Origin of the sequence: Mycobacterium shottsii (assembly GCF_010728525.1) — a bacterium.
GTDB lineage: Bacteria > Actinomycetota > Actinomycetes > Mycobacteriales > Mycobacteriaceae > Mycobacterium > Mycobacterium marinum.
The window spans coordinates 115343-173013 of sequence record NZ_AP022572.1 but is presented as its reverse complement, the minus strand read 5'-3'; the positions used below and the strand labels follow the sequence as shown (position 1 = coordinate 173013).

General features: G+C 66.8%; 40 protein-coding genes and 15 pseudogenes (2 of these 55 running past the window's edge). 25 read left to right on the top strand and 30 right to left on the bottom strand.

Annotation, left to right across the window (positions count from 1 at the left end):
* Positions 1–287 carry the end of a cysteine dioxygenase gene (locus G6N41_RS00815; protein WP_011738590.1) on the top strand. Its footprint begins 289 nt before the window's first position, so only the last 287 of its 576 coding nucleotides appear in the window; the start codon falls outside the window, past its left edge; the stop codon is at positions 285–287.
* Complete coding sequence (locus G6N41_RS00810; RefSeq protein WP_198966310.1) at positions 287–670, top strand: rhodanese-like domain-containing protein; 384 nt, start codon at positions 287–289, stop codon at positions 668–670. The genes G6N41_RS00815 and G6N41_RS00810 overlap by 1 nt, the downstream gene beginning before the upstream one ends.
* Positions 671–702: 32 nt before the next feature.
* Here G6N41_RS00810 and G6N41_RS00805 read toward each other — a convergent pair whose 3' ends face one another.
* From G6N41_RS00805 to G6N41_RS00765, 8 genes and pseudogenes are all read right to left on the bottom strand, one after another.
* Positions 703–1182, bottom strand: coding sequence for a PE-PGRS family protein (locus G6N41_RS00805; RefSeq protein WP_456320223.1), 480 nt, complete (start codon positions 1180–1182; stop codon positions 703–705).
* 154 nt (positions 1183–1336) lie between these two features.
* A pseudogene (locus G6N41_RS00800) lies at positions 1337–2210 on the bottom strand (IS5 family transposase).
* 26 nt (positions 2211–2236) lie between these two features.
* Positions 2237–3969, bottom strand: a pseudogene (locus G6N41_RS29695) (PE family protein).
* Positions 3970–4194: 225 nt separating this feature from the next.
* Complete coding sequence (locus G6N41_RS29855; RefSeq protein WP_231608750.1) at positions 4195–4314, bottom strand: PE family protein; 120 nt, start codon at positions 4312–4314, stop codon at positions 4195–4197.
* The gene (locus G6N41_RS00780) at positions 4308–6701 is read right to left on the bottom strand and encodes a PE family protein (RefSeq protein WP_231608749.1); all 2394 of its coding nucleotides are present in this window, start codon (positions 6699–6701) and stop codon (positions 4308–4310) included. Before G6N41_RS00780 ends, G6N41_RS29855 begins: the two co-directional genes overlap by 7 nt.
* Before the next feature lie 251 nt (positions 6702–6952).
* A complete protein-coding gene (locus G6N41_RS00775; RefSeq protein WP_198966306.1) occupies positions 6953–8698 on the bottom strand; it encodes an alpha/beta hydrolase in 1746 nt (581 codons plus the stop codon).
* Between the two features lie 11 nt (positions 8699–8709).
* Positions 8710–9483 (bottom strand): enoyl-CoA hydratase, encoded by a 774-nt coding sequence (locus G6N41_RS00770; RefSeq protein ID WP_198966305.1) that lies wholly within the window; start codon positions 9481–9483, stop codon positions 8710–8712.
* Between the two features lie 11 nt (positions 9484–9494).
* A complete protein-coding gene (locus G6N41_RS00765) occupies positions 9495–10532 on the bottom strand; it encodes an enoyl-CoA hydratase/isomerase family protein (RefSeq protein WP_198967669.1) in 1038 nt (345 codons plus the stop codon).
* Between the two features lie 247 nt (positions 10533–10779).
* Here G6N41_RS00765 and G6N41_RS00760 point away from each other — a divergent pair, with 247 nt between their 5' ends.
* Positions 10780–11622 (top strand): Bax inhibitor-1/YccA family protein, encoded by an 843-nt coding sequence (locus G6N41_RS00760; RefSeq protein WP_020729789.1) that lies wholly within the window; start codon positions 10780–10782, stop codon positions 11620–11622.
* A gap of 180 nt (positions 11623–11802) precedes the next feature.
* On the opposite strand, the gene G6N41_RS00755 is transcribed toward G6N41_RS00760, so the two are convergent.
* Positions 11803–13020 (bottom strand): acetyl-CoA C-acetyltransferase, encoded by a 1218-nt coding sequence (locus tag G6N41_RS00755; protein ID WP_015356919.1) that lies wholly within the window; start codon positions 13018–13020, stop codon positions 11803–11805.
* Positions 13021–13162: 142 nt separating this feature from the next.
* On the opposite strand from G6N41_RS00755, the pseudogene G6N41_RS00750 reads away from it, so the two are divergent.
* A pseudogene (locus G6N41_RS00750) lies at positions 13163–14036 on the top strand (IS5 family transposase).
* Positions 14037–14046: 10 nt separating this feature from the next.
* Here G6N41_RS00750 and G6N41_RS00745 read toward each other — a convergent pair.
* Positions 14047–15006, bottom strand: coding sequence for an SGNH/GDSL hydrolase family protein (locus G6N41_RS00745; RefSeq protein ID WP_198967668.1), 960 nt, complete (start codon positions 15004–15006; stop codon positions 14047–14049).
* A 245-nt stretch (positions 15007–15251) separates the two neighbouring features.
* Between G6N41_RS00745 and G6N41_RS00740 the strand changes: the two genes are divergently transcribed.
* The 4 genes from G6N41_RS00740 (at position 15252) to G6N41_RS00725 (ending at position 20031) form a co-directional block, all read left to right on the top strand.
* Entirely contained in the window at positions 15252–16319 is a 1068-nt protein-coding gene (locus tag G6N41_RS00740) for an alpha/beta hydrolase (protein WP_198967667.1), read from the top strand.
* 58 nt (positions 16320–16377) lie between these two features.
* The gene (locus tag G6N41_RS00735; RefSeq protein WP_198967666.1) at positions 16378–17772 is read left to right on the top strand and encodes a cystathionine beta-synthase; all 1395 of its coding nucleotides are present in this window, start codon (positions 16378–16380) and stop codon (positions 17770–17772) included.
* A 195-nt stretch (positions 17773–17967) separates the two neighbouring features.
* Complete coding sequence (locus G6N41_RS00730; RefSeq protein ID WP_198966304.1) at positions 17968–18765, top strand: RDD family protein; 798 nt, start codon at positions 17968–17970, stop codon at positions 18763–18765.
* 99 nt (positions 18766–18864) lie between these two features.
* On the top strand, positions 18865–20031 hold the full coding sequence (locus G6N41_RS00725) for a cystathionine gamma-synthase (protein WP_198966303.1): 1167 nt from the start codon (positions 18865–18867) through the stop codon (positions 20029–20031).
* Positions 20032–20113: 82 nt separating this feature from the next.
* On the opposite strand, the gene greA is transcribed toward G6N41_RS00725, so the two are convergent.
* Together greA and G6N41_RS00715 are read right to left on the bottom strand one after the other, a co-directional pair.
* Positions 20114–20608, bottom strand: coding sequence for a transcription elongation factor GreA (gene greA / locus G6N41_RS00720; protein WP_011738576.1), 495 nt, complete (start codon positions 20606–20608; stop codon positions 20114–20116).
* 231 nt (positions 20609–20839) lie between these two features.
* Positions 20840–21271: a DUF4307 domain-containing protein gene (locus tag G6N41_RS00715; RefSeq protein WP_198966302.1), complete on the bottom strand. Its 432-nt coding sequence runs from the start codon at positions 21269–21271 to the stop codon at positions 20840–20842.
* Positions 21272–21412: 141 nt separating this feature from the next.
* Here G6N41_RS00715 and mca point away from each other — a divergent pair, with 141 nt between their 5' ends.
* From mca to G6N41_RS00695, 4 genes are read left to right on the top strand one after another with little or no spacing between them, the layout of a single operon-like run.
* Positions 21413–22285 carry a mycothiol conjugate amidase Mca gene (gene mca / locus G6N41_RS00710; RefSeq protein ID WP_012395944.1) on the top strand — a complete coding sequence of 291 codons (873 nt, stop codon included), beginning with the start codon at positions 21413–21415 and terminating at the stop codon, positions 22283–22285.
* Positions 22282–22581, top strand: coding sequence for a hypothetical protein (locus G6N41_RS00705; protein ID WP_011738573.1), 300 nt, complete (start codon positions 22282–22284; stop codon positions 22579–22581). Before mca ends, G6N41_RS00705 begins: the two co-directional genes overlap by 4 nt.
* Positions 22568–24592, top strand: a complete 2025-nt coding sequence (locus G6N41_RS00700) for a thioredoxin domain-containing protein (RefSeq protein WP_198966301.1) — start codon at positions 22568–22570, stop codon at positions 24590–24592. The genes G6N41_RS00705 and G6N41_RS00700 overlap by 14 nt, the downstream gene beginning before the upstream one ends.
* Before the next feature lie 13 nt (positions 24593–24605).
* Entirely contained in the window at positions 24606–24989 is a 384-nt protein-coding gene (locus G6N41_RS00695; protein WP_038580554.1) for a nuclear transport factor 2 family protein, read from the top strand.
* A 27-nt stretch (positions 24990–25016) separates the two neighbouring features.
* On the opposite strand, the gene trhA is transcribed toward G6N41_RS00695, so the two are convergent.
* Positions 25017–25757, bottom strand: a complete 741-nt coding sequence (trhA, locus tag G6N41_RS00690) for a PAQR family membrane homeostasis protein TrhA (protein ID WP_407663712.1) — start codon at positions 25755–25757, stop codon at positions 25017–25019.
* Positions 25758–25903: 146 nt separating this feature from the next.
* Between trhA and G6N41_RS00685 the strand changes: the two genes are divergently transcribed.
* From G6N41_RS00685 to G6N41_RS00670, 4 genes and pseudogenes are all read left to right on the top strand, one after another.
* Complete coding sequence (locus G6N41_RS00685; RefSeq protein ID WP_020729799.1) at positions 25904–26692, top strand: (2Z,6E)-farnesyl diphosphate synthase; 789 nt, start codon at positions 25904–25906, stop codon at positions 26690–26692.
* Positions 26693–27194: 502 nt separating this feature from the next.
* On the top strand, positions 27195–28565 hold the full coding sequence (locus G6N41_RS00680; protein WP_198967665.1) for a hypothetical protein: 1371 nt from the start codon (positions 27195–27197) through the stop codon (positions 28563–28565).
* A gap of 189 nt (positions 28566–28754) precedes the next feature.
* Positions 28755–29168: a hypothetical protein gene (locus G6N41_RS00675; RefSeq protein WP_198966299.1), complete on the top strand. Its 414-nt coding sequence runs from the start codon at positions 28755–28757 to the stop codon at positions 29166–29168.
* A 205-nt stretch (positions 29169–29373) separates the two neighbouring features.
* A pseudogene (locus G6N41_RS00670) lies at positions 29374–30770 on the top strand (PE family protein); the annotation flags it as partial.
* A 62-nt stretch (positions 30771–30832) separates the two neighbouring features.
* Here G6N41_RS00670 and coaA read toward each other — a convergent pair.
* Positions 30833–31771 (bottom strand): type I pantothenate kinase, encoded by a 939-nt coding sequence (gene coaA / locus G6N41_RS00665; RefSeq protein ID WP_011738565.1) that lies wholly within the window; start codon positions 31769–31771, stop codon positions 30833–30835.
* A 161-nt stretch (positions 31772–31932) separates the two neighbouring features.
* Between coaA and glyA the strand changes: the two genes are divergently transcribed.
* The 5 genes and pseudogenes from glyA to G6N41_RS00640 all read left to right on the top strand — a co-directional run bounded on the left by glyA (position 31933) and on the right by G6N41_RS00640 (position 38160).
* On the top strand, positions 31933–33213 hold the full coding sequence (glyA, locus tag G6N41_RS00660) for a serine hydroxymethyltransferase (RefSeq protein WP_198966298.1): 1281 nt from the start codon (positions 31933–31935) through the stop codon (positions 33211–33213).
* A gap of 56 nt (positions 33214–33269) precedes the next feature.
* Positions 33270–34097, top strand: coding sequence for an acyl-ACP desaturase (locus G6N41_RS00655; protein WP_011738563.1), 828 nt, complete (start codon positions 33270–33272; stop codon positions 34095–34097).
* Positions 34098–34411: 314 nt separating this feature from the next.
* Complete coding sequence (locus G6N41_RS00650; RefSeq protein WP_198966297.1) at positions 34412–35713, top strand: PhoH family protein; 1302 nt, start codon at positions 34412–34414, stop codon at positions 35711–35713.
* Between the two features lie 71 nt (positions 35714–35784).
* The gene (locus G6N41_RS00645) at positions 35785–36660 is read left to right on the top strand and encodes a polysaccharide deacetylase family protein (RefSeq protein WP_198966296.1); all 876 of its coding nucleotides are present in this window, start codon (positions 35785–35787) and stop codon (positions 36658–36660) included.
* 52 nt (positions 36661–36712) lie between these two features.
* Positions 36713–38160, top strand: a pseudogene (locus G6N41_RS00640) (adenylate/guanylate cyclase domain-containing protein).
* A 29-nt stretch (positions 38161–38189) separates the two neighbouring features.
* Here G6N41_RS00640 and G6N41_RS00635 read toward each other — a convergent pair.
* Positions 38190–39170, bottom strand: a complete 981-nt coding sequence (locus G6N41_RS00635) for a DUF3824 domain-containing protein (RefSeq protein ID WP_198966295.1) — start codon at positions 39168–39170, stop codon at positions 38190–38192.
* Between the two features lie 146 nt (positions 39171–39316).
* On the opposite strand from G6N41_RS00635, the pseudogene G6N41_RS00630 reads away from it, so the two are divergent.
* Positions 39317–40187: pseudogene (locus tag G6N41_RS00630) on the top strand (IS5 family transposase).
* Between the two features lie 10 nt (positions 40188–40197).
* Here the strand turns inward: G6N41_RS00630 and G6N41_RS00625 are convergent.
* Both G6N41_RS00625 and glpX read right to left on the bottom strand, forming a co-directional pair.
* A complete protein-coding gene (locus G6N41_RS00625) occupies positions 40198–41628 on the bottom strand; it encodes a class II fumarate hydratase (protein WP_198966294.1) in 1431 nt (476 codons plus the stop codon).
* 37 nt (positions 41629–41665) lie between these two features.
* On the bottom strand, positions 41666–42754 hold the full coding sequence (gene glpX, locus G6N41_RS00620; RefSeq protein ID WP_198966293.1) for a class II fructose-bisphosphatase: 1089 nt from the start codon (positions 42752–42754) through the stop codon (positions 41666–41668).
* A 68-nt stretch (positions 42755–42822) separates the two neighbouring features.
* Here glpX and G6N41_RS00615 point away from each other — a divergent pair, with 68 nt between their 5' ends.
* Positions 42823–43470 carry a DUF4245 domain-containing protein gene (locus G6N41_RS00615; RefSeq protein ID WP_198966292.1) on the top strand — a complete coding sequence of 216 codons (648 nt, stop codon included), beginning with the start codon at positions 42823–42825 and terminating at the stop codon, positions 43468–43470.
* A 27-nt stretch (positions 43471–43497) separates the two neighbouring features.
* Positions 43498–44297: pseudogene (locus G6N41_RS00610) on the top strand (dienelactone hydrolase family protein).
* On the opposite strand, the gene G6N41_RS00605 reads toward G6N41_RS00610, so the two are convergent.
* Positions 44275–45432 carry an AI-2E family transporter gene (locus tag G6N41_RS00605; protein ID WP_198966291.1) on the bottom strand — a complete coding sequence of 386 codons (1158 nt, stop codon included), beginning with the start codon at positions 45430–45432 and terminating at the stop codon, positions 44275–44277. The pseudogene G6N41_RS00610 and the gene G6N41_RS00605 overlap by 23 nt on opposite strands.
* 209 nt (positions 45433–45641) lie before the next feature.
* Between G6N41_RS00605 and G6N41_RS00600 the strand changes: the two are divergent.
* Positions 45642–47208 (top strand): annotated as a pseudogene (locus G6N41_RS00600) (carboxylesterase/lipase family protein).
* Between the two features lie 391 nt (positions 47209–47599).
* On the opposite strand, the pseudogene G6N41_RS00595 reads toward G6N41_RS00600, so the two are convergent.
* From G6N41_RS00595 to G6N41_RS00540, 12 genes and pseudogenes are all read right to left on the bottom strand, one after another.
* Positions 47600–49060 (bottom strand): annotated as a pseudogene (locus tag G6N41_RS00595) (PE family protein); the annotation flags it as partial.
* A 919-nt stretch (positions 49061–49979) separates the two neighbouring features.
* Positions 49980–50791, bottom strand: a pseudogene (istB, locus tag G6N41_RS00590) (IS21-like element helper ATPase IstB).
* Positions 50788–51048, bottom strand: a pseudogene (locus tag G6N41_RS00585) (IS21 family transposase); the annotation flags it as partial. The pseudogenes G6N41_RS00585 and istB, both read right to left, overlap by 4 nt.
* A gap of 10 nt (positions 51049–51058) precedes the next feature.
* Positions 51059–51930, bottom strand: a pseudogene (locus tag G6N41_RS00580) (IS5 family transposase).
* 47 nt (positions 51931–51977) lie between these two features.
* A pseudogene (gene istA / locus G6N41_RS00575) lies at positions 51978–53240 on the bottom strand (IS21 family transposase); the annotation flags it as partial.
* 163 nt (positions 53241–53403) lie between these two features.
* Positions 53404–53676: pseudogene (locus G6N41_RS00570) on the bottom strand (DUF732 domain-containing protein); the annotation flags it as partial.
* Between the two features lie 187 nt (positions 53677–53863).
* Positions 53864–54735: pseudogene (locus G6N41_RS00565) on the bottom strand (IS5 family transposase).
* 234 nt (positions 54736–54969) lie between these two features.
* A complete protein-coding gene (locus tag G6N41_RS00560; protein ID WP_231608747.1) occupies positions 54970–55560 on the bottom strand; it encodes a TMEM175 family protein in 591 nt (196 codons plus the stop codon).
* Positions 55499–56809, bottom strand: coding sequence for an EamA family transporter (locus G6N41_RS00555; protein WP_231608746.1), 1311 nt, complete (start codon positions 56807–56809; stop codon positions 55499–55501). Before G6N41_RS00555 ends, G6N41_RS00560 begins: the two co-directional genes overlap by 62 nt.
* A gap of 90 nt (positions 56810–56899) precedes the next feature.
* Positions 56900–57475, bottom strand: coding sequence for a hypothetical protein (locus G6N41_RS27615; protein ID WP_231608745.1), 576 nt, complete (start codon positions 57473–57475; stop codon positions 56900–56902).
* Between the two features lie 5 nt (positions 57476–57480).
* Positions 57481–57642, bottom strand: a complete 162-nt coding sequence (locus G6N41_RS00545; RefSeq protein WP_198913342.1) for a hypothetical protein — start codon at positions 57640–57642, stop codon at positions 57481–57483.
* A protein-coding gene (locus G6N41_RS00540; RefSeq protein WP_198965176.1) for a hypothetical protein crosses the window boundary here: on the bottom strand, positions 57618–57671 show its end. The gene runs 228 nt beyond the window's last position; the window shows 54 of its 282 coding nt (coding positions 229–282); the start codon falls outside the window, past its right edge; it ends in the stop codon at positions 57618–57620. Before G6N41_RS00540 ends, G6N41_RS00545 begins: the two co-directional genes overlap by 25 nt.

Sequence of the window (57671 nt, the reverse complement as noted above, 5' to 3'; positions counted from 1 at the left end):
TGACCGTGCTGTCCGGATCGCTCAATGAATTTCGGTGGGACGGCACGCGGTTGCGCCGCCGCCGCCTTGACGCCGGGGATCAGGCCGGATTCCCGCTGGGCTGGGTGCACGACGTGGTCTGGGCGCCGCGCCCGGCCGCCGAGCCGATCGCGGCGCCGCTGCCGCCCACCTTAAGCGTGCACGCGTATTCGCCGCCGCTGACGGCCATGTCTTACTACGAAGTCACCGACCGCAATACGTTGCGCCGCAAGCGCACCGAATTGACCGACCACCCCGAGAAGCCCTGATGAACCGAATCGACCGGATACTCGACGACGCCCGCAACCGCTATCCGCGGCTGCCCGCCGACCAGGTGCCGGACGCGCTGCGCCGCGGTGCGGTGCTGGTCGACATCCGTCCGCAGGCCCAGCGTGCCCGGGAGGGCGAGGTGCCCGCGGCGTTGGTGATCGAACGCAACGTCTTGGAATGGCGCTGCGATCCCACCAGCGACGCGCGGTTGCCGCAGGCGGTCGATGACGATGTCGAGTGGGTGATCCTGTGTTCGGAGGGGTACACCTCGAGCCTCGCGGCGGCGGCGCTGCTGGACCTCGGGTTGCACCGGTCAACCGACGTGGTGGGTGGCTATCACGCGCTGGTGGCCGCCGGGGTGCTGACCGCGCTGAGCGGCTAGGAGCCTGCGGGGTCTAATGCGGTCGTGGTCGGTTACGACGCCCCGCTGAGCCCGTCGACACCGATCAGCCCGCCGGTTCCGCCGGTTCCGGGGGTGCCCTTGGGGGTGCCGGTTCCGCCGTTGCCGCCGTTGCCGCCGGTGCCGATCAGCACGGCCTTGCCGCCAACTCCGCCGGATCCGCCGCTGCTGCCTCCGAGCGGGTCGGTTTGGCCGCCGGCGCCGCCGGCCCCGCTGGCGCCCAGCAGCTGACCGCCGGTGCCGCCGGCCCCACCGGCGCCGCCAGTGCCACCGATGGAGATTCCGCCGGCGCCGCCGGCCCCGCCACAGCCCAACCAGCCGGCGTCGCCGCCGGCACCGCCGGTGCCGCCGCTGCCGGTATTGCCGTATCCGCCGAATCCGCCGGCCCCGGCGCTAGAGAACAGCAGCCCGGCGTTGCCGCCCCGGCCGCCGGTCCCGCCGGCCCCGGGGCCGAATCCGCCGTCGCCGCCGGCGCCGCCGCTGCCGAACAGCAGCCCGGCATTACCGCCGGCGCCGCCGACTCCGGCAGTTCCAACAACCCCGATCCCTCCAATAGCGGGTCCCGCGGCCCCGCCTAGCCCGCCGGCCCCGCCGGGGCCGCCGAGGAGTCCGGCGTTGCCGCCGCCAGCGCCGACTAGGTCCTGTCTGCTAATTGCGGACGCGGTGGTAGGTGATGATGGCGGCCAGGGTGGCACCGCTGAGGTAGGTCAGGGCGTATTTGTCGTAGCAGGTGGCGACCGCGCGCCAGTGTTTGAGCCGGTTGAAGCTTCGCTCGACGGTGTTGCGGTGCTTGTAGATTCGGCCTGAGAACCCCGGAGGCCGTCCTCTGTTGCGGCCTTTGGCTTTGCGGCGGGTGATCTGGTCGCTGCGCTCGGGGATGGTATGGGCGATCTTGAGCCGGCGCAGCTGTGCCCGCGTCGAGTCATGGGAGTACGCCTTGTCCGCCAGCAGGTGATACGGGGCGTATGAGTTGCTGCACCGGGCGGCCAGCAGTGGCCAAAGCATCGGATTATCACCGGCTTGACCGGCCGACAGTGCCAGGGTGACCGGACTGCACAGCTGGTCGGTCAAGGCGTGGATCTTGGTAGTCAGCCCGCCGCGGGAACGCCCAATGGCGTGGTCATCGGGCTCATCGAGATATTTCTTGTAATTCGACAGATCCCCCTGTGCGGCGCCCGGAGCGCGCTCCGGCTGCGTGTCGGTGGGCGCGCACACTGGTCGAATCGACCGACAACAGTGCGCCCAGGTCGGCGTCCTCGGCGTCGAGGTCAGAGGCGATCGCCGCGAAGATCCGCGCGTAGATGCCATCGACCGACCAGCGTAGATGCCTCTCGGCCACCGATTGCCAGGGACCGAAGTGCTCGGGCAGGTCACACCACGGAGATCCCGTACGGTAACGCCAGATAATGCCCTCCAGAGTACGTCGATGATCGTTCCACGGCCGGCCACGCCGCCGCCCCGCAGGCAACACCGCCACGATCAGCGACCACAAATCATCAGAAATCGCATGCGTCCGCATCACCCAAACAGCATCAGCCAAAACACCATTCACATTAAGCAGACACGCCCTAGACCGCTGAGCAGCCCGCCGGCCCCTCCGGCCCCGCTAACGCCGCCATCGCCGGCGGTGGGCGCGCCGACGACTACGCCGAGTCCGGCCGGTCCGCCGGTTCCGCCAGCCCCGCCGGTGCCGCCGCCGCCGAACAGCCCACCGGCCCCGCCCGCGCCGGCGGCGCCGCCGGCACCCCCATTGCCCGGGGTGGTGGCGCCGCCGTACCCGCCGGCGCCGCCAGCCCCGCCGATCCCGCCGCTGCCCGAGAGCCACCCGCCTGCGCCGCCGGTGCCGCCTGCGCCGCCGGTGCCGCCGGTGATTTCATTGGTTCCACCCCATCCACCGGCCCCGCCGGTGCCGCCGGTGCCCATCAGCCTGGCGGCCCCGCCATCGCCGCCGTCGAGGCCGGTGCCGCCGGATCCGCCGGCGCCGCCGTCGCCGAGTAGCCATCCGCCGGGTGTTCCGTCGGTTCCGCTACCAGCGTCCCCGGGGGTGCCGTTGCCGATCAGTGGGGTCCGGTCGCGGCCTGGATGGGTGCGTTGATGGCATTGAGGGCCTGTTGTTGCAGGGTGTGAATTGGTGAGGTGCTGGTCGGGGCGTTGAAGCCGTCCAGCCCCAGCAACAGCCCGCTGGTCCCGCCGACACCGTTGCCGCCCGGAGTCGGGCCGGCCCCGCCGATACCGCCGTTGCCGCCGTTGCCGATCAACACCCCGCTACCGGCGGCACCACCTGCCCCGCCGGCGCCGCCGGCACCGCCGTTGGAGAACAGCAACCCCGCGCTACCGCCATCGCCGCCGATCCCACCTACGCCCTGACCGCTGGTGCCGCCGGTGCCGCCGACGCCGCCATCACCGAACAGCAGGCCCGCGTTGCCGCCGGCGCCGCCGGCTCCCCCGCCCGCATTACCGCTACCCCCGGTACCGCCGGAGCTGCCGGCCCCGGCCAGCGGCCCGCCGGCGGCGCCCTGGCCGCCGGCGCCACCGTGGCCCCCATCGGCGCCGACGAACCCGGACAGCAGCCCGGCCGCCCCGCCTTGGCCGCCAGCCCCGCCGCTGGCGGTAGCGCTAGTGCTGGCCCCGCCGGCCCCGCCGAGCCCGCCGCCGCCCAACAACCCGCCGGCACCACCGGCCCCGCCGACTCCGGCGTTGCCCGAGAGCCAGCCGCCGGCCCCGCCGGCGCCCCCGGCACCTCCGTTATCGGATGTCGAGCTGCCGCCGGCGCCGCCGGCACCCCCGGAACCCAACAGGCCTGCGGCCCCGCCTGCGCTGCCGTTTAGCCCGGGCGCACCCGAGCCGCCGGCGCCGCCGTCACCGAGTAGCCAGCCGCCCGGGGCTCCGTTGGTCCCGGTGCCAGGGGTTCCGTTGGCGCCGTTGCCGATCAGCGGGCGCCCGGTCAGCTACTGCACCGGCGCGTTGATCGCGGCCAGCAGACCCGCTAGCGGTGAGGCGCTGGCGGCCTCAGCCTGCGTGTAGGCGCTCGCGCCGGCGCTCAGCGCCTGCACGAACTGGGCATGAAACGCGTCGGCCTGCGCGCTGAGGATTTGATAGCTCTGGCCGTGGGCGGAAAACACCGCCGCGATGGCCGCGGAGACCTCATCCCCGGCGGCGGCCAGCACCCCTGTCGTCTGAGCGGCCGCGGCCGTGGTGGCGGTGCTCAGTGTCGAGCCCACCCCGGCCAGCTCCGATGCCGCACCGGCCACCAGGTCCGGCACTGCGATCACATACGACACGGGAAACCTCCCAACCGCGTCGACCGACTACCCGACCGGCGCTCGCCAACACCTGTGCTGGGCAAAGTCGACCACAATGGCAATGAGGAACGCGGTGTTTCCACCGAATTGGTCAGCCTGAATCGAGACAGCTGTAGGGGAGTGCATCGGCCCGTTGGTGTTTGGAGCCGCACGGGCTCGGCACCGCTTCCCGGGTTGCGGCGCGTACCGCCGCGCGGCAATGCCTTAGGACAAGCCGTTGAGCCCGTCCACGCCGAGCAGCCCGCCGGTTCCGCCGGATCCCGGGTCGCCCTTGGTGGTGCCCGGTCCGCCGTTGCCGCCGTTGCCGCCCGCGCCGATCAGCACCGCGTCGCCGCAACCCCACCGGATCCTCCAGCGCCACCTGCGGCCAGCTCGGCCTCACCACCCGCCCCGCCGGCGCCGCCCACGCCCAACAGCTGGCCGCTGGTACCACCGGCTGCGCCGGCGCCCGCGTCGCCGTTGACGCTGATTCCACCGGCTCCGCCGGCCCCGCCGCTGCCCAGCCAGCCGGCATCGCCACCAGACCCGCCGGTCCCACCGCCGGCGGCCCGGCCGAGCCCGCCGAACCCGCCGGCACCGGCGTCGGAGAACAACAGCCCGGCGTTGCCGCCCGCGCCACCGTCTCCACCATTGCCGGGGCCACTGCCGCCGTCACCGCCGACTCCGCCACTGCCGAACAGCGTTCCGGCGTTGCCGCCGGCCCCGCCGGCCCCACCGTCGCCGCCGCCGGCGCCGACCAGGCCGCCCAGCAGCCCGCCAGCCCCGCCGGCACCGCCAGCCCCGCCGGCACCGCCGTCACCGGACTCCAATCGCCCGCTGAATCCTCCGATCGCGCCAGTTCCACCGGTTCCGCCGGCGCCCAGCAACCCGCCGTCCCCACCGGACCCGCCAGCCCCGCCGGCGCCGCCATCGCCTGATCCAAGGACACCGCCGTCGCCGCCGGCCCCACCGGACCCTCCGGCACCGCCAGTGCCTGACAGCCACCCGCCGGCCCCGCCGGCACCACCGTCACCACCGGCAATGCCGCTGATGGCGTCGGTTCCGCCGGACCCCCCGGCCCCGCCGGTCCCGCCGGTGCCCCACAGCCCGGCGGCCCCGCCCGCTCCACCGTCGAGGCCGGAACCCGCCGCGCTGGATCCGCCGGCGCCGCCGTCGCCGAGCAGCCATCCGCCGGCGGTTCCGTCGGCTCCGCTGCCGGCTGCACCGGGGGTGCCGTTGCCGATGAGCGGGCGCCCAGTCGCGGCCTCGATGGGTGCGTTGATGGCGTTGAGTGCTTGTTGTTGCAGGGTGTGCAGGGGGGAGGTGCTCGCTGGGGCGTTGAAGCCGTCCAGACCCAGTACCAGCCCGCTGGTCCCGCCGATGCCGTTGGCGCCCGGAGTCAAGCCGGCCCCGCCGATACCGCCGTTGCCGCCGTTGCCGATCAGTACCCCGTTGCCGGCCGCACCACCTGCCCCGCCGATACCGCCGCCGTCGCCGCCGGTACCGCCGGAGCCGCCAGCGCCGCCGTTTCCGAAGAACACGCCACCCGCACCGCCGGCGCCACCGCCGCCTCCGCTACCAGCGGGTACGCCGAACGGAGGGCCTACCGCATCCGCCCCGGCCCCGCCGGCCCCGCCGACCCCGCCGTTGGAGAGCAGCCACCCGCCGTTACCACCCGCACCGCCGGCGCCCCCGTCGGCAAGTTCGCTGGTGCCCCCGGCGCCGCCGGCTCCGCCGTTGGAGAACAGCATGCCCGCGTTGCGGCCGTCCCCGCCGTTCCCGCCAGTATTTCCGCCGCCCGTAGCACCGGCCCCGCCGGCTCCACCGTTGCCGAACAGCAGGCCAGCTTCACCGCCTGCCCCACCAGCACCGCCGCCGTATCCGCCAGTGCCGCCGGACCCGCCCGTGCCGGCCAGCAACCCGGCGTTGCCGCCGGCCCCGCCAGCACCGCCGAGTCCACCCGACCCGCCGGTACCGCCGTGGCCGCCGCCGGCACCAACCAAACCGGACAGCAGCCCGCCGGCCCCGCCCTGGCCGCCGGCACCGAACAACCCGCCGGACCCGCCGGCCCCTCCGGCGCCACCGTTGCCGATGAGGTCCGGGCCGAGCGGGATCGCGCTGGCGCCACCCGCACCGCCCGCGCCGCCATTGCCGAACAGCCAACCGCCGGCCCCGCCGGTTCCGCCGACTCCACCGTTGACCGTCGATGAACTCCCGCCGGCCCCGCCGGCGCCTCCGGTACCAATCAACCCGGCCGCCCCGCCGGCACCGCCGTTTAGCCCGGGCGCACCCGAGCCCCCGGCCCCGCCGTTACCGATCAGCCAGCCGCCCGCGCCACCGTTGGCTCCGGTACCGGGGGCGCCGTTGGCGCCGTTGCCGATCAGCGGCCGTCCGGTCAGGGTTTGCACGGGCGCATTGACGGCGCCGAGCAGACCCTGAAATGGCGCGGCGTTGGCGGCCTCGGCGCTGGCGTAGGTCCCCGCGCCGTTGGCCATCAGCTGCGCAAACTGGGCATGAAACGCCTCGGCTTGCGCGCCGAGTGTCTGATAGCTCTGACCGTGGAAGGAAAACAGCGCGGCGATCGCCGCCGACACCTCATCGGCGTCCGCGGCCAGCACCGTCGTCGTCGCCCTCGCCGCGACCGCATTGGCCTCACCAAGTACCGACCCGATCCCCGTCAAATCCGACGCCGCCGCAGCGACCGCCTCGGAAGTCACATTCACAAACGACACAGCCCACCCACCTAATCAACCCATTGCGGAGAAGTCCCAGACGAACTGGGCCACGTTAATCTGCAGGTCAGGGCCGTATGTGCGGAATGGGCGGCATCGTGAAAAGTTGAGTGGGGACCCTCTAACCCCGGGCGTGCGGTTGTCTCACCACGGGTGGTGCGACCAGCGGCAACGACACCCTGCGGCCACTGGTCGCGTCTCACCGCGAGACGATGCTGGGACGGTCCGATCGGCGTCCTACGCCGGAGCCGCTAGTTGGCGCGCAGCAGCGGTCGTAGCCGCTCGGTTTTCTGGGGGGTCCAGCCCGGCGGCGACAAGACCGCGGCCCAGCCGTTGGCGACGTTGCTGACGTAGCGGTGTCCATGCCCGTCGGGAACGTCCACAGCCACCTCCATGTCCGCAGACACTTGCAGGAAGGTCACCAACGGGATCCACCGCGTTTGGGGCAGTACGTCATAGCCGCGTTTCTCGCGTAGCCAGTCCGGCTCGCTGAAGAGCAGGTCCGGCGTCCACCACGCGATGGGGTCGGAGGCGTGCTGCAGATACACCACTCGCGGTTTGCCCCACGGCGCGTCCGGGCGCTGCAGATCACTGGCGCGGGCGATGAACCGCAGGTTGTAGCCGTCGTCGTAGATGGGCAACCACTCTGGGGAACCGGGATCGCGGTTGGCGGTCAGCTCGGTCCAGACGGTGTTGTTGAACGTCGGTCCGCTGAATAACGCCCCGTCGGTGCGGGCGAGGATGTTGTTGAGGTTCATGAACGGTGCTTCGCCGCCGAAGGAACCCAAACTCTCGCCGAATACGACGAGCTTGGGGCGCTGAAACTCCGGCATCTGCCGGATCAGCTTGTCCACGGCCTCGAACAGGGCCTGGCCGGCCTGCCGGGCGTTCTCCTTGTCCACCAGGAACGACAGCCAGCTCGGCAGATAGGAATACTGCATGCTCACGATCGCGGTATTGCCGTTGTACATGTACTCGAGCGCGGAGGCTTCCGCCTCGTTGATCCAGCCGGTTCCGGTGGTCGTGGCGACCGCGACCACCGCGCGCTGCAGACCACCGGTGCGCTGCAACTCCCGCGCCGCCAGCTCCGCGGTCGCGATGATCCCGTTCGCCGAGTTCAACCCGGCATAGGCCCGGATCGGCTCGGTGGCGGGGGAACCGTTGAACGCGGTGAGATCGGCCCGGCTTGGCCCACCCTCGACGAAGACCCGGCCTTGATGCCCCAGGGATTCCCACGAAACCAATGACTGCGGTCCTCCGGATCGCAGTGCGGTATTCGGCGGTGCGCTATTGGGATCCAACTCGTCGTTGACCGAGGCGAAGGTGCTGTTCATGGAATGCATCGCGAACTTGAGCACCACACCGTTGAGCACCGTGATCGTCAGAGTTACCAGCAGCACCACCACGATGGTCGCCGACAGGCGAAATGGTGCGATCCGGTCGAGCTGGCGAACCAGAAAACTGAACAGCCGGCGGATGAACTGACCGACTTCGACGAACGCGAACAGCACGATCAGCGATACCACCGCGGTCAACGGGTAGTCGTACCACTTCAGGTGTACAATGCCCATCAGGTCGCGCACGTCGTCCTGCCAGAAGTGGAACCAGATCGCCATGAGCACGATGCCAACCCCGCCGACCGTGATGAGCGGCGGCCACACCCAGCGGGGCGGCGGTGGGCTGTCGTCTTGCGAGCGCATGTACCGGACCAGCCAGACGGCGAAAACACCCAGGCCGTATCCGATGGCCCCGGAGATGCCGCTGACCAGCCCCTGAAACAGTGGGCCGCGGGGCAGCAGCGACGGCGTCATGGAAAACCACAGGAAAATCAAGCCGACTGCGCTGCCGGTAAAGGTGTAGTGGCGAACCCACCAGGCGTTGCGAGTCGTCTTCGGTGCGGCGGTTTCCCCGCTGCCGGAAGTCTCAACCGACTCGTCGGCCGCCGGTGCCGCTTCGTCGCTGGCGTCGGTCCTGGTTGCGGAATCCATGCCGCTCATCGGTGCGTCACCTATCGGTGGGTGAAATTGGGCGGGCGCTTCTCGATGAATGCCGCCATCCCTTCGGATTGATCGGCTGTCGCGAAGGCGGAGTGGATGAGGCGACGTTCGTAGAGAAGTCCTTCGGCCAGGGTTACATCGAAAGCGCGGTTCACGGCTTCCTTGGCCATCCGGGCCGCTGACCGCGACATCTGCGAAATGGTGGTGGCCACCGCCTTTGCCTCGGTGAGCAGGTCGTCGGCCGGCACCACCCGTGAAACCAGACCACTGCGCTCCGCTTCGGCGGCGTCGATGGTGCGTCCGGTCAGGATCAGGTCCATGGCCTTGGCCTTGCCGATCGCCCGGGTCAACCGCTGTGAGCCGCCCATCCCCGGCAGGACACCGAGTTTGATCTCGGGTTGGCCGAACTTCGCGGTGTCGGCGGCGATGATCAAGTCGCACATCATGGCTACCTCGCAACCGCCACCGAGCGCGTACCCGGCCACCGCGGCGATGGTCGGGGTGCGTACGGCGGCCAGTTTGCCCCAGGCGGCGAAGAAGTCGGCGTCGAACGCTTCGGAAAACGTCAGGTCCGCCATTTCCTTGATGTCGGCTCCGGCGGCAAATGCCTTGGCTGAGCCGGTGATGATGATCGCCCCGACGCCGGGATCGTTGTCCAGCTCGGCTGCAGCGCTGGTGACTTCGTTCATCACCTGGCTGTTGAGCGCGTTGAGGGCCTGTGGCCGGTTCAGGGTGATGATGCCGACTCGCTGGTCGCGCTCGACCAGGATGGTTTCGTAGCTCATGACCTGCCTTTCTAGAAACTCAAGTCGTCGTCGACCGGTGCGAAATACGCTGCGACGTCAGACTCGGTGATCTCGGCGAACGTCGCCGGTGACCATTTCGGATTGCGGTCTTTGTCGATCAACTGTGCGCGGATGCCCTCCACCAGGTCGTGCGAGCGCAACGACGCCGAGGACACCCGATAGTCCTGGATCAAGACGTCTTCGAGCGTTTCCAGCTTGGCCGCGCGACGCACCGCCTCCAACGTCACCGACAGTGCGATGGGGGAGCGGCTGGCAATCACATTGGCGGCGTCGTTGGCTGGGCCGGCATCGTGGCCGCGCAGCGCGGCGATGATGTCGGCGACCGTGTCACCCGCGTAGCACTCGTCGATCCAGCCGCGTTGGGCGGCGAGGCCGCTGGGCGGAGGTTCGACGGCGTGGTGGGCCAGTGCGCTCTCGATTCCGTCGGAGGCGATGGCCGCGCTGAAGGCGTCGAGTTCGGCGTGCGGCACGAAGTGGTCGGCGAACCCCAGTGCGATGGCGTCGGCACCGGAGAAGGGTGCTCCGGTGAGTGCCGCGTGCAACCCCAGGGCGCCGGGGGCCCGCGAGAGCAGGTACGCCCCGCCGACGTCGGGAATGAACCCGATACCGACCTCGGGCATCGCGACCTTGGAGGTATCGGTCACCACCCGGATGTCGCCGTGGGCGCTCACGCCCACGCCGCCGCCCATCACGATGCCGTCCATCAAGGCCACGTATGGCTTGCTGAACCGGCCGATCTGGCCGTTCATCAGATACTCGTCGCGCCAGAACCGCCGTGCTTCGGCCCCGTCCTGGCGGGCGCTGTGATAGACGGCCACCACATCACCGCCGGCACACAATCCGCGTTCGCCGGCTCCGGAGACCACCACCGCGCGTACTTCGCCATCGCGCTCCCAGCGGGTAAGCACCGTGCTCAGCAGGTCCACCATTGTCTGGTTCAGCGAGTTGATCGCTTTGGGGCGGTTGAGGGTAATAAAGCCGACACCGCCGTCGACGCGGGTCAGAAATTCGTCGGACTCGCCGGTCACGGCTTCGGTCACGCTAGATCTCCCCTCCAGGGAATCTTCCAAGAGTTTGACCAGCAATCTAGATCGTGACTCGCTCTTGGGTGGCCCCGGGGCTAAGGTTTATCGTTAGCCGGACGACATCGGCGCGGTTGGGCACGAGTCCGGAAAACAGAAAACCGGCAGGTGCGTTGGGAACCCGCGCGGGCCACTGATCGTTGAGCAGTTGTTCGCACAGCTCGAACCCATAGCCATAAGAGAGGATCCGACGGTGCGGGAAACAAGTAACCCGGTATTCCGCTCGCTGCCGAAGCAGCGGGGCGGATACGCGCAATTCGGTACGGGAGCAGGGGCGGGATATGCCGCCGACCCCTATATGACTCCCTACCAGGAGACTCGTGACGCTGGGACGGCCCGGCCACTGACCATCGACGACGTCGTGACCAAGACTGGCCTGACGCTGGCCATGCTGTCCGCAACGGCCGTCGTTTCCTACTTCCTGGTTGCCCAGAACATCGCTCTGGCGATGCCGCTGACCTTGGTCGGCGCGCTCGGCGGGCTGGCGCTGGTGCTGGTCGCGACCTTCGGCCGCAAACAAGACAACCCGGCGATCGTGCTCAGCTACGCCGCGCTGGAGGGTCTGTTCCTTGGCGCCGTTTCGTTCGTTTTGGCCGCCTACACGGTGGGGTCCGCCAACGCGGGAGTGCTCATCGGGGAGGCGGTCCTGGGCACGCTCGGCGTGTTCTTCGGGATGTTGGTCGTCTACAAAACCGGGGCTATCCGAGTCACGCCTCGGTTCACTCGCATGATCGTGGCCGCCATGTTCGGCGCGCTGGCCCTCATGCTCGGCAACTTCCTGCTGGGGATGTTCGGAGTCGGCGGCGGCGAGGGCTTGGGCCTGCGCAGCGGTGGACCGCTGGCGATCCTGTTCTCGCTGGTGGTCATCGGTATCGCGGCGTTCAGCTTCCTGATCGACTTTGACGCCGCTGACCAGATGATCCGGGCCGGAGCGCCGGAGAAGGCGGCGTGGGGTATCGCGCTGGGCCTGACCGTGACGCTGGTCTGGCTCTACATCGAGATCCTGCGTCTGCTGAGTTATCTGCAGAACGACTAGTCTCGGCTCGACGAGAAAAGCCGGGGCACATATGTGCCGGCTTTTTCGTGTGTCCGCTTGGTCTCTTGAGTGTGCGGTGGTGGCCCCGAGCGTGTGCTGGTGGCGGGCTGACCCGAGTTTCACAGCCCAGGGCGCACACTCACCGCCCTGGGCGTACGCTCGACGTCTGTGCCTGAGGCGCTAGCTCAGCCGCTCGATCACCATGGCCATGCCCTGGCCGCCACCGACGCACATGGTCTCCAGGCCGAACGTCTTGTCGTGGGTCTGCAGATTGTTGAGCAAGGTGGTGGTGATACGGGCGCCGGTCATGCCGAACGGGTGTCCCAGGGCGATCGCTCCGCCAGAGACGTTCAGCTTGTCCTCGTCGATGCCCAACTCCCGGGCCGAACCCAGCACCTGCACCGCGAACGCTTCGTTGATCTCGACCAAGTCGATGTCGCTGATGGACATACCCGCCCGCTGCAGCGCCTTCTTGCAGGCCTCGATGGGGCCAAGGCCCATGATCTCCGGGGACAGACCGCTCACGCCGGTGGACACGATGCGCGCCAACGGCGTCAGGCCCAGCTCCTTGGCCTTGGTGTCGCTGGTGATCACCACTGCCGCGGCGCCGTCGTTGAGTGGACAGGCGTTGCCGGCGGTCACCGTGCCGTTGGGCCGAAACACCGGCTTGAGCTGGCTGACCTTTTCGTAGGTGGTACCCGCGCGCGGGCCATCATCGGTGCTGACTGTGGTGCCGTCGGGAAGCGTCACCGGGGAGATCTCCCGTTCGAAAAAGCCGCTCTTGATCGCCTCTTCGGCACGGTTTTGGCTGCGCACACCCCAGTGGTCTTGGTCTTCGCGGCTGATGCCCGAAATGATCGCGACGTTTTCAGCGGTCTGACCCATGGCGATATAGACGTCAGGCAGATTTCCGTCAGCGCGCGGGTCATGCCACTCCTCGGCACCCGCGGCCGCGGCGGCGGTGCGTTCCTGGGCCTCATCGAAGAGGGGGTTCTTGGTGTCGGGCAGCGAGTCGGAGTTGCCCTTGCCGAACCGGGACACGGTCTCTACGCCCGCGGAGATGAACGCGTCGCCCTCGCCGGCCTTGATCGCATGAAACGCCATCCGGGTGGTCTGCAGCGAAGACGAGCAGTACCGGTTGACCGTGGTCCCCGGCAGGAAGTCGTAGCCCAGCGCCACGGCGACGACGCGCCCGATGTTGAAGCCGGACTCACCTCCCGGGAGGCCGCAGCCCATGATCAGATCGTCGATCTGGTGCGGGTTCAGCGCGGGCACTTTGTCCAACGCGGCGCGCACCATCTGCACGGCCAAGTCGTCGGGGCGCATGCTGACCAGCGACCCTTTCATGGCGCGGCCGATCGGCGAGCGGGCTGTTGAGACTATGACGGCTTCTGGCATAACAGCTCCCTCCATTGGGGTGTGGCGAAGCCGAATCTAGCCTGACGACGAGCCTGGTGACGATTCGGGTCTTGCAGCGGCCCGTTGCCCGGCTAGGGCGTGTCTGCTTAATGTGAATGGTGTTTTGGCTGATGCTGTTTGGGTGATGCGGACGCATGCGATTTCTGATGATTTGTGGTCGCTGATCGTGGCGGTGTTGCCTGCGGGGCGGCGGCGTGGCCGGCCGTGGAACGATCATCGACGTACTCTGGAGGGCATTATCTGGCGTTACCGTACGGGATCTCCGTGGTGTGACCTGCCCGAGCACTTCGGTCCCTGGCAATCGGTGGCCGAGAGGCATCTACGCTGGTCGGTCGATGGCATCTACGCGCGGATCTTCGCGGCGATCGCCTCTGACCTCGACGCCGAGGACGCCGACCTGGGCGCACTGTTGTCGGTCGATTCGACCAGTGTGCGCGCCCACCGACACGCAGCCGGAGCGCGCTCCGGGCGCCGCACAGGGGGATCTGTCGAATTACAAGAAATATCTCGATGAGCCCGATGACCACGCCATTGGGCGTTCCCGCGGCGGGCTGACTACCAAGATCCACGCCTTGACCGACCAGCTGTGCAGTCCGGTCACCCTGGCACTGTCGGCCGGTCAAGCCGGTGATAATCCGATGCTTTGGCCACTGCTGGCCGCCCGGTGCAGCAACTCATACGCCCCGTTTCACCTGCTGGCGGACAAGGCGTACTCCCATGATTCGACGCGGGCACAGCTGCGCCGGCTCAAGATCGCCCATACCATCCCCGAGCGCAGCGACCAGATCACCCGCCGCAAAGCCAAAGGCCGCAACAGAGGACGGCCTCCGGGGTTCTCAGGCCGAATCTACAAGCACCGCAACACCGTCGAGCGAAGCTTCAACCGGCTCAAACACTGGCGCGCGGTCGCCACCTGCTACGACAAATACGCCCTGACCTACCTCGGCGGTGCCACCCTGGCCGCCATCATCACCTACCACCGCGTCCGCAATTAGCAGACAGGACCTAGCCGCTAGCCGGGATCGGGACGGGTCCACCAACCACCGGGACCGGCCGCCGCCACAGCCGGGTGACGATGGCGCCCCGGGAACGCTCCTGGCTGCTGGTGCGGAAGCTAGGCCGTGACGGCACGGGAAGCATTGCGCTCCCGATCTTTTCGCGTAACGCATCGCGCAGACTGAGGAGCAGCTGATCGGCCGCCAGGGCGTACGCCGTTGCGGATGGGTGATATCGGTCGGCGGAGAACATCCGTTCGGGTTCGGCCCGGAATTGGCGTGCCAGCAGATTGGCGAGCGGAACCGGGACCCCGCCGGCCGCCTTGACGGCGGCGGTCTGAGCGCGGGCGAGCTGGCTTCCTCGCGTGTGAGCCAGGGACCGCAACGGTTGCGGTATTGCGGTGATGACACTGAAGTCCGGGCACGTGCCGACCACCACGATTGCGCCGCGGGCGCGCAGCTTGCGTACCACCGAGCCAAGCCGTTCCGCGGAGGGGCCGATCCCGTTGAGTGCTGTTATGTCGTTGGCGCCGATGATCATGACCGCGGCGTCCGGTGGCGGTCCGGCCACAAACATCGCGTCGACCTGACCGCACACGCCTTTTGAGGTGGCGCTGACCAGGGCTTTGGTGCTCAACCGCACCCGCTTGCCGGTCTGCTCGGCGAGCTTGCGTGCCATCACCACGCCCGGCACTTCCTCGGGGCTGCCACAGCCGTATCCGCACGCCGTGGAGTCGCCGAACATCATCAGGTGTAGGTCAAAGGGGGTTCCGCGGCGCCAGCGCTGCACCGGCCCACCGCCGCGGGAGTAGACCCCATCGGCACGGGGAGGTACGTCCCAGGCTTTGGGGATGATGGTGCGCGCGTGCGTAGCCTGGCCGACCAGCAAGTTGCGTGCGCCCAGATAGGCCGTACCTGTCGAGGCGAGTGCACCCGCTGTGGCCAGAGCGATCGTCGAACGCCGCGGCACGCGTATGCCCACGCGATCAGTTTAGATCGGCTTCTCTGTTTGCGGGTCTACCTGACAAAACAGGTGAATTACGTTGTGGATCAATTGTGGTATCGAATCAGACTCATTAAGCGTTGTTTAAGAAGTAAGCTGTCAAGCTAAGTCGGAGGAGTTGGCAAATCGCGCGGGGGAGCAGGTTCAATCCGAACGCTTGGCCGCTCCATCACATGCCTTATCGGACTACAACGACGTAGGAAGTGTTGCGCATGACCGCACCTAGCAGGGTCCCCAGTAACCCTATCCATGCCAGTCGCCCACGAGACGTACTCAAGACACGTAGACTCGAGGCACGCAGATTCGCCATCAGTGATGGCGCTCCGGTCGAGGTTGTCGAGTCGGGCCCGAGCGTTGCTGCTCGGGTCGCGACGCTTGCCTCGCGGCTGACCATTCGGCCGGTGCTGGCGGTCGGTAGCCACGTGCCGCATTTACCTTGGCCATGGGGCCTCATCGATCACGCCGCGAAGGCTTTGGTCCCGGCGTCTGCCACCGTGAGGGCCGCGGTGAGCTTGCCAAATGCGGCAGCGCAACTGGTTCGGGCGCCGGGCGTGCTGCCTGCCGACGGGACCCGGCGCGTGGTCCTCTATCTCCACGGCGGCGCCTTCCTGACCTGTGGAGCAAACTCGCACGGCCGGTTGGTTGAGCTGCTTTCAAAGTTTGCTGATGCGCCCGTTCTGATCGTCAACTATCGGCTGATGCCCAAACACTCGATCGGTATGGCGCTCGATGACTGCCACGACGGCTACCGCTGGCTGAGGTTGTTGGGGTACGACCCGGAACAGATCGTGTTGGCCGGAGACTCCGCCGGCGGCTATCTCGCGCTGACTCTCGCGCAGCGGCTGCAGGAGGAAGGCGAGGAGCCGGCCGCCCTTGTCGCGATCTCGCCACTGCTGCAGCTAGCAAAGGAGCAGAAAAAGGCTCATCCCAACATTAAGCGGGATGCGATGTTCCCGCCGAAGGCTTTCGACGCGCTTGGTGAATTGGTTGCTAGCGCGGCCGCTAAAAACAAAGTTGACGGCAAGCCCGAGGAACTCTACGAGCCGCTCGAGCACATCCGGCCGGGGCTGCCGCGGACCCTGATTCACGTGTCGGGATCCGAGGTGCTGTTGCACGACGCCCAGCTGGCGGCGCGTAAGTTGGCGGCGGTCGGGGTGCCCGCCGAGGTGCGTGTCTGGCCGGGACAGGTGCACGACTTTCAGGTCGCCGGGCCGTTGTTGCCCGAGGCGACCCGCTCCCTGCGTCAGATCGGCGACTACATCCGCGAGGCAACCGGCTAGGGGGTCGCGCCGTACCCGGAGTGTGGTTCGCCGGGACCGGCCTGACACGATGAAGCCCATGCGGATCGCTCAGCACATCAGTGATCTCATCGGCGGCACACCACTGGTTCGCCTGAACGCGGTCGTTCCGGCCGGGATCGGCACGGTGGCGGCGAAGGTCGAATATCTCAACCCTGGCGGCAGCTCCAAGGACCGGATCGCGATCAATATGATCGACGCGGCCGAGGCCAGTGGAGCGCTGCGACCCGGCGGCACCATCGTCGAGCCGACGTCGGGCAATACCGGGGTGGGTCTGGCCCTGGTCGCCCAGCACCGTGGCTACAAATGCGTATTCGTCTGCCCCGACAAGGTCAGCGAGGACAAACGAAACGTCTTGCGGGCCTACGGCGCTGAGGTCGTGGTGTGCCCGACGGCGGTGCCGCCGGAGGATCCGGACAGCTACTACAGCGTCTCTGACCGGCTGGTCAGAGAAATCGACGGTGCGTGGAAGCCCGACCAGTACGCCAACCCCGAAGGCCCGGCCAGCCACTACGCGACCACCGGCCCGGAGATCTGGGCCGATACCGACGGCAAGATCACACATTTCGTTGCCGGCATCGGCACCGGTGGAACGATCAGCGGCGCGGGGCGCTACCTCAAGGAGGTGTCGGGCGGCAAGGTCCGCGTCATCGGCGCCGACCCGGAGGGGTCGGTGTATTCCGGTGGGACCGGGCGGCCCTACCTGGTCGAGGGGGTGGGCGAGGACTTCTGGCCGGCGGCCTACGACGCCATGGTGCCCGACGAGATCATCGCGGTGTCGGACTCCGACTCCTTTGACATGACCCGGCGGCTGGCCCGAGAAGAGGCGATGCTGGTGGGCGGATCCTGCGGGATGGCGGTGGTGGCCGCCCTGCGGGTCGCCGAACAAGCAGGGCCCGACGCGCTGGTTGTCGTGCTGCTGCCCGACGGCGGGCGCGGTTACATGTCGAAGATCTTCAACGACGCGTGGATGTCGTCATACGGTTTCCTGCGCAGCCGCCTCGACGGCAGGACCGATGTGTCCACGGTCGGTGATGTGTTGCGGCGCAAGTCCGGTGCATTGCCAGCTCTGGTCCACACCCACCCCTCCGAGACGGTGCGCGATGCCATCGGAATCCTGCGGGAATATGGGGTTTCGCAGATGCCGGTGGTCGGCGCCGAGCCGCCGGTGATGGCCGGTGAAGTTGCCGGCAGCGTGTCCGAACGCGAACTGCTCTCGGCCGTATTCTCGGGCAAGGCCAAGCTGGCCGACGCCGTCTCCCAGCACATGAGCCCGCCGCTGAAGTTGATCGGCGCCGGTGAATTGGTCGGTGCGGCAGGCAAGGCATTGCGGGACTGGGATGCCTTGATGGTCGTCGAGGAGGGCAAGCCGGTCGGGGTCATCACCCGGTATGACTTGTTGGGATTCCTTTCCGAAGGGGCGTTGCGGCGCTAGTCAGCCGCGGCGCCACAACTTAGCCCGGCTAGGAACAAACTCGGCTGGTAGCTACCTCCCCGACGGTGCCCAACCATGCTGGTAATGGCGCGAATCGCGGCTCGGGCGCAGCTCTAGCCTGATCTCTACGCAGACCGCCAACCTCAGGTACTGTAAGGCCGCCTACTTCAGCTAATTCCGAGTGGAAGGTTGCCCATGACCGATCAGCCGCCTCCCGGCGGGTCTTACCCCCCACCGCCTCCCGGATCCTCCGGTGGGTCGGAGCCGCCAGCTGGTGGGTACCAAGCACCACCGCCTCCCTCGGCGCCCAGTGGGGGCGGCTACCCGCCACCGCCACCGCCCCCGTCGCCCAGCACCAGCGGCTATCCGCCGCCACCGCCGCCGCCGTCGGCGCCCGGCGGCAGCCCTTATCCGCCGCCTCCGCCACCACCACCGCTGGAAGGTGGCTACCCGCCGCCGCCACCACCGTCGGCGGGTGGATACGCACCGCCCCCACCGGGGCCGGCGATTCGTGCACTGCCGGCGGAGTCCTACACGCCGTGGATCACTCGCGTGCTGGCCGCGCTCATCGACTTCGCGCCCTACGTTGTGGTTTCCGGCATCGGCTGGCTGATCATGATGGTGACCACGACCTCGTCGTGCGTGACCGACATCAGTCAGTACGACATCGGCCAGTACTGCGTATCCCAGCCGTCGATGATCGGTCAGCTGGCGCAATGGTTGTTGTCCCTGGTGGGGTTGGCCTACCTGGTATGGGACTACGGCTACCGCCAAGGCACCACCGGTTCGAGCATCGGCAAGTCGATCATGAAGTTCAAGGTGGTCAGCGAAACCACGGGGGAGCCGTTGGGCTTCGGAATGTCGGTGGTGCGCCAACTCGCGCACATCGTCGACGCGATCATCTGCTACATCGGGTTCCTGTTCCCGCTGTGGGACGCCAAGCGGCAGACGCTTGCCGACAAGATCATGACGACGGTTTGCCTACCGCTCTGAGTGAAACGCAACTCACTTGTGTCAGTGAGTGATTAGCAAAGCGCCACCTCGGCCGTGCGATTGCGGCCGGGGTGGCGTTCGCTATTAGGCTGGTCATCGATGAAGGACGATCACAAGGCGCAGCACCGGTTCGCCGGACTCGCAACACGAGCCATTCATTCCGGCTATCGCCCGGACCCGGCGACCGGAGCCGTCAACGCTCCGATCTATGCCAGCAGCACCTTCGCCCAGGACGGTGTCGGCGGGCTGCGGGGCGGCTATGAGTATGCGCGAACCGGCAATCCGACTCGCACCGCTTTGGAAGCCGCGCTTGCCGCGGTTGAAGACGCGGCGTTCGGGCGTGCGTTCAGCTCCGGCATGGCCGCCGCCGATTGCGCGCTGCGGGCAATGCTGCGACCGGGTAACCATGTCGTCATCCCCGACGACGCCTACGGCGGCACCTTCCGGTTGATTGACAAGGTCTTCACCGGGTGGAACGTCGAGTACACGCCGGTAGCCCTGGCGGATCTGGATGCGGTGCGTGCGGCGATAAGACCAACCACCCGACTGATTTGGGTGGAAACACCGACCAATCCGCTGCTGTCGATCGCCGACATCGCCGGCATCGCCCAGCTGGGTGCGGACAGCTCGGCGAAAGTTCTGGTGGACAACACCTTCGCATCTCCGGCGCTGCAGCAGCCGCTATCGCTGGGCGCCGACGTGGTGCTGCACTCCACCACCAAGTACATCGGTGGTCACTCCGATGTGGTGGGTGGCGCACTGGTGACCAATGACGAAGAGCTGGACCAGTCTTTTGCCTTCTTGCAGAACGGGGCGGGCGCGGTGCCGGGCCCGTTCGACGCGTACCTGACCATGCGCGGCCTAAAAACCCTGGTCCTGCGCATGCAGAGGCACAGTGAGAATGCCGCTGCCGTGGCGGAATTCCTCGCCGAACATCCCGCGATCAGCACCGTGTTGTACCCCGGGCTGCCCAGTCACCCCGGCCATGTCGTGGCGGCGCGGCAGATGCGCGGGTTTGGCGGCATGGTTTCGGTGCGGATGCGAGCCGGCCGCACCGCCGCCGAACAGCTGTGTGCCAAGACGAACATCTTCATCCTGGCCGAATCGCTAGGCGGTGTGGAGTCGCTGATCGAGCATCCCAGCGCGATGACTCACGCGTCTACCGCGGGTTCGCAGCTGGAAGTGCCCGATGACCTGGTGCGGCTGTCGGTCGGTATCGAAGACGTTGCCGATCTCCTCGACGACCTCAAACAGGCGCTGGGCTAACCCCGGCGCGAGCAGCCCGCGAACAGACACAGAATCGCACGCGCAGCGCGCGCTGGGTGCGATTCTGTGTCTGCTCGTCAGGTCAGGAGTGGTAGGGCTCGGCGCTGATCAGCGTGACCTCGATGACGCTGCCGTTGGGCACGGTGTAGCTACGGGTCTCACCGACCTTGGCGTCGATCAGGGCGCCACCGAGCGGGGAATTCGGCGAGTACACCTCGAGCTTGCCGTCGTTGACGCCTTCTTGGCGGGTGGCGATGAGGAATGTCTCGCTATCGGACTGGTCGCCGTTGTAGTAGACCTTCACCACGGAACCGGGCAGGGCGATACCGGACTGCTTGGGCGCTTCGCCGACCTTGGCGTTGTTGAGCAGGTCCTGCAGCTGGCGGATGCGGGCCTCTTGCTGGCCCTGCTCTTCGCGGGCGGCGTGGTAGCCGCCGTTCTCGCGCAGGTCGCCCTCTTCGCGGCGGTCATTGATTTCGGCGGCGATGATCGGACGATTGGCGATCAAGTGATCGAGCTCGGCCTTGAGTCGGTCATGTGACTCCTGGGTTAACCAGGTCACCTGAGTATCCGTCATCTCGTGGCGCTCCTTGTGTTGTCTTTTGGCGCATGCGCGCAAGTTGCTGATCCCGCATCAACCCGGTATCGGGCGTACGCGGGCCCCCACCCCGGTCGCTGCCACTCCGCTTTTGCTCACGGCCATTAATGCAGCAATACACGGTCCCGGTCAGGACCGTGTATCTAGCAATGTTACCACCGCTCTAACAGTCGGTGACTGCATATGCGCAGTTCGGGGTTTGTTGCGCGGTCAAGGTGAGCGCAAGTAAGCGGGCACATCTGTGCCGCAACCGTATACGTCCGCCATCAAGGGCGGCTTGCTCGATTTCAGGGTCGTCGTCACCTGCACGGTGGTTTGGTCCGAGGGCGGCACCAGCACCTCTCGCCGGCCGGTCTCGCTACCGTCCTTGGCCCGGACGCGCACGATGCAATCGACCGGCCGTGACGGGTCTGACCGCGTCACGCTGATCGTCACCGATGCCGTCTGGTCATCGATCACGCGGTAGCCGGCCAATTTGCCGGTAACGGCGTTGGTGACGATCCGCTGGTAGCCGATCACGGCAAGCGCGGTCCCGGCCACCACCAACACCGCCAGAGCGATGAGGATGTAGCGCCGCGACCTACCGGAGAGTCGAGACCGCCCATAGCGGGCTTCGGGACGGGATATGGGTGCTGGATTCATGCCTGGCTTGGCGGATCGGGGAAGGGCTGTGGGCGGGCGTCAGGCGCCGGACGCCAAGATGGAACGATTGAGAACTGAAATTATAGTGGCGCAATCGGCCGGCGAGCAGACGGCCCGACCAGCAGACGGACAAGGGAGCACGTGAGCAAACTGCGGCTGATGGCGGTGCATGCCCACCCCGACGACGAGTCCAGTAAGGGCGCCGCCACTCTTGCCCGGTACGCGGACGAGGGTCATCGCGTGCTGGTGGTGACGTTGACCGGGGGCGAGCGTGGCGAGATTCTCAACCCGGCGATGGATCTGCCCGACGTGCACGGGCACATCTCCGAAATTCGCCGCGACGAGATGGCGAAGGCGGCCGAGATTCTCGGTGTGGAGCACACCTGGCTGGGGTTCGTCGACTCCGGACTGCCGAAGGGGGATCCGCCGCCCCCGCTGCCCGAGGGGTGTTTCGCCCTGGTGCCCTTGGAAGATTCCATCGAAGCGCTGGTACGTGTGGTGCGGGAATTCCGGCCCCACGTGATGACGACCTACGACGAGAACGGCGGCTACCCGCACCCCGACCACATCCGCTGCCACCAGGTCTCCATCGGCGCCTACGAGGCCGCTGCCGACTATCTGCGATTCCCGGATGCCGGTGAGCCCTGGACGGTGTCCAAGCTCTACTACATCCACGGCTTCCTGCGTGAGCGCATGCGGATTCTGCAAGACGAGTTCATCAAGCGCGGCCAGGAAGGGCCGTTCGGCAAGTGGCTCGAGCACTGGCATCCCGACCACGATCCGTTTGCCAACCGAGTTACCACCCGCGTTGAGTGCTCGGGCTATTTTGCCCAACGCGACGACGCCTTGCGAGCGCATGCGACCCAGATCGACCCCAACGCCGAATTCTTCGCAGCGCCGCTGTCGTGGCAGCGTGAACTCTGGCCGACCGAGGAATTCGAGTTGGCCCGCTCGCGCATCCCCATCGGTCTGCCTGAGACCGAGTTGTTCGCCGGAATCGAGTCGAGCCAATGAACCAGTTTCTGCTCACTGTGATTGCAGACGATGCACCGCGCAATACCGGACCCGATTTCGGCAAGGCCAGTCCGTTGGGGCTGCTCGTCGTCGTGGTCTTGGTCATCGCCACGTTGTTTCTGCTGCGATCGATGAACCGGCAACTCAGGAAGGTCCCGGAATCCTTTGATCGTGCGCACCCCGAGCCGGATCAGGCGGCCGACGAGGGCACGGATGTGGTGGACGTCGAGGAACCGCCCGCCGCGGACGGTGGCGCAACCACGCGATCGCCGGGGCCGGCCGATGACCCCGGCTGATTCATCGGCCGGTTTCTCCGGAACCAATACCCTCGCGCAGGCCACCAGTCCGTACCTGCGCCAGCACGCCGACAACCCCGTGCATTGGCAGCAATGGACACCGCAGGCGCTGGCTGACGCCGCCGCGCGCGACGTGCCGATTCTGTTGTCGATCGGATACGCCGCGTGTCACTGGTGTCACGTCATGGCCCATGAATCGTTCGAGGACGACAAGGTGGCGGCGGTGATGAACGCGGGCTTCGTCAACATCAAGGTGGATCGCGAGGAACGGCCCGATATCGACGCGGTCTACATGAACGCCACTGTTGCCCTCACCGGGCAGGGCGGCTGGCCGATGACGTGCTTCCTGACCCCTGATGGGCGGCCCTTCTACTGCGGCACCTACTACCCGAAAGCCGGTTTTCTGCAGCTGCTCTCGGCCGTATCGGAGACCTGGCGGGAACGTCGCGGCGAGGTGGAGGAGGCCTCCGACCACATTGCCGGTGAGTTGCGTTCGATGGCGTCCGGACCGCCCGGCGGCGGTCCCGACGTGGCGCCGGAGCTGTGTGACCATGCCGTCGCGGTCGTCTTGGGTGAGCAGGACACGGTTCATGGTGGCTGGGGCACCGCGCCCAAGTTCCCGCCGTCGGCGCTGCTGGAAGCGTTGCTGCGGCACTACGAGCGCACCGGCTCCCCGGCCGCACTGGCTGCGGTGTCGCGCACCGGCGCCGCGATGGCCCGCGGCGGCATCTATGACCAACTTGCCGGCGGCTTCGCCCGATACAGCGTCGACAAGGCCTGGGTGGTACCGCATTTCGAGAAGATGTTGTACGACAACGCGCTGCTGTTGCGGGCTTATGCGCACTGGGCCCGGCGGACCGGTGATGAGTTGGCGCGCCGCGTCGCGGCCCAGACCGCGGGGTTTCTGCTCAACGGGCTGGCCGCTGGCGGCATGTTCACCTCCTCGCTGGATGCCGACACCGACGGCCGCGAGGGTTCGACCTATGTCTGGACTCCCGAACAGCTGATCGAGCTCCTAGGTGAGGACGACGGCCGTTGGGCCGCAGAGGTTTACGCGGTGACCGCGGCCGGCACCTTCGAACACGGCGCGTCGGTGTTGCAGCTGCCCTCGGATCCGCACGACGCCGAGCGGCTGCAGCGGGTCAGCGGCGCACTGTCGGCGGCCCGGCGCGGGCGCGCGCAACCCGGTCGCGATGACAAGGTCGTTACCTCCTGGAACGGGTTGGCGATCACGGCGCTGGTCGAGGCCAGCATTGCCCTGCAGCAGCCCGAATTGGGGCAAGCCGCACGGCGATGCGCACGCGTGTTGCTGGACTTGCACGTGGTCGACGGCCGGTTGCGCCGCGCCAGCCTCGGCGGTGTGGTCGGCGACAGCGCGGCCATCCTCGAGGACCATGCCATGCTGGCCACCGGCCTGTTGGCGCTCTATCAGTTGACTTCCGAACCGGGTTGGCTGACCTCGGCCTGCGATTTGCTGGATACCGCATTGGCGCACTTCGGCGATCCGCAGCGGCCCGGTCGCTGGTTCGACACCGCCGACGACGCCGAGCGGCTGATGCTGCGCCCGGGCGACCCGCTCGACGGGGCCACGCCATCGGGCGCGTCTTCGATCGCCGAAGCCCTGCTGACCGCCGCACACCTGGTCGCCGACGACCGCGCCCCGCGCTACCTGCAAGCCGCCACGGAAACGTTGCGTGAACGTTCGGTCTTGCTCGCACGCGCACCGAGGTCGGCAGGGCACTGGCTGTCCGTCGCGGAGACGGCGGTGCGGGGACCGCTGCAGATCGCGGTTGCCTGCGACGATCCACAGTCAGAGCTGCTGGCCGCCGCCCGCCGGCTGGCGCCGGGTGGAGCCATCGTCGTTGGCGGCCGGCTGGACTCGGCACCGTTGCTGATCGGACGGGATCGGGTGGCGGGCGCGGACGCCGCCTATGTCTGCCGGGGACGGGTCTGCGACCTGCCGGTGACCGGTACCGACGAACTGGCCGCAGCTCTGCCAGTGCCCGGGTAGTAGCGTGCGTCACATGCCGAATTCCGCTGAGAGGTCCCAAGCGATTACCGAAACGGTCAACCGATACATGTCGGTGCTGGCCGACGGCGACGCCGACGATCTGGTCGGCTTCTACGCCGACGACGCGACCCTCGAGGATCCGGTCGGGGGAGAGGTGCACATCGGTACCCGAGCCATCCACGGCTTCTATTCGGCGATCGCGGGCCTGACGCGAGAGTGCGAGTTGGTGTCGCTGCGGGTGTGCGGCAACGAGGCGGCTTTTCAGTTCCGGCTGACCGTGACCAGCGGCGACAGCAAGATGCGGGTGGAGCCAATCGAGGTCATGGTCTTCGATCGCTCCGGCAAGGTGGCCGCGATGAAGGCGTATTGGTCAGCGGCCGACGTGACCCATCTGTAGCGATGTGAGGCGCTGCCGAAGCAGCGCTCAGAACACCACGAACCACATCGCGATGTAGTGGCAGATCGCCGCGACCGCGGTGCAGGCGTGGAAGAACTCGTGGTAGCCGAATGTCGAAGGCCACGGATCCGGCCAGCGCACGGCGTAGAGAATGCCGCCGATGCTGTACAGGGCGCCGCCGACAAACAGCAGCACCAGCGCCGCTACCCCGGCGTTGTGCAGAATCGTCGCGGTGTACCAGACCGCGACCCAACCCAGCAGCAGGTAGAGCGGGACACCCACCCAGCGCGGCGCCGTCGGCCAGCACATCTTGAGCAGAATCCCGGCGATCGCACCGCCCCACACGATCGACAACACCACTCGTCCGTCGTGTCCCGGCAATGCCATCAGGGCGAACGGGGTGTAGCTACCGGCGATGAACACGAAGATCATCGAGTGATCGGCCCGCTTCATCCATTTGTGCGTGGTCGCGGATGCCCAGTTGACTCGGTGGTAGGTGGCGCTCACGGTGAACATCACCACGGTGGCCGTGACGTAGGCGAGCGTGGCCAGGCCGGCTTCGGTGGAACCCACCGCCCAGGAGACCGCAACCAGCGATGCGCCCGCCAAAACAGCGGTGCCGGCCGAGTAGACGTGGATCCAGCCGCGGAAGCGCGGCTTGGTGAACGCGCGTGCGACCCCCTCGACGAGGTGATGGGCAGCGTTGGGTACGGCTAGACCCTGTGGTTCGGGTTCTGCGGTGCGGGTCATACTGGCCTGGCTGCTCATTTCGCCCATTGCCCCGTCTGGTGATTGCCGGATATTGGTCACCGATCACAGTAGTCGCCCCGAGCGGAGGCGGGCTTGCGACTTGGCGTGATCTTGCGGCGAATCAAGGCCGGAATTTGGTGCGCGCCACAGTAGTCTGGATTCTCGTGGAGATCATCCCGCCGCGGCTCAAGGAGCCGTTGTATCGGCTGTATGAGCTGCGGCTGCGGCAAGGCCTGGCAGCCACGAGCTCCGAGTTGCCACGGCACATCGCGGTGCTGTGTGACGGCAATCGCCGTTGGGCCCGCGATGCGGGTTATGACGACGTCAGCTACGGCTACCGGATGGGTGCCGCCAAGATCGCCGAGATGTTGCGGTGGTGCCAGGAAGCCGGCATCGAGATGACCACCGTCTACCTGCTGTCCACTGAAAACCTGCAGCGCGACCCCGACGAGCTCGCGGCGCTGATCGAGATCATCACCGACGTCGTGGAAGAGATCTGTGCCCCGGCCAACCGCTGGAGTGTGCGTACCGTCGGCGACTTGGAGCTGCTCGGCGATGAACCGGCGCGTCGGCTGCGCGAGGCCGTGGAATCGACGCCGGCCACCGCGCAGTTCCATGTGAACGTGGCAGTCGGCTACGGCGGGCGTCGCGAGATCGTCGACGCGGTGCGGGCGCTGCTGAGCAAGGAACTCGCCAACGGCGCGACCGCTGAGGAGCTTATCGACGCGGTGAGCGTTGAGGGCATTTCGGAGAACCTCTACACCTCGGGGCAACCCGACCCTGATCTGGTCATCCGCACGTCCGGCGAGCAGCGGCTGTCCGGGTTCTTGTTGTGGCAGAGCGCCTACTCGGAGATGTGGTTCACCGAGGCGCACTGGCCAGCGTTTCGGCGGGTCGATTTTCTGCGCGCATTGCGCGACTACAGCATGCGCCATCGCCGGTACGGCAAGTAATCGCGTGCGGCACTGAGCCCGCCGGTCGTGTCTGCCGGTTCGCTTCGGCGCAAGCCGGGGGCGTGTTGCCCGTGATCGTGGCGCGGCAATGGTGCGTTGTCGCCGGCACCGGCGTGCCCCCTTCCGCGCCTTGGGATATCCGGGCGGCTGAAATGTACGTGGTTGTGCGACTGCGTATTTGAGTCTGATATCCCGGCCCGGGAGGGCGATCACCAATTCAGGCACCACGCCCACGATTTCGCCACCACCTCGATCAATGGCTCGGCTCCCACCAACGGCGCGCCGCTGGGATACCCCTCGATCTACGAGGTCTGGCACTGCGGCACCGGATCGGTGGGCGCCAACCTCCCCTGCAATTGGGGCAGAACCGGGGACAGACCTGGTTCAACCATCGATTCCTTCTCCACCGAGGTGCCACCGACCGTTAGCGCCACCACGTTGGGCTACCACGGCGAGGGCGCATCGGCGGTACGGCGAGGCCGTGGCGTGGAACACTGGGCGCATGGCTGCGCTGTCGGCGGTGGTGTTCACGCTCAGCGGTTGGCTGGGGCTCTACCTGCTGGCCCGCGACCCGCGCAAGCCGGTGCTGGTATGGGCCGCCATTGGGCTATGCGGGTTTGCCCTTGTCTTGGCGTTGGATGCGGTACGCAACACCAGCATGGCCCACGCCCAGTTGCTCGGTCAGCTGGAGATCTACCTGGTCGCTGTGCCGGGCGTGGCATGGTTCGGCGTTCTGCTCGAGTTGTCGGTGGCGCCCGAGCGCCCTTGGGCACGCAAAGCCGAGTTGCTGCTGATCGCGGCCGTCGGCGCGCTGGCCCTGCTGGGTGCGGCCATCGCGGGCAGCGTGGCAGGGCCGCTGCGGCCCGGTCACTGGCTGATGTTTGCGGTGATCTCGGCGGCAACGCTGGGCGCCATGGTGGCCGTGTTGGTGCGGCCGGCGCAGCCGATGCCGGTGGTCGGCGTGGTCATCGTCGCGATGCTGTTCTTCGCGCTGGGCAATGCCATTCTGGTGATTCCGCTGGGGCTGGTACCTAGCTGGCTGGCCCTGGCCTCAACGGGATTCGACGTGTTGTTGCTCGGCGTGGCCGTGGCGGTATGGGACGCCTTCGACGAAGGCCAGGCGTTGCGCGCGGACATGCTGCGCTCGTTCGCGGGTGCGATGGCGGTCGCGGGTGTGTCGGGCGGTCAGGCGCTGATCGGGTTGGCCTTGATCCGTGATGAGCCCACCGCTTCGACCGTGCTGACGGTGCTGCTGTTCACCAGCCTGTCGATCGCCATCGCCGTGCAGGTGTTGGCCGACCCAATGGCCGGGGTACTGGACCGGCTGGCGTTTTCGAAATCGCCGGCACTACGCGCCGACCGCGCGGCACTGCGCCACACCGGTGCGGCGCTACCGCTGCGGTCGGCGGATCCGCTTGCCGGCATCGATGACGAGACCTTTGTCAGGCTGACCCGCAGAGCGCTGGGGCACTACGGTGACCTGGCCAAGCTCGTCGCCAGCCCGTTGACCGCGTTGCCCGTGATTGATCAGCGGCTGGCCACCCGTGGGGTTCCCGACCAGCCGCTGGAACGGGCCAACGAACTCAAGGCCGTCCTGGCCGAAGGCATCAAGCGACTCAAGCCGCGTGAGGATGGTGATTTCGGAACCACCGAACAGTGGCGTTATTACAACTCGTTGTACTTTCCCTACGTCGTCGGTATGCGCGCCTACGCGCAGAATGCCACCGCGGCGGGTTTGGATCCCATCGCCCGGCAGGCCTGGCAATGGCTGGTGACCGAGGTCCCGCAGCGGTCACTGCACAACTGGCAGAACGCGGCTGCTCGGCTGATCGCGGCCGATTTGCGCGGGCGCATCACGGTGGCCAGCGACTAGTCTTGCCGGCCCCCGCCCGGCGGGCGTTGACGGCACTGCCCGCAACTGCCTGACAGCGGGGAAAACGACCTGGTCACTGGGCCTATGGCAGCAGTTGGCAGTGCCATGCGTCGATCTGGCAGTGCGCAGGCGGCAGTCTCAAAACTGTTCCACCGACCGCCTTTTCGCACAGTCCCAAGGAGTAATGCAATGACCGCAATCTCGGGCCCGACAACCCGGCCCCTCTCCGATTCGACGGACGCACTGCTGCGTTTCGCGATGCGCGCGGACGCCACATTGACCGGAATCATGGGCCTGGCCCTCGCTGCGGCCGCCGACCCGATTTCGTCGCTGACCGGCCTGACATCCGCTCAGGAATACAGCATCGGTGCCTTCTTCGTGCTCTACGGCCTGTTGGTGTTCGGCCTCGCCGCGATACCCAACCTGCGTCGCGCCGGGATAGGGGTGGTCGTCGGCGACCTCGTCTACACCGTGGGCGCGATCGTCGCCGCCGAACTAGTGCCGATGACTGGCATCGGGGTGGCCGCGACACTGGCCAGCGGCGTGTTCACAGCGGCATTTGCCGGGCTGCAGTACCTGGGAGTGCGTCGTATCACGGCCTGAACTCCCCTTCCCGCTGGTGCGGGGCGCCCCCGATAGCTGAGGTGGGTGCCCCGCACCAGCCATGTCGGGCGGTGGCCGGTTCCGCGGCCCGGGGGAGCCGGCGGTGGCTGACGATGAGGTTGGAATGCCCAAATCGGCCCGGATCGATGGGTAATCCGAGATACGATCCGGCTGTTCGGCGGGGGTAAACCTCTAGGGGACAGTGATGTCATATTTGATAGCCGCCCCAGACCTGATGGCGCACGCCACAACGGAACTGTCGAGCATCGGTTCGGCCCTCACTGCGGCCAACGCGGCCGCCGCTGCCCCGACGATGGGGGTGCTGGCCGCCGGTGCAGACGACGTTTCGGCGGCGGTGGCCTCGCTATTTGCCGGGCACGCCCAGGCCTATCAGTCACTCGGCGGGCAGGTCGCGGCGTTTCACCAGCAGTTCCTCGAGGGGTTGCGCGGAGCCAGCGGCGCCTATGCGGCCGCCGAGGCGGCAAACGTGTCACCGCTGCAGGATCTGCTGGGGTTGATCAATGCGCCCACCCAGGCGCTGTTGGGCCGTCCGCTGATCGGCAACGGCACCAACGGCACCGCCGCCAATCCCAACGGAGGCGCGGGCGCATTGTTGATCGGCAACGGTGGCAACGGCTGGAACAGCACCATCGGTGGGGCTGCCGGCGGTAACGGCGGCGATGCGGGGCTGCTCGGCAGCGGCGGGACCGGGGGCAGCGGCGGGGCGCTGGCGCCCGGCGGCACCGGTGGTGTCGGTGGCTGGCTATATGGCAATGGCGGTGCCGGCGGCGCCGGCGGTGTCGGGGCGAATGGAGGCGGCGGGGGCAACGCCTTCTTGTTCGGTGCCGGCGGGGCGGGCGGTCTCGGTGGCACCGGCGGCGTCGGCGCGCTCGGCGGTGCCGGCGGCACCGGTGGACGCGGCGGGTGGTTGTGCGGCGACGGTGGCTCCGGCGGGAGCGGCGGGGGCGGGGGAACGGGAGGCACGGCCGACTTCCTGGGCGGCACACAGTCCACCGGCGGGGACGGGGGGCCGGCGGTGACGCCGGGGTCGGCGGAGCCGGCGGAGCGTTGTTGGGCAACGGTGGGGCCGGCGGCGCCGGCGGCAATGGCGGGGACGGTGGCGGTTATGTCACCTCCGGCAATGCTCCCCGAGGCGGCGGCAATGGCGGCGAGGCGGGCGACGGCGGCCTGGGCGGCTCCGCCGGCATGTGGGGGGCTGGAGGTGCCGGTGGGGCTGCCGGTACCGGCGGCGCTGGCATCTCGGGATACCCGAACGGGTTCGGCGGCAGCGGGGGCGCCGGCGGCACCGGCGGCAACGGCGGCGGTGGTGGCACCGGTGGCTGGTTATACGGCGACGGCGGTGCGGGCGGGTCCGGCGGTAGCGGCGGCCCAGGCGGAACGACTCACGACCAATACATCGGCGGCGATGGGGGAGACGGCGGTGATGGCGGCGCCGGCGGCGACGCCCAGCACATCGGCAACGGCGGCGCCGGCGGTGAGCGCGGCGCGGCCGGCACCGGCGGGTCCGGCTTTGCCGACGGGTCGGCGGGCAGCGGCGGTGCCGGAGGCACCGTCGGGTCATTGTGGGGTGCGAATGGGGCGAGCGGCCTTTAAGTCAGGCCCCGGGCTGACTCGGCGCCGGATCAACCCACCGGCGCCGCGGCCTACAGTTTGCGTAGCCGCAGCCGCTTGATTGAGTGGTCGGCATCCTTGCGCAGCACCAATGTTGCCCGCGGCCGAGTCGGCAGGATGTTTTCAACAAGGTTGGGTCGGTTGATCGTTCGCCAGATCTCGCGCGCGGCGACCACCGCTTCCGGGTCGGGCAGCGCCGAGTAGTGGTGGAAGTGTGACTCCGGGTTGGCAAACGCGGTGCTGCGCATGGCCAAGAACCGCGACACGTACCACTGCTCGATGTCTTCGATTCGGGCGTCCACATACAGCGAGAAATCGAACAGATCCGACACCATCAGCGTCGGGCCCGTCTGAAGTACGTTGAGTCCCTCCAAGATCAAGATGTCGGGATGGCGGACGACTTGTTTGGCTCCGGGGATGATGTTGTAGTGCAGGTGTGAATACACCGGTGCGCAGGCATAGTCCGACCCGGACTTCACCGACGTGACGAACCGCATCAGCGCCCTGCGGTTGTAGCTTTCTGGAAAGCCCTTGCGGTGCATCAGATTTCGTCGCTCCAACTCGGCGTTGGGGTAGAGAAATCCGTCTGTGGTGACCAGATCCACCCGGGGATGGTGATCCCAGCGCGCCAAGAGCGCCTGAAGCACGCGGGCGGTGGTCGACTTGCCGACTGCCACGCTGCCGGCCACGCCGATGATGAACGGCACCGGCCGGTCAGGGTTCTGCTGTGGCTCACCCAGGAATTCCGCGGTAGCGGCGAACAGTCGTTGACGGGCCGCGACCTGAAGATGAAGCAACCGGGCCAGGGGCAGGAAGACCTCTTCGACCTCGAGCAGGTCGATCTGTTCCCCGAGGCCGCGCAGGCCGATCAGTTCGGCTTCGGTGAGAGCCAGCGGTGTCGACATTCGCAGCGCGCGCCACTGCCTTCGGTCGAACTCCACATAGGGGCTCGGCTCGCTAAGCCGTGACATGGCATAAGTCTTACAGGGGCGAGGGCATGCTTGTCGCCTGGGGCCAGCGGTACTGGGAGATCGGGCCCGCAACGGCACCACTGGATACACTGGCGGCCGTGACTGCCGCACCTGACGCTCGCACTTCCGCCCCAAAATCCGCGCCGAGAAATGCTTCTGTGATGGATGCTCCGCTCGCTGAGGTCGACCCCGACATCGCAGCGCTGCTGGGCAAGGAACTTGGTAGGCAGCGGGACACACTGGAGATGATCGCTTCGGAGAACTTCGTCCCGCGAGCGGTATTGCAGGCCCAGGGCAGCGTCTTGACCAACAAGTACGCCGAGGGCCTGCCGGGCCGGCGTTACTACGGCGGTTGCGAGCACGTGGATGTGGTGGAAAACATTGCCCGCGACCGGGCTAAGGCGCTGTTCGGCGCCGATTTCGCCAATGTGCAGCCGCATTCGGGCGCCCAGGCCAACGCCGCGGTGTTGCATGCACTCATGTCGCCGGGGGAGCGGCTGCTGGGGCTGGATCTGGCCAACGGGGGCCACCTGACCCACGGCATGCGGCTGAACTTCTCCGGCAAGTTGTACGAGAACGGCTTCTACGGCGTCGACCCGACGACGCACCTGATCGACATGGACGCGGTGCGGGCCAAGGCGCTCGAGTTCCGTCCGAAGGTGATCATCGCCGGCTGGTCGGCCTATCCCCGGGTGCTCGACTTCGCGGCCTTCCGCTCCATCGCCGATGAGGTTGGCGCCCAGTTGTTTGTCGACATGGCCCACTTCGCCGGGTTGGTGGCTGCCGGATTGCATCCGTCCCCGGTGCCGCATGCGGATGTGGTTTCCACCACAATTCACAAGACGCTCGGTGGCGGCCGGTCGGGCATGATCCTTGGCAAGCAGGAGTTCGCCAAGGCCATCAATTCGGCGGTTTTCCCTGGCCAGCAGGGCGGTCCGCTCATGCATGTCATCGCGGGCAAGGCGGTGGCACTCAAGATCGCCGGCACACCCGAATTCGCCGATCGGCAGCGGCGCACGCTGGCGGGTGCCCGGATCGTCGCCGATCGGCTGATGGCTTCCGACGTCGCCAAGGCGGGGGTCTCGGTGGTCAGCGGTGGCACCGACGTGCACCTGGTATTGGTCGATTTGCGTGATTCCCCGCTCGATGGCCAGGCGGCCGAAGACCTGCTGCACGAGGCGGGAATCACGGTCAACCGCAACGCTGTCCCCAACGATCCGCGGCCACCGATGGTGACCTCGGGCTTGCGGATCGGGACTCCCGCATTGGCCACCCGCGGGTTCGGCGATGCCGAATTCAGTGAGGTCGCCGACGTGATCGCGGGCGCCCTCGCGGCCGGGCGCTCGGCCGATGTGGCCGCGCTGCGGGCCAGGGTAACCCGTCTGGCCAGGGACTTTCCCCTCTACGAGGGCCTCGAGGAGTGGAATCTCGTAGATCGCTGACGGCGACACGGTGGGTCGATTTTAATTATCCTGTGTATGAGGGTTACAGTTACCGCATGGCACAGAAACCTGTCGCTAATGCGCTGACCCTCGAACTTGAGCCCGTGGTCGAACAGAACATGGCTCGCCACCTCGACACCGAGGACATTTGGTTCGCCCACGACTTCGTACCCTTCGACCAGGGCGAGAACTTCGCCTTCCTCGGTGGACGTGACTGGGATCCCTCCCAGACGACGCTGCCCAGGCTGATCACCGATGCCTGCGAGATCCTGTTGATCCTCAAGGACAACCTGGCCGGCCGTCACCGCGAACTCGTCGAGCACTTCATTCTCGAGGACTGGTGGGGCCGTTGGCTGGGCAGATGGACCGCTGAGGAGCACCTGCACGCCATCGCTCTGCGCGAATACCTGGTGGTGACTCGCGAGGTCGACCCGGTCCTCAACGAAGATGTCCGCGTCCAGTACGTGATGAAGGGGTACCGGGCCGAGAAGTACACGCAGGTCGAAACTCTCGTGTACATGGCCTTCTACGAGCGCTCCCTGGTGGCCTTCTGCCGCAACCTCGCTGCCCAGATCGAGGAACCCGTCCTGGCCGGCATGATCGACCGGATCGGCCGTGACGAAGCGCGTCACGAGTTGTTCTTTGCCAATCTTGTGGACCACTGCCTGGCCACCCGCCGCGACGAGACGATCGCCGCGATTGCCGCCCGGGCCGGCGATCTGCAGGCCCCCGGTGCCGACATCGACGCCTACCAGGACAAACTGCGCGACGTTGCCGAGGCCGGAATCTTTGGCGCGGACCAGCTCAAGCAGGTTGTTTCGGGCCGCATCACCGAATGGGGATTGGCTGAGGAGCCTGCGCTCAAGCAGTTCGTGACGGGCTAGATCGACTTCGACAAAACGATGCACTGCGCCTGGCGCAGTGCATCGTTTTCGTCTGTTGGGCTTGACCGCTCAGCTCCTGCGCGGCGCGACCGCGCGGTCCGTCGTCGTCAAGGTGTGCTTGCCTCGGCGCGCCTGCCCTGCGTGGGTGTGCTCACCGGAGTAGCGTCGCAGGTGATGGTCAGCGACTTGCTCAGCTGCCAGGGCGGCACCTTCCGTCACTACAACGGCAGGACCGGCCCCGGTCCTGGTGCCGCGGCCCGCGTCGACACGCTCGTGCGGGTCCGCCCGAGCGGCAATCGCTCGAGGAGCGCTCTGTGACCGATATTCGGACTTACGTGCTGGACACCTCCGTGTTGCTGTCCGACCCCTGGGCCTGCAGCCGGTTCGCCGAGCACGAAGTGGTGGTTCCACTGGTGGTAATCAGTGAGCTCGAAGCCAAGCGGCATCACCATGAGTTGGGTTGGTTCGCCCGGCAGGCATTGCGGTTGTTCGACGACCTTCGACTGGAACACGGGCGGCTGGATCAGCCCATTCCGGTTGGTAAACAAGGTGGCTCGTTGCACGTCGAGCTCAACCACACCGACCCATCGGTGCTGCCCGCGGGATTCCGTACCGACAGCAACGACTCTCGCATCTTGAGTTGCGCGGCCAACCTTGCCGCCGAGGGCAGACGAGTTACGTTGGTCAGCAAGGACATTCCGCTTCGGGTCAAGGCCGCTGCGGTGGGCTTGGCGGCTGACGAGTACCACGCGCAGGACGTCGTAGCCTCCGGCTGGTCCGGGATGCACGAAATCGAAACGGCTGCAGGGGATATCGATGCCCTATTCGCCGACGGAGAGATCGACCTGGCCGAAGCCCGCGATCTGCCCTGCCACACCGGGGTCCGGCTGCTGGGCGGAAGTTCACATGCGCTGGGCCGGGTCACCGCGGCCAAACGCGTGCAGCTAGTCCGCGGTGACCGCGAGGTTTTCGGTTTGCGGGGTCGCTCGGCCGAACAGCGGGTAGCGCTGGACCTGCTGCTCGACGAGTCGGTGGGCATCGTGTCGATGGGCGGCAAAGCCGGGACCGGAAAGTCGGCGCTGGCGCTGTGTGCCGGCCTGGAAGCGGTGCTTGAGCGCCGCACTCACCGCAAGGTGGTCGTCTTCCGCCCGCTCTATGCGGTGGGCGGTCAGGAGCTTGGCTACCTGCCCGGCAGCGAGAGCGACAAGATGGGGCCATGGGCCCAAGCCGTCTTCGACACGCTCGAAGGTTTGGCCAGCCCGGCGGTGCTCGAGGAGGTTCTCTCCCGGGGCATGCTCGAGGTGCTGCCGCTCACTCACATCCGGGGCCGCTCGTTGCATGACTCGTTCGTCATCGTCGACGAAGCCCAATCGCTGGAACGCAACGTGCTCTTGACCGTGCTGTCGCGGCTGGGTACCGGGTCCCGGGTGGTGTTGACGCACGACATCGCGCAGCGCGACAACCTACGAGTCGGCCGCCACGACGGCATTGTTGCGGTGATCGAGAAACTCAAGGGACACTCGCTGTTCGCGCACATCACGCTGCTGCGTAGTGAACGGTCCCCGATCGCCGCGCTGGTCACCGAGATGCTCGAAGAGATCGCCGGGCCGCACTGATCGGCCCCTGACCAGGGCGCGAGACCCCGCGATGGCGGGATCGAGTGCCCAGCGCCAGGTAGGCTGCCAAGGTGCGCAAACGACCCGACAACCAGGCCTGGCGGTATTGGCGGATGGTCGTCGGGGTCGTTGCGGCGGTGGCCGTGCTGGTGATCGGCAGCCTGACCGGCCATGTCACGCGTGCCGATGACCAGAGTTGCGCGGTGGTCAAATGTGTCGCGCTGACCTTCGATGACGGCCCAGGCCCGTTCACGGATCGCCTGCTGCAAATCCTGAAGGTCAACGACGCCAAGGCCACGTTCTTCCTGATCGGCAACAAGGTGGCGGCCAACCCCGCGGCAGCGAAACGCATCGCCGAAGCGGGCATGGAGATCGGCAGCCACACCTGGGAACACCCCAACATGACGACCATCCCCGAAGCGGACATCGCCGGCCAGTTTTCCCGGGCCAACGACGCGATCAAAGCCGCGACGGGTCGCACACCCACGCTCTATCGTCCCGCCGGGGGACTGTCCAACGCGGCGGTGCGCCAGACCGCCGCAAAATACGGCCAAGCCGAAATCCTCTGGGATGTCATCCCCTTCGACTGGGCCAACGACTCCAACACCGCGGCCACGCGCTACATGCTGATGAGGCAGATCAAGCCGGGTTCGGTGGTGTTGTTTCATGACACCTACTCGAGCACCGTCGACCTGGTCTACCAGTTCATTCCGGTGCTCAAGGCCAATGGCTATCGCCTGGTGACGGTCAGCGAGCTGCTCGGGCCGCGGGCGCCCGGCAGCAGCTACGGCAGCCGCGACAACGGCCCGCCCGTCGACGAACTGCGCGACATTCCGCCCAGCGACATCCCGCCGTTGCCCAACACCCCGTCGCCCAAACCCATGCCGAACTTCCCGATCACCGACATAGCGGGTCAGAACTCAGGCGGGCCCAATAACGGTGCCTAGCACCAGCGCTTCGGCAGGCCAAGCGCAGCCGAAGACCGCCCGCAGGCTTTTACTGCAATACGCGTTCGACCTCGCCTGGCCTACTTCATCGCCGTCGTTGATGCATCTGCGATCTTGATCCCACTGCGCGGTCACACCTACGTCGACTTCGCCCAACGAAACCTGCCGGTGGTGTCGGTACTGGTGGTGCTGGGGATCATCAGCGTCGCGGTTGCCGGAGCACTGACCCTGGCCCCCACTCTGCAGTGGTTCGTCCCGGGGCACCCGCCCACCAAGGCGCAGCGAGAAGCCGCGCTGCGGCTCGGTGGTCGCCAGTCGCTGATCCTGGTCGGAGCCTGGGCCGCATCCGGCGCAGTCCTGATGTTGCTCAACCACGCGGACGGCACCAAGATCCTGCTGCCGATTCTGCTCGGTGTGGTGCTCGGGGGACCCGCCGCCGCGGGCACCGGCCTGCTGCTGGCGCAACGCACCCTGCGGCCCATTGTGGGGGTGGCCACCCGGGGCGGCCAGCCGCGACTGGCGGTCCCCGGCGTGTTCGCCCGGCTGGTCCTGCTCTGGTTCCTGTGCAGCGCCTTGCCCATCGGGGTCATCGGGACCTTCATCGTGTTGCGGTTCTACGGCTGGGTCATTGAACAGTCCGCGTCGCTGGATGTGCCGATCCAGGTCGTATCGTTGGCCGCCCTGCTGCTCGGGCTGCCAACGATGATCCTGACCTCGCGATCCATCTCCGATCCACTCGATGAGATCGTCGATGCCATGGGGCAGGTCGAACACGGCCACATCGGCACCTACGTGGGCTCCTACGAGCGCTCCCAAATTGGGCGCCTGCAAACGGGGTTCAACCGCATGGTTGCCGGCCTGGAAGAGCGGGAACGCCTCCGGGACCTGTTCGGCCGCCATGTCGGCACCGATGTCGCACGCCGCGCCCTCGAAGAGGGCTCCGGGTCGCCGGGCGAAGTGGTGGAGGCGGCGGTTCTCTACATCGACCTGGTGGGCTCCACGCAGCTGGCCGAAAACCGCCCGCCGCAAGAGGTAGCCGAAGTGCTCAACGACTTCTTCCGGATAGTCGTCGACGCCGTCGATGAGCATCAGGGGCCGATCAACAAATTCCAAGGTGACGCCGCGCTGGCCGTCTTCGGAGCGCCGCTGCGAACCGGTGATCCGGCGTCGGCCGCGCTGGCGACGGCGCGTGCGTTGGGCACCCAGCTGCGTGGCCTACCGGCGGTGGATTTCGGTGTCGGTGTTTCGGCGGGCCGGGTTTTTGCCGGCAACATCGGTGCGGAAAACCGCTACGAATACACGGTCATCGGCGACGCGGTCAATGAGGCCGCACGGCTGGCCGACCTCGCCAAGACCTCCGAGCGGCGGATTCTGTGTTCGGCGGCGGCGCTTGACCGCGCCCATGAGGCCGAGTGCCGTCGCTGGATCCAGTGCTATTCCACGGTGCTGCGCGGCCGCTCCGAAGCCACGCACGTCTGTGCCCCGGCCGAGGCCGGCTAGCGCGGATTCGGCTCGTTACTTGTCGGTCTTCAGGACTTGTCGACCTTGAGTGCCGCAATGACCTTGCTGATCGTGGCCGCCGAGGCGGCATCGCCGATGGGTGTGGCGCCCAGGAAGATGGTGACCGGTTTGGTGTCGACGGCGATGATGACCACGGAGTCACCCTTCACGTTGCGTGAGGTGTCGGCGATCGTGATGTCGGCGTCAACTCGAGCCGCCTTGACCCCGTCGACGGTGGTCGACGACTTCTTGGTGGGGCCCAGGGTGGGCGACGACTGCACGTAGCCGGGGCCGTCGACCACACATTGTATCAGCTTCGACGCCTGCTCGCTGACGTCCATGCTGGCCACGAAGTTGGTGACGGCGACCTCGGCCTGCATCATCCACTGGCTGGCGTCGGGTACCTCCTGGCCGACCCCCAACGCTCCAATCAGGTTGGGGCTCTGATCGTCGCCGAATACCGACCAGCCCGGTGCCGCGCTGATCGGGAATGACAACTTGCCGGCACTGATGATCTCCCCGAGTGGCCGCTCACCGGCGGACACGTTGGGGGTGCAGCCGGTCGCGTTCTGCTCGGAGTTGTCCGGCTCCGAAGTCGAAGCGCCGCTGGTCGCGGGGGTGCCCGAGGGGCCGGCGCTGTTCGATTTGTTGCCGCCGAGCGTAAAGACCAGCACCACTACCAGCGCCAGTACGCCCAGCACGGCGACACCGGCGATGATCAGCCACGGCGCCTTCGAGTCCGGTCCTTTCGGCGGCGGTCCGGGTGAGTACGGCCCGGTCGGCCAGCCGGGGCCGGTGCCATACGGCTGACCGGCCTGGGGGAATTGCTGGGGTGGATAGGTGCCCGGCCCGTAGGAAGGCGCACCGCCCTGCGGGTTGGTGTACGGCCCGGTCGGTGGGTACGGGTATTGGCCGCCGGCCTGGGGCTGGCCGTACCCGTAGGGGGCCTGACCATACGGGTTGTAGCCGGCCGGATCCTGGCCATAGGGCCCACCGGGAGGAGTCGTCATACGCCTAACCATCCTCGTTTCCTTGAACCGCCTCGGTTGAGGGGGTCGCGCAACCGCGCGGGCGTAGCCAGTCGCCCGGCACGGACCTAGGTCGGCCTAGGGCGTGTCTGCTTAATGTGAATGGTGTTTTGGCTGATGCTGTTTGGGTGATGCGGACGCATGCGATTTCTGATGATTTGTGGTCGCTGATCGTGGCGGTGTTGCCTGCGGGGCGGCGGCGTGGCCGGCCGTGGAACGATCATCGACGTACTCTGGAGGGCATTATCTGGCGTTACCGTACGGGATCTCCGTGGCGTGACCTGCCCGAGCACTTCGGTCCCTGGCAATCGGTGGCCGAGAGGCATCTACGCTGGTCGGTCGATGGCATCTACGCGCGGATCTTCGCGGCGATCGCCTCTGACCTCGACGCCGAGGACGCCGACCTGGGCGCACTGTTGTCGGTCGATTCGACCAGTGTGCGCGCCCACCAACACGCAGCCGGAGCGCGCCCGGGCGCCGCACAGGGGATCTGTCGAATTACAAGAAATATCTCGATGAGCCCGATGACCACGCCATTGGGCGTTCCCGCGGCGGGCTGACTACCAAGATCCACGCCTTGACCGACCAGCTGTGCAGTCCGGTCACCCTGGCACTGTCGGCCGGTCAAGCCGGTGATAATCCGATGCTTTGGCCATTGCTGGCCGCCCGGTGCAGCAACTCATACGCCCGTTTCGCCTGCTGGCGGACAAGGCGTACTCCCATGACTCGACGCGGGCACAGCTGCGCCGGCTCAAGATCGCCCATACCATCCCCGAGCGCAGCGACCAGATCACCCGCCGCAAAGCCAAAGGCCGCAACAGAGGACGGCCTCCGGGGTTCTCAGGCCGAATCTACAAGCACCGCAACACCGTCGAGCGAAGCTTCAACGGGCTCAAACACTGGCGCGCGGTCGCCACCCGCTACGACAAATACGCCCTGACCTACCTCAGCGGTGTCACCCTGGCCGCCATCATCACCTACCACCGCGTCCGCAATTAGCAGACAGGACCTAGTCGTCGGTCGCTTCGACCTTGGCCATCGCAAGCACGTCGAGACGGCGGTCGAGTTCCTCGAGCGAGAGCTTGTCGCCGATCAAGCCGCGATCGATGACGGTCTGGCGGATCGTCTTGCGTTCCTTGAGCGCTTGCTTGGCGACCGCGGCCGCCTCCTCGTAGCCGATCGCCGAGTTCAGCGGTGTCACGATCGACGGTGAGGACTCCGCGAGTTCACGCAGGTGCTCGGCGTTGGCGGTCAACCCGGCAATGCAGCGCTGCGCGAACAGCTTTGAGACGTTGGTCAGCAACGTGAATGACTCGAGGATGTTGCGGGCCATCATCGGGATGTAGACGTTGAGCTCGAAGGCGCCATTGGCGCCGCCCCAGGCCACCGCCGCGTCGTTGCCGATCACCTGCGCCGCGACCTGCGTAACAGCCTCGGGGAGAACCGGATTCACCTTGCCCGGCATGATGGAGCTGCCAGGCTGCAGGTCCGGCAGCTGGATTTCGGCCAAACCGGTCAACGGACCGGAGCCCATCCAGCGGATGTCGTTGGCAATCTTGGTCAGCGACACCGCGATGGTGCGCAGCGCCCCGGAGGCCTCGACCAATCCGTCCCGTGCGGCTTGGGCTTCGAAAGAGTTCGCCGCCGTTCGCAATTGGGGCAGCCCGGTCTGGGACACCAGCACCGACACCACCTTGACGCCGAAGCCCTCGGGGGCGTTGAGTCCGGTACCGACCGCGGTACCGCCGATGGCCAGTTCGCCGAGTCGGGGCAACGTGGCGCGGACGCGCTCGATGCCGGCCTCGATCTGGCGGGCATACCCGCTGAACTCCTGGCCCAGCGTGACCGGAACCGCGTCCATCAAGTGGGTCCGGCCCGACTTGACCACCGACTGCCACTCGAGAGCCTTTGTGGCCAGGGCGTCCTGCAAGATCTCAAGGGCGGGGATGAGGTGGCTGACGGCGGCCTCGGTGGCCGCGATGTGAGTGGCGGTTGGGGAGGTGTCGTTCGACGACTGCGACATGTTGACGTCGTCGTTGGGGTGTACCGCTACGCCATTGGCGCCGGCGATGCTGGCGATCACCTCGTTGGTGTTCATGTTGGAGCTGGTGCCCGAGCCGGTCTGGAAGACATCGATCGGGAACTGGTCGTCGTGTTGGCCGTTGGCGATCTCGGCGGCGGCAGCGATGATCGCTTCGGCCTTCTCCGGTGCCAGCAGCCCGAGGTCCATGTTCACCTGCGCGCAAGCGCCCTTGAGCAGGCCCAAGGCGCGGATCTGGGCGCGCTCGAGACCGCGGCCCGAGATGGGGAAGTTTTCCACCGCCCGCTGGGTTTGGGCGCGCCATAGTGCCTTTGCCGGCACCCGGACCTCGCCCATGGTGTCGTGCTCGATGCGGTATTCGGTGTCGTTGTCGGCATCGTCGTGGGCGCTGTGGGCCATTGGCGGGTCCTTGCTGGTCGGGTTTGCGGGAGGGGTGTTACGGCAGGGGATGGGCGGCGGTGCTGTCGCCGGTGAAGTCGATCGCCGAGTATTCGTTGAGTTTGGAAAGTCGGTGGTAGGCCTCGATCATCCGCACGGTGCCCGACTTGGACCGCATCACGATCGACTGCGTGGTGCAGCCGCCCGGGTAGTAGCGAACACCCTTGAGCAGGTCACCGTCGGTGACCCCGGTGGCACAGAAGAAGACGTTTTCCCCGGACACCAAGTCCTCGGTGGTCAGCACCTGATCGAGGTCGTAGCCGGCGTCGAGCGCCTTGCGACGCTCGGCCTCGTCCTTGGGGGCCAGTTGCGCCTGGATGGCTCCGCCCATGCAGCGAATCGCGGCGGCGGCGATGATGCCCTCCGGCGTGCCGCCGATCCCGGCCAGCATGTCGGTGCCCGATTCCGGTCGGCATGCCGAGATGGCGCCGGCGACGTCGCCATCGGTGATCAGCCGGATCCGGGCGCCGGTGGCCCGAACGTCTTCGATCAACTGGGCGTGTCGCGGCCGGTCCAGGATGCATACCGTCATGTCCCGCGCCGACAATGCCTTGACCCGGGCCACCGCCCGAACGTTCTCGGCAATGGGTGCGGTGATGTCGAGCACGTGCGCGGCCTCGGGGCCGACGGCGATCTTGTTCATGTAGAACACCGCCGACGGATCGAACATCGCACCGCGATCGGCTACCGCCAGCACCGAGATGGCGTTGGGCATGCCCTTGCTCATCAGTGTGGTGCCATCAATCGGGTCGACAGCGAAGTCGCACTCTGGCCCGTCGCCATTTCCGACGTCTTCGCCGTTGTACAACATCGGGGCGTCGTCTTTCTCGCCCTCGCCGATGACCACGACGCCACGCATCGACACCGAGTTCACCAGCTCGCGAATCGCGTCGACAGCGGCGGCGTCGCCACCCTCCTTGTCGCCGCGCCCCACCCAGCGGCCCGCGGCCATGGCACCGGCCTCGGTGACTCGCACGAGTTCCATCGCCAGGTTGCGGTCGGGGGCTTCGCCACGTGGCGGCCGTGGCAGCGATGGGTCGCGCCCCGCGACCGCGGTTGGCGACGAACCGGATCCCTGAGCTGTCATGGTTGGTGATTGTCCCAGAAGCAGATCACCGGGCTGGAGCTGGGATACTGGCCTGCGATACTGGCCAGGTGACTGGTGAGCCGCAGCCGGGCCCGAAGCCGGCCAAACCACGGTTGCTGCAGGATGGGCGCGACATGTTCTGGTCGCTTGCCCCGCTGGTGGTTGGCTGCATCCTGCTGGCAGGCCTGGTAGGGATGTGTTCCTTCCAACCGGGCGCGACCAATCGAGGAAATGTCCCGTCCTACGACGCCGCGGCGGCTCTGAAGGCCGACGCGGCCGCCCTGGGATTCCCGATTCGGCTGCCCGTCCTGCCGGATGGATGGAAAGCCAACTCGGGCGGTCGTGGCGGCATCGAGAATGGGCGCACCGATCCGGCCAACGGTCAGCTGCTGCGCGCGACCACCTCGAAGGTGGGATACATCAGCCCATCGGGGATGTACCTGAGCCTGACCCAGAGCAATGCCGACGAGGACAAGCTGGTCCGATCGATCCATCCGGGCATGTATCCGACCGGCACTGTGGATGTGGTCGACACCAGCTGGGTTGTCTACGAAGGCACCGATAGCAACGGCTCCACCGAGCCGGTGTGGACCACCCGGCTTACCAGCCCGGAGGGTCCCGCCCAGGTCGCAATCACCGGCGCCGGAAGCGCCGACGAGTTCCGTACGCTGGCACTGGCTACGCAATCGCAGGCGCCGCTGCCGACCAAGAATTAGCCGGCAAGCCGGCAGAAGGGACTGATCGTGAGCGGACCCGAAGCGGACTTGGCCGGATGGTCGGCGGCACCGTTCACCGGCGGCGGCTACACCCACGACGTCTTTCGCAAAGGCTCAGGCCCCGGAGTGGTGCTGATCCCGGAGATGCCGGGCATCCATCCCGGCGTACTGGCGCTGGGAAACCACCTGGTGGACAACGGATTCACGGTGGCCATTCCGTCGTTGTTCGGCAAGCCGGGCAAGGCGGTGTCGATCGGTTATGTGGCGCTCGAAATCTCCCGCGGATGTGTGGCCAAGGAGTTCGCGGCGATGGCCACCAACAAGGAGCGGCCGATATCGATCTTTCTGCGCGCGCTGGCGCGTGATCTCAACGCGTCCAGACCGGGCAAGGGGTGGGGGTGATCGGGCAATGCTTCACCGGCGGTTTTGTGTTGGCCGCCGCCGTCGATGACAGCGTGCTCGCCCCGGTGCTCAGTCAGCCGTCGGTGCCGCTGCCGCTGACGTCCGCGCAGCGCAGTGACCCCGGGCTAAGTGAGTCCGAGCTCCAGGTGGTCGCCGATCGTTGTGCGAATGAGGGGCTGTGCGCCATCGGTTTGCGCTTCAGCGAGGACAAGACGGCGCCGCGTGAGCGGTTCAGCACGCTCAAGGCGCGTCTGGGTGACGCGTTTGAGGTGATCGAGATCGATTCCGGCCCGGGCAACCCGGACGGCTTTGGCCGGATGGCGCATTCGGTACTCACCGAAGAGGTTCGTGAGGTGGACGGCCATCCGGCGTATGAGGCCCGTAAGCGCGTGGTCGAGTTCCTCACTGAGCGGTTGAGTCAGTAGCCGCGTTTGTCGGCGCATTCCCGGTTCTGCGGGGCAACCAGTTGCGGCGGGCGGGCTTGGCGCTGCGGTCCTTGAGCTCGACGCCCTTGTACACGGCCAGGTAGACGTCGATCGTGGTGACGATGAGGATCATCAGCACCGGACCGATGATGATCCCCCACGGGCCGAACATGCCGATGCCGGCGAATACCGACATCAGCATGAGCGCCGAATTGAGCCGGGCATCGCGTGGAACCAGAATCGGTCGCAAGAAGTTGTCGATATTGGTGACCACCAGCAAGTGCCACAAGACGACGAACGCGCCGCCGCCGATATTGCCATAGAACGCCATCCCGATACCGAATGGAATTGTCACAATTCCGCCGCCGAGCGGAATGATGGACATTGCGGTGAGCAGGATCGCGAAAATGAAGAACCCGTGGTGAAATCCGGCGACGTAGATGGACGCGGCACCGGCAACACCTTGACACAGCGCGATGACGAACTGACCGATCACGGTGCCGCGCACCATCGAGCCCATCTTGCGCAAGTACAAATCTGTGACTTCTTCACCCAGCGGGTTGAGCTGACCGATCAGTGTCCGCAGCTTCTCGCGGTTTAGCAGCAGTGCCATGAACACGTACAGAAAGATGATCCCCGAGGTAACCGCGCCGGCCAGGCTGCCGGCCGCATTCTGCAGAAAGTGCAGCAGCCACTGGCCGACGTTTTGCGCCACCGAGATCATCATTTTGCGCAGTGTCTCCGCCGTCACGGTGACATGCAAGAACGGCACTCGGGCCAGGAGCTCATTGACCAGTTGCAAGGCCTTGTCGCCGAGGCTGCTCAGTTCGGTTGTCTTGACCCAGCCGGCAATGTTATCCACCATCCGGGCAATCTGGACGACCGCCAGGCCGACCAGCAGCCCAACCGGGACGATGACCACCACCAGTGCCGTCAACAGGGTGAGGGTCGCCGACAGGCCCGCGTTCAGCCGCTTGTTGAACCAATTGAACAGTGGTGTGAACAGATATGCGCCGACGGCGGCCACCACAATCAGCACGAAATAGCTAAGCAGGAAGTAGGCGCCGAACAGCAGGGCGGCCAGCGTGACAATCGCCAGAGCGCGTTTCTGACTGAGCGTGAATTCGGTGTTCACTGGACCGGGGCCCGCCCTCCGCGTCGGTGTTGAGCGCAACCTTAGCCGCAGACAGTGTTGTTGTTCGGGCGCTTGTCCCGTGCGCCCTGAGCACTCCGGTGCCATTGACCGCTGGGTGTGGCCCATTCGGCAGCTGTGCGATTGCCAGTCGTTAACCTGAGCCAAGGGGAACAGGAGTTTTCACAATTATGGCCAGTGACATCAGACGAATGGCGAGTGACGGCTATGTGGTCGAAACCGCCTATGGGCCGGTCCGGGGCGCCGAAGACGGCATTGCAGCGGCCGGTATCGAGGTCCGGACTAAATCGTGGAAGGGCATCCGGTATGGCGTGCCGCCCGTGGGCGAGCTGCGGTTCCGGGCCCCGCAGCCACCCCAACCATGGACCGAGATCGCCGATGCCACCGCTTTCGGGTGTCTGCCCTCAGCCGGTGCTGGCCAACATGCCCATCGACCTCGGCGCGCCGCAGGACGAAGACTGTCTACGGCTGAACATCTGGGCGCCGGCGAACACCGCACCCGGTGCCGGGAAACCGGTGATGGTGTGGCTGCACGGCAGCGCATACATGCTGGGCTCGGCAAGTCAGGCCCTCTATGGCGGCCGGAGGTTGGCCAGCAGCGGTGAGGTCATCGTGGTGACGGTGAACTACCGGCTCGGTGCCCTGGGCTTCCTGGACCTGTCGTCGTTGAGCCATGCCGGACGGAGTTTTGATTCCAACGTCGGGCTGCGCGATGTGCTGGCTGCATTGCATTGGGTACGCGAGAACATCGCGGCGTTCGGCGGCGATCCCGCCAACATCACGCTGTTCGGTGAATCCGCCGGTGCGGGGCTGGTGACGACGCTGCTGGTGACCCCGGCGGCTCAGGGCTTGTTCGCCCGCGCGATCGCCCAAAGCTCTCCGGCTACCTCGGTTTACGACCTGGAAAGAGCGCAGCGTGTCGCGGTGCACCTGCTCGACAAGCTGGGAATCGCCGCCAGCGACGTGGACAAACTGACGCAACTGCCCACCGCGGCGATCGTTGCCGCCTCGACAGAAGTATTCAACGAAGTGCCAGTGCGTAACCCCGGCACGTTGGCGTTCGTCCCGATCGTCGACGGCGATGTGCTCACCGACTATCCGGTGAAGGTCGCTCAGGAAGGCCGCTCGCACCCGGTCCCGCTGCTGATCGGCACCAACAAGCATGAAGCCGCGCTGTTCCGGCTGATGCGATCGCCGCCAATGCCGATCACGCCGCGCGCGATCACGTCCATGTTCACCCAGATCGCCGCCGAGCAGCCCGACCTGCAATTGCCGACCGAAGAGGAGATCGGCCTGGCCTATTCCCGGCTGCGGCGCAGGGCCAGGCCGCTCAGCATCGCCACCGACGTCGGCTTTCGGATGCCATCGGTATGGCTGGCCGAGGGCCACCGCAGGGTGGCGCCGGTGTACCTGTACCGCATCGACTACTCCACGCCGCTGCTGAAACTGCTGCTGGTCCGGGCTGCTCACGCGACCGAGCTGCCCTACGTCTGGGGCAATCTCGGGGGACCGCAGGACCTCACCTTGCGACTCGGTGGCGCGAAAACCGCCAGGGCCGTCTCCAAGAGGATGCGGACCCGGTGGATCAACTTTGCTACCCAGGCCAATCCCGCGGGCCCCGCCGGTGAACCGGACTGGCCGGCTTACCAGGACGGCGACCGCGCTTGCCTGGTCATCGACAAATCCGACAAGGTTGCGCGCGATATCGACGCACCCATTCGCGCCGCCTGGGGCCGGGAGGTCGTGGGTTTCCGGTAGGCGGACGATGGGGTGTCTGTTTCACGTTCGTAAAAGTGGGCAGACGACGGAGGCGGGACGCTGCTCCGTTCTTTGCCGCGCGGTGTGCGCATTGAGGGCCGAAGACACCCAATGCGGCGTCACAAATCTTGACGTGGTGGTGACGGTCGGCGTGCCGGTTGTCCTCTCGGGCGCCGCGCGGCTGCCGCGCGAGCGGGACCGGTCGAGCCATCGCTGGACGGTCGGACTGGTGATGCCGAGGTGTCGTGCGGGGTCCCCGTGTCGTTCGCTACCCGTTCAATCCATGCTGGCCGATCAGTGAACCCCCGGATCCCCCCACGCCCGGGCCACCCGGTTGTGTGCCGGTGCCGCCGCTGCCGCCATTGCCGCCGTTTCCGATCACCCATGCATCGCCACCTTTGCCCCCGTCGCCGCCGGTGCCACCGGCGACCGAGGTGATCCCGCCGGCGCCACCGTTTCCGCCGTTGCCGATCAGTCCAGCATGTCCTCCGGCTCCACCGGTCCCGCCCTGACCAGGCACGCTGAAGCCGCCCCAGCCGCCGGTGCCGCCGGCGCCGCCATTGCCGAGCAGGATGCCCGCGTTGCCGCCGCTCCCTCCTTGGCCACCGTGGAGACCCGCGGCGCCACCGTCGCCCCCGTTGCCCCCCGCTCCTACTAGCGGGCCGGCTCGGCCGCCGGCGCCGCCTGCCCCGCCGTTGTCGTGGCCAACCCCGCCGTCGCCACCGTTACCGCCGGCGCCCAGCAGGCCGCCGGCGCCCAGCAGGCCGCCGGCGCCGCCCGCGCCGCCCGCGCCGCCATCGGCCGGTTGCCCGTTGCCGCCGTCACCACCGTCGCCACCGGATCCATAGAGCAAGCCGCCACGACCGCCTGCTCCACCGGCTGCGCCATTGGTGCCGCCGGTTCCGCCGTCGCCGCCGGAGCCGCCGTCGCCGAACAGCCCGCCCGAGCCACCCGCTCCACCCAGGCCCCCCTGGTGGCCGCCGTTTCCGCCGTTGCCGCCGAGCCCGCCGGATCCCTAGAGCGTGCCGCCGCTTCCGCCGGTGCCTCCGGTTCCGCCGATGGCGTCATCGGCTTGCCCGCCATCACCACCGGCGCCGCCCGCGCCCAGTAGTCCACCGGTCCCACCGGGACCACCCGTGCCGCCGACCTGGTGCGCGCTGACGCCTCCGACGCCGCCTTTGCCGCCCGAACCTAAGACACCGCCCGCGCCGCCTGCCCCGCCGCTGCCGCCGTTGCCGTCCAATGCCCCCCCGCCGGTGCCGCCGTTGCCGCCGTTGCCGAACAGGCCGCCGGCTCCGCCTGCTCCGTCGTTGCCGCCCGCACCCCCAGGTAGCCCGAAGCCGCCCACACCACCGGCACCACCGGCGCCCAACAATCCTGCGGCGCCACCGTTGCCGCCGTTGGTGCCCGCAGCGCCGGAGCCCCCGGACCCGCCGTTGCCGATCAATAGTCCGCCCGGCCCGCCATCTTGGCCGGTTCCGGGTGCTCCGTTGGTGCCATTGCCGATCAGCGGGCGGTCAATCAATGCCTGGGTGGGGGCGTTGACGATGTCGAGCAGTTGTTGCCCGGCGTTGGCGGCTTCGGCGCTGGCATACCGATCGGCGCCAGCAGCCAACGCTTGTACGAATCGCGCATGAACATCCGCGGCTTGAGCGCTCAGCGCTTGATATGCCTGGCCGTACGCGCGAAAGCCTGCGGCGATGGCCACCGACACCTCGTCATCGGCTGCAGCCAGGAGCCCCGTGGTCGGAACCGCCGCAGCTGCGTTGGCTGCAACGAGTGTCGTCCTGAGCGAGGACAGGTGGGTAGCGGTGGCAGCGAGCAGCTCGGGCTCAGCGATCACAAACGACACTGGGCGCCTCCCATGCGGAACAACCAGAAATGACGGCCGGAAAACACACCGCATCTTGTTGCTTCCTACTATGAATCTCCTATGAATTTCTCTTGTGCCAGGCCGCTACCGTTTGGCAAGTGGTTTGACGGATTTTGTCGGTCGGTGTGCCGATGACCGAAGACGGTGTTGGCGAGGCGGCGTGTGAGGCGGGGCCGCCGAGGCGAATCCGGGTGACCGCGATGCGGCGCAGGCAGATGTTGAGTTGGAACGGGTAATTCGGAGACCGGGTCGGGCGTGCCGGCTGACGATACCGGCACCGGGCCACCCCGGCATGCCGGGCAACAGCGGCCTCGCTTTTGAAGCGATACCCAGGTCGTTACCTGGACCATCCCCTTGGGGCCTGGTCGACCAGAACTCGTCGACCTGTGTCCTTAGACGTCGTGGATCGATGCGTTTCCGCCAGCGCCGATGACTACGGTTTGGTCACGGTCCGTGTCACGATTCGATAAGAACCGATCCGTCTTTTCCGAGATTTTCAGGCTTCGCGCGTCACTCTGGTCGCTTGCTTCGCACAGTCACCACGCTTGCCCGGCAGATCACCGGGAAGCGGCCGAATGAGCGAACCCGGTCACCGACCTGGACCAAATTCCTCCGCTACTTTGGATCCTGGGTATTCGGGAACCTTCAACGATTGATTCGCCAATCCGAAGGAATCAAATGATGAAGAAAATCATCGGTATACGTGCGCGCCGGCAAGTGGTGTCCATCAGCGCGGGTTGCCTCATCGGGGAACTAGCCATCGGATTCATGGGTGCGCCCCAAGCGGTCGCAGCTCCTGACTGCAGTCCGCAAGGCGTATCTGCCACCGTGTTGTCAATGGCCAAGTTGAAGTATCCGCTGGTGGCCAGATAGAAGTATCCACCCCGGGCGGTAGTTCCTAGGTTGGTGTGGGTTGCTCCTTCCGGTGCTGGGCGTCCTTCATGCGGTAGGAGTCGCCGTCGGTGATGACGAGGGTGGCGTGGTGTAGCAGGCGGTTGAGGATGCTGACTGCGGTGGTCTGCTCGGGCAGGAACCGGCCCCATTGTTCGAAGGGCCAGTGTGACCCGATGGCCAGGCTGCGGCGTTCGTAGGCGCCGGCGACCAAGCGGAACAGCAGTTGGGTACCGGTGTCATCGAGTGGGGCGAAGCCGAGTTCGTCCAAGATGATCAGGTCGACCCGCAGCAGCGATTCGATGATCTTGCCGACGGTGTTGTCGGCCAGGCCGCGGTAGAGGGTCTCGACGAGATCAGCGGCGGTGAAGTAGCGGACCCTGAGCCCGGCGTGGATCGCCGCGGTCCCCAACCCGATCAGGGTGTGGGATTTGCCGGTGCCGGCCGGGCCGATGATCGCCAGGTTCTGTTGGGCCCGTATCCATTCCAGACTTGACAGGTAGTCGAAAACCTTCGGCGGGATCGACGAGGCGGCCACGTCGAAGGACTCCAACGTTTTCGAGACGGGGAACGCGGCGGCCTTGAGCCGGTTGACGATGTTGGAGGCATCCCGGGCGGCCAGTTCGGTCTCGACGAGCGTGCGCAGCACTTCCTCAGGAGTCCAGCGTTGGGTCTTGGCGGTCAGCAAGACCTCGGTGCGCTGCGCCGCACCGCGGCCAACTTCAACCGCCGCAGCCCGGCATCCAGATCAGCGGCCAGCGGCGGCACCGACGGCGGCGCCACGGGTTCGACGGCAGTCGTTGGTGATGTCGTGGTCATGAGATCACCTCGTCATCGGCTCCGACGGGTCCGATCTTGTAGGCGTCCAGGGAACGCATCGGGGCGACCGGTAGGTCCAGAATCAGCGCATCCCCGGCAGGGCGGGGTTGTGGGGTTCCGGTGCCCGCGGCCAGGATGGAGCGCACGTCGGCGGCCCGGAACCGGCGAAACGCCACCGCCCGGTGCAGCGCCGCGATCAGCGCGTCGGTGCCGTGGGCGGCCCCCAGGGCGAGCAGGATCTCCAGCTCTGCGGCTAGGTCCTGTCTGCTAATTGCGGACGCGGTGGTAGGTGATGATGGCGGCCAGGGTGACACCGCTGAGGTAGGTCAGGGCGTATTTGTCGTAGCAGGTGGCGACCGCGCGCCAGTGTTTGAGCCGGTTGAAGCTTCGCTCGACGGTGTTGCGGTGCTTGTAAATTCGGCCTGAGAACCCCGGAGGCCGTCCTCTGTTGCGGCCTTTGGCTTTGCGGCGGGTGATCTGGTCGCTGCGCTCGGGGATGGTATGGGCGATCTTGAGCCGGCGCAGCTGTGCCCGCGTCGAGTCATAGGAGTACGCCTTGTCCGCCAGCAGGCGAAACGGGGCGTATGAGTTGCTGCACCGGGCGGCCAGCAATGGCCAAAGCATCGGATTATCACCGGCTTGACCGGCCGACAGTGCCAGGGTGACCGGACTGCACAGCTGGTCGGTCAAGGCGTGGATCTTGGTAGTCAGCCCGCCGCGGGAACGCCCAATGGCGTGGTCATCGGGCTCATCGAGATATTTCTTGTAATTCGACAGATCCCCTGTGCGGCGCCCGGGCGCGCTCCGGCTGCGTGTTGGTGGGCGCGCACACTGGTCGAATCGACCGACAACAGTGCGCCCAGGTCGGCGTCCTCGGCGTCGAGGTCAGAGGCGATCGCCGCGAAGATCCGCGCGTAGATGCCATCGACCGACCAGCGTAGATGCCTCTCGGCCACCGATTGCCAGGGACCGAAGTGCTCGGGCAGGTCACGCCACGGAGATCCCGTACGGTAACGCCAGATAATGCCCTCCAGAGTACGTCGATGATCGTTCCACGGCCGGCCACGCCGCCGCCCCGCAGGCAACACCGCCACGATCAGCGACCACAAATCATCAGAAATCGCATGCGTCCGCATCACCCAAACAGCATCAGCCAAAACACCATTCACATTAAGCAGACACGCCCTAGGCGGGTGTTGCCGATCGCCGCGGCACCGACGAGGAATGCCTCGGCGTCCGCGCCGAGGGCGCAGAACTGCTTCTCCACGCTGGTCTTGGGCCGCGGGCCCCGACTCGGTGCCAGCCTTGGCCCGTCGTAGTGCTCATCGAGGATCGACGCTGAGCCTGGGGCGACCAGTTCGTGTTCGGCCACGATCATCCCGGTAGCCGGTTCGACCAGGCAGACCGCGCCGTGATCGACCACCACTGCCACGGTGGTGCCGATCAGCCGGGTGGGTACCGAGTAGCGGGCCGAGCCGTAGCGCACACAGGAGAGTCGGTCGACCTTGTGCAGCACCGTGGGCGCCCCGATCTGTAAGCGCAACGATGGAAGTGGTTGCAGTACTTGGCGTTCGGAGACCAACCGTTCGTCGGGAATCGCCTGAATCTCCGAGTGCGCCAGGGCATTGACCTCGTCGCACCACGCCGCCGCAGCGGCGTTGGCGGCCCGGATGTCGATCGGCACGCCGTCGACAGCGGACTGGGTCAGCAGCGGCACCGCCAGGTCGCGTTGGGCATAGCCGCACAGGTTCTCCACGATGCCCTTGGATTGTGGGTCGTTGGCGTGACAGAAGTCCGGGGCGAACCCGTAATGGGTGGCCAGTCGGATGTAATCCGGGGTCGGGACGACCACATTGGCGACTACCCCGCCTTTGAGGCAGGCCATCCGATCAGCCAGCACCCACGCCGGGACCCCGCCGATCGCCGACAGGGTTTCGGCGATCAACGCCAGCGTGGTCGAGGCCTTCTGGTCGGCGGCGAAACGCACGAATCGCCACCGGGAGAATGCCAGCACCGCGCAGAACAGGAACAATCCCGGTGCCGCTTGGGCCCAGTCGATCACCAGGTACTGCCCTGGTGACCATACCGCTGGACGGCGCCCGCAGTGATTGGCGCTGCGCCACAACGTCTTCGCCTCGGCAACAAGACGCCGGAAGTTGCGATCCGAGCCTTGGTAGCCTGCGGTGCGGGCGATCGGCAGCAGCCGCTTGGCCGAGATCCGGCCTCCAGATTTCTCGACACGTTCGGCGACCAGCTCGGCCACCGAATCGTAGTTGTGCCCTCGTTCGGCCCGCCGTGCCGGCGGTATGCCGGCCTGGTCGGCCTCGAATTTGTCGATGATCTTCTTGACGGTGCGATGCGTGGTGCCGCACGCGTCGGCGGCGGCCCGGTACGACCCGAGCTGTTGATCGGCAGAAATGATGTCCATGCGGTCCTTCACAGACTTCAATGGAACTCCCCGGTGGTGATGGCCATTGGTTGGCGCCTTCACCGTCACCATCGGGGCCCACAGTTCCTGATCGACACGACGAACACGGGGTGGATACTTTTATCTGGCCAAAACTGGATACCTCGACTTGGCCACCAGTGGCTACTTTTTCATGGCCACGGACAGAGCTCAGACCGGTCGACTCGGCGACCGCGTTGATGACCGTGGTGGGTGAGTTGCCTTCGTCGAGCGCGGTGCAGACGGCGTGTGCGTCGCTGATGGCGCGTGCCGCGCTGGGCGGTGTGATCCCGTCGGCTTGGATCTGGGCCAGGAAGGCGTCGTCGGTTGAGCCTGCGGTGGCGGTGGCGGTGGCGGCGAAGCCGAGTGCGGCCAGGCCCAGGCTGGCAGCGGTCAGGGTGGTTCCGGCCAGGGAGGCGGCGAAGCGGCGAGTGAACATTTTGGACTCCTTTGCTGATTTGATTGGTTAGCTCTTTGGCTTGACCTCAGAATCAGCGCGGCGTCTTTACGAATCCTCAATAACTTCTTGTCGAGATCGAGACATCGGGTGGACAGGCAGGATGAGCCCGTAATGCCAGAACCGGGGCGTGGTCGCTGAGCGCGACTACCCGTCTAGGTCCTGTCTGCTAATTGCGGACGCGGTGGTAGGTGATGATGGCGGCCAGGGTGGCACCGCCGAGGTAGGTCAGGGCGTATTTGTCGTAGCGGGTGGCGGCCGCGCGCCAGTGTTTGAGCCGGTTGAAGCTTCGCTCGACGGTGTTGCGGTGCTTGTAGATTCGGCCTGAGAACCCCGGAGGCCGTCCTCTGTTGCGGCCTTTGGCTTTGCGGCGGGTGATCTGGTCGCTGCGCTCGGGGATGGTATGGGCGATCTTGAGCCGGCGCAGCTGTGCCCGCGTCGAGTCATGGGAGTACGCCTTGTCCGCCAGCAGGCGAAACGGGGCGTATGAGTTGCTGCACCGGGCGGCCAGCAATGGCCAAAGCATCGGATTATCACCGGCTTGACCGGCCGACAGTGCCAGGGTGACCGGACTGCACAGCTGGTCGGTCAAGGCGTGGATCTTGGTAGTCAGCCCGCCGCGGGAATGCCCAATGGCGTGGTCATCGGGCTCATCGAGATATTTCTTGTAATTCGACAGATCCCCCTGTGCGGCGCCCGGGGCGCTCCGGCTGCGTGTCGGTGGGCGCGCACACTGGTCGAATCGACCGACAACAGTGCGCCCAGGTCGGCGTCCTCGGCGTCGAGGTCAGAGGCGATCGCCGCGAAGATCCGCGCGTAGATGCCATCGACCGACCAGCGTAGATGCCTCTCGGCCACCGATTGCCAGGGACCGAAGTGCTCGGGCAGGTCACGCCACGGAGATCCCGTACGGTAACGCCAGATAATGCCCTCCAGAGTATGTCGATGATCGTTCCACGGCCGGCCACGCCGCCGCCCCGCAGGCAACACCGCCACGATCAGCGACCACAAATCATCAGAAATCGCATGCGTCCGCATCACCCAAACAGCATCAGCCAAAACACCATTCACATTAAGCAGACACGCCCTAGTCCACACTGTCTCATTGGCCAACATGGTGGCGTCAGCTTAGTTTATTCAGGAGCGTCTGAACGTGGCATTTTGGCCGTTGCGGCGAGAGGATGGTCCCTACCGCGTCGATATGATGACGCGTCCATCGACCTGCCCAGCCAGGACCGCTCACGGCGGCGATGGCAGTGACCCGGACGCCGCGGCCTAGGCACCGTTTTCGCGGGAATCGTGCTGCCGTCGGCCGCCGAGCGTCAAGATGCGCAGCGGGCGCATCAGCATCAGCGCCGAGAGAAAGAGGTAAAACGCCACGGCCACGCTCGGCAGCAGCAGCACCGCCACTACCGATAGGCCCATCAGCGCGCTGAACATCCAACGCGACTGGGCAATTTCGGCCAGCGTCGCGCGATCCTTCGCGCTGGACAGCTCGCTCTTGTAGCGACCGTAGCTGGCCAGGACGGCGCTTGCCGCTGTCGCCAGCATCACGTTCACGCCGAACAAACCGACCGCCAGCCGCTGCCCCGGTCCGACGAGATAGTGGGACATCAGGGCGGAGTTGAATGGCAGGAAGGTGACCAGGAGCAGCAACAACAAGTTCATGGTGTTGAACACCTCGTCCGCGGTCACCAGCGCAACGGTCAATCTGGTATGCGCGAGCCACGAGCTGCCGATGAACACGAAGCTGACCAGATAGGCGAGAAAGGCCGGCCAGGACCGCAGCAGCGCCCCGCCAAGGTCATTGCTGGATTCCGGCACCTTCAGGTCCAGGACGAGCAGGGTGATGACGATGGCGTACACGCCGTCGGAGAATGCTTTGAGACGTGACGTGGGTAGCAGGCGAATGGTGCTCATCTGCCCAACGTGGCACATCTGTGGCCGAATGATTAGTGGCTGAGCCGGTTGCACCGAAGTGGGGTCCAACCTGGGCCGCCGACCGAATGGGTGCCTTCTCGCCGCGGCCGCCGCCGACTGGGTTGGCGCGGTGGCTTATTCGGGCGATCTTGTCACCAAAGCGCCCCGAATCTCCTAGGGATACATCGGCGTCCAGCCATTCGGCGGCAGGCGACGGAACACCGTCTCGCCCGGCCACGGGCTCGCGGCGCTGTGACTTTTGAAGCCCGTTGCGAACCCGGGCGAGCGGGCGGCCCACAGCGCTGCCTTGCGCTCGATCGCGTGTTGGGGTCCTTTCCTTCGCGGGAGATGGCTCCGAGGCGGGCGATGGCTGGCTGAGGGTGCAGATGATGGATGCGGCGACAACGACAACCATCGCCAGCCCCCGGACCCAGCTGAGCGTCTGGCCCAGCAATATCCAGCCTGCGAGCCCGGCGACCACGGGTTCGAGACTGAGCAGCACGCCGAATGTGTGTGCGCTGAAGCGGCGCATCGCCGCGAATTCCAACGAGTACGGAAGCATCGACGACAGCACCGCGACCCCCAGCAGGGGGATCAGCTTCTCTGGTTGCCCGGTTAATGTGGGTACGGCGGGTATCCCGAATGGCAGCACCACAATGGCTGCGATGAACATGCTGACGGAAAGGGCTCCGTGACCCGTTTGCTGACCGGTGATGCGTTTGCCGGCCAAGATGTAGAGCGCCCAGAAGCATGCCGCGACGAGGGCGAAGGCTACGCCCGCCAGATCGGGACTCAGCGCTGCGGATTTCGAGCCGTCCCAACTGAGGACCACGATGGCGGCCGCGGCCGCCATCACGCAGCCGAGGTCGCGTGGGCGGCGGGAGAATGCCGCCGCGAGCATCAGCGGTCCAGCGAACTCGATGGTGACTGCGACACCGAGCGGGATGCGGGCGATCGCGGCAAAGAAGAAGCCGTTCATGCCCGCCAATGCCACCGCAAACAGCGCTGCTGATCTCCACTGTTGTCGGTCCCAGCCGAACGCGCGGGGCCGGTGGATTGCCATCAGCAAGGTGGCGGCAAACAACAGTCGCACGCCGGTGGTGAGCCCGGCGCCGAAGTGCGCCAGCAGCGGCGTCGCGATCGCCGCGCCCAGCTGTAGTGAAATGCACGATCCCAGGATCATGAGAACGGGCAACGGTGTGCGTGACGCCATGCAATGAGCCTGTCAGGCGTTGATTGAACGTGATGCATCAAGTCAAGATGCCTGCGAAACCTGGTTCATGCATCAGGTAAGGAATGCCCGCGAAATCGGGGTCAGGTGGTGGTCTTGCTTTTGATGCGGATGCCGGCTTTGAGGGCGGGTAGAGCGGCGGGTATGGCGGTGAGGTAGAGCTGTTCGGTCTTGTCTTTGGCGAGTCTGAGCAGGGCGGCTTGCAGGTCGGCGATCTGGTGGGCGATCGCGGCGGGGTTGAGGCTGTTGCGGTAGGTGAGCAGCTCTGTTTGTTGGGCCGCTGAGAGGACTCCGGCGGCCAGCAGCCGGTCCAGGGGTCTGGGGCTTGTCGTAGAGCCGGCGGCGGTGACCGTCGCGGCTGCAGCCGTAGCTGATGGGTTTGATGGTGGGGGTCAGGTAGTTGAGCCGGTCGTTGACCAGGTGCCACAGCCGGTTGAGCACGGCGCGTTCTTCGTCGGTGTCGTAGCGGTAGTAGAACCCGTAGCGACGCACGAGGTGGTTGTTTTTGGACTCGATGGTGGCCTGGTCGTTCTTCTTGTAGGGTCGTGAGCGGGTGAAGAAGATCTCCATGTCCGCGGCCCACTTGATGACCGCCTTATTGAGGAATTCGGTGCCGTTGTCGAAGTCCAAACCCGTTACCTTATAGGGATTTTAGTAATTCCGGTTTTGAGGGCGCCCAGGATGTGGGGGTGGGCGTTGTTGCGCACCGTGCGGGTGAACACCCAGCCGATGTGCATGTCGGTGAGGTTGACCGTGCGGGCGAACTCACCTTTCAGTGTCGGGCCGCAGTGCGCCACGGTGTCGCCTTCGAAGAACCCCGGAGATT

Bases quoted from the DNA above. Each gene is read 5' to 3' on its own strand.
- G6N41_RS00810 (WP_198966310.1), top strand. From the start codon at position 287: ATGAACCGAATCGACCGGATACTCGACGACGCCCGCAACCGCTATCCG.
- G6N41_RS00775 (WP_198966306.1), bottom strand. From the start codon at position 8,698: ATGAGCGGCATGGATTCCGCAACCAGGACCGACGCCAGCGACGAAGCG.
- G6N41_RS00770 (WP_198966305.1), bottom strand. From the start codon at position 9,483: ATGAGCTACGAAACCATCCTGGTCGAGCGCGACCAGCGAGTCGGCATC.
- G6N41_RS00755 (WP_015356919.1), bottom strand. From the start codon at position 13,020: ATGCCAGAAGCCGTCATAGTCTCAACAGCCCGCTCGCCGATCGGCCGC.
- G6N41_RS00740 (WP_198967667.1), top strand. From the start codon at position 15,252: ATGACCGCACCTAGCAGGGTCCCCAGTAACCCTATCCATGCCAGTCGC.
- G6N41_RS00735 (WP_198967666.1), top strand. From the start codon at position 16,378: ATGCGGATCGCTCAGCACATCAGTGATCTCATCGGCGGCACACCACTG.
- G6N41_RS00730 (WP_198966304.1), top strand. From the start codon at position 17,968: ATGACCGATCAGCCGCCTCCCGGCGGGTCTTACCCCCCACCGCCTCCC.
- G6N41_RS00725 (WP_198966303.1), top strand. From the start codon at position 18,865: ATGAAGGACGATCACAAGGCGCAGCACCGGTTCGCCGGACTCGCAACA.
- greA (WP_011738576.1), bottom strand. From the start codon at position 20,608: ATGACGGATACTCAGGTGACCTGGTTAACCCAGGAGTCACATGACCGA.
- G6N41_RS00715 (WP_198966302.1), bottom strand. From the start codon at position 21,271: ATGAATCCAGCACCCATATCCCGTCCCGAAGCCCGCTATGGGCGGTCT.
- G6N41_RS00705 (WP_011738573.1), top strand. From the start codon at position 22,282: ATGAACCAGTTTCTGCTCACTGTGATTGCAGACGATGCACCGCGCAAT.
- G6N41_RS00700 (WP_198966301.1), top strand. From the start codon at position 22,568: ATGACCCCGGCTGATTCATCGGCCGGTTTCTCCGGAACCAATACCCTC.
- G6N41_RS00695 (WP_038580554.1), top strand. From the start codon at position 24,606: ATGCCGAATTCCGCTGAGAGGTCCCAAGCGATTACCGAAACGGTCAAC.
- trhA (WP_407663712.1), bottom strand. From the start codon at position 25,757: ATGAGCAGCCAGGCCAGTATGACCCGCACCGCAGAACCCGAACCACAG.
- G6N41_RS00680 (WP_198967665.1), top strand. From the start codon at position 27,195: ATGGCTGCGCTGTCGGCGGTGGTGTTCACGCTCAGCGGTTGGCTGGGG.
- G6N41_RS00675 (WP_198966299.1), top strand. From the start codon at position 28,755: ATGACCGCAATCTCGGGCCCGACAACCCGGCCCCTCTCCGATTCGACG.
- coaA (WP_011738565.1), bottom strand. From the start codon at position 31,771: ATGTCACGGCTTAGCGAGCCGAGCCCCTATGTGGAGTTCGACCGAAGG.
- glyA (WP_198966298.1), top strand. From the start codon at position 31,933: ATGGATGCTCCGCTCGCTGAGGTCGACCCCGACATCGCAGCGCTGCTG.
- G6N41_RS00655 (WP_011738563.1), top strand. From the start codon at position 33,270: ATGGCACAGAAACCTGTCGCTAATGCGCTGACCCTCGAACTTGAGCCC.
- G6N41_RS00635 (WP_198966295.1), bottom strand. From the start codon at position 39,170: ATGACGACTCCTCCCGGTGGGCCCTATGGCCAGGATCCGGCCGGCTAC.
- G6N41_RS00625 (WP_198966294.1), bottom strand. From the start codon at position 41,628: ATGGCCCACAGCGCCCACGACGATGCCGACAACGACACCGAATACCGC.
- glpX (WP_198966293.1), bottom strand. From the start codon at position 42,754: ATGACAGCTCAGGGATCCGGTTCGTCGCCAACCGCGGTCGCGGGGCGC.